This is a genomic window from Kineosporia sp. A_224, assembly GCF_002198655.1.
In the GTDB taxonomy this organism is placed as follows: Bacteria; Actinomycetota; Actinomycetes; order Actinomycetales; family Kineosporiaceae; genus R-H-3.
Genome location: NZ_MWLN01000206.1, coordinates 1 through 56,118 on the forward strand (window position 1 = coordinate 1; position 56,118 = coordinate 56,118).

The following is a 56,118-nucleotide window of genomic DNA, read 5'->3' on the forward strand; positions in this document are numbered from 1 at the left end:
CCGCGGCCACAGTCCCGGAGCGGCCCGACGCGACGGACCCGGTCGCCGTCGCGGACCTGCTGCGCCGCAGCGGCATCGACGTCGTCGCCGCCGCCGTGTGCACGACCGCCGACGAGGCCGCCGACGCCGCCACGACGGCCGGTCGTTTCCCGGTCGTGGTCAAGGTCGCCCGCTCCGCGCACCGCAGCGACACCGGCGGCGTCCGGCTCGGCCTCGCCGACGCCGCGGCCGTCCGGGCCGCGGCCGCCGACCTGCTCGCCGGCACGGACGCCGTCCTCGTGAGCCCCCAGCTGACCGGGGTCGAGGTCGCCGTCGGCGCGCTGCGCGACCCCTCGTTCGGCCCCGTCGTCATGGTCGGCCTGGGCGGGATCTGGGTCGAGGTGCTCGACGACGTGGCCTTCGCCCTCGCGCCGCTCTCGCACGCGCAGGCCCGCGACCTGCTCCTCGGCCTGCGTGGCGCGGCGCTGCTCACCGGCGGCCGCGGGACGGCGGCGGTCGACCTCGACGCCTTGGCAGCCGTGGTCGTGCGGGCCGGGGACCTCCTGGCCACCCGTCCGGGCGTCGCCGGGCTCGACCTCAACCCGGTGCTCGCGTCACCGACAGGGGCGGTCGCCGTCGACTGGAAGATCACGGTCTGAGCACGTCGTCCCGATCGCGCCTCGGCTCCCCAGGACCAGGCTGACCCGGATGTTCGTCCTGTGGGGCCGACGCTCCCCCCGGCACCCGCACGTACTCTCACGGACACGTCCCGCCACCGGCGCCGCGGACGCCCGCCGAGCCTCTCGGCGTGCCGCGGCGCAGCGGGACGGGGTTCCGGGCCGCCGACGTCGGCGCCCGTCACGAGGACGACGACGCGGGAGGCCGGCACGTGGACGTTGCAGAGGTCGTGGCCAGGGCGAGAGCGGCCCAGGCGGCCGTGGAGAACTGGGACGCGGACAAGGTCGAGGAGCTCACCACCGCCGTGGCCTACGCCGTGGCCCGCAAGGACCGCTCCGAGGAGCTCGCCCGGCTGGCGGTCGACGAGGCCGGCTTCGGCAACTACGCCGACAAGGTGACGAAGATCCAGCGACGCGTGCTGGGCGTCCTGTCCGACCTGCGGGCCACGAAGACCGTCGGCATCGTCGAGGAGGACCCCGCGCGGGGCCTGGTGAAGATCGCCAAACCCGTCGGGGTCGTCGCCGGGCTCGTCCCGACGACCGGCCCGGACGCCACGCCGCCGGTCAAGGCGCTGTGCGCCCTCGCCGGCCGGAACGCGATCGTCTTCGCGGCCCACCCGCGGAGCAAGCGGACCACCGACGCCGTCGTCGGTTACATGCGGGAGGCCTGCGAGCAGGTCGGCGCCCCCGCCGACCTCGTCCAGGTGCTCCCGGAGGCGAAGATCGCCCACACCCAGGAGCTCATGAAGGCCGCGGACCTCATCGTCGCGACCGGCGGCGCCGGCATGGTCAAGGCCGCCTACTCCTCGGGCACCCCGGCCTTCGGGGTCGGCGTCGGCAACGCCGTCCACGTCGTCGACGAGACCGCGGACGTCGCGGACGCCGCGACCGCGATCGCCGTCGCCAAGACCTTCGACTACGCCACGAGCTGCCTCGCGGACAACTCGGTCGTCGCCCACGACGACGTCTACGACGACCTCCTCGAGCGGCTCCAGGGCCTGGGCGGGTACGTCTGCACCCCCGAGGAGAAGGCCCGCCTGCAGGCCGTCATGTGGCCGGACGGCGGGGAGATCCCGAGCCCGACGGTCATCGCCAAGTCGGCGGGCGTCATCGCCGGGCTGGCCGGTGTCGAGGTCCCCGAGACCACGTCGTTCCTCGTCGTCCTCGAGGACGGCGTCGGGCACGACCACCCGTTCAGCGGCGAGAAGCTCTCCGTCGTCCTGGCGCTGTACCGCTACTCCGGCGGCATCGAGAACGCCGTCGCCCAGGTCAACGCGATCACCGGGTACCAGGGGCTGGGCCACACCTGCGGGATCCACACCGCGGACGACGCCCACGTCGACGCGCTCGCGTTCGGGACCAAGACCGCCCGGGTGCTCGTCAACCAGAACCTCAACGAGGGCGCCGGCAGCCCGCGCAACGGCCTGCCCTTCACGCTCAGCCTGTCCTGCGGGACGTGGGGCGGCACGATCACCACCGAGAACGTCAACGCCCGGCACTTCGTCAACCTGACGTGGGTGTCCAGGGTGATCGCGCCCAAGACCGTGGACGCCGAGTCCCTGTTCGCGCGACACTTCGAACGGTATGGACGATGACCGCGGGGGCCCGTCGATGACGACGACCCCGATCACGATGGGTCGGCCGGGCATGGCGATGGCGCCGGGCGACCACATCTGCGCGTTCTACCGCGGCCCGGCGCAGCGCGACGAGGTGCTCCTGCCGTACCTGCGCGAGGGGATCCTCGCCGGCGACAAGGTCATCTGCGTCATGGACGACCCGGACGTCGAGCAGGTCACCAAGCCGCTCTCGCTCGAGGCGGACGTCGAGGCGTCGCTGAGCTCGGGCCAGCTCGACCTGCTCACCTCGGACGCCGCGTACATCCCGGACGGCACGTTCTGCCTGGACCGGATGCTCGACTTCTGGGAGGCCGGCGTCGGCAGCGCCGTCCGCCGGTCCGGGTACACCTTCGTCCGGGCCGTCGGCGAGATGACCTGGGCGCTGCGCGACCTGCCCGGCGTCGAGGACCTCGTGCGCTACGAGGCGCGGCTCAACCGGTTCCTCCCGAGGTACCCGCAGGTGATCCTCTGCCTGTACGACCTCGAGCGGTTCACCGACGGCCAGGTCCTCATGGAGCTGCTCCGGACGCACCCGAAGGTGCTCATGTCCGGGCAGCTCCTGGAGAACCCCTGGTACGTCGAGCCCGAAGAGTTCGCGGTCGCATGAGCGCCCCCGAGCTGGAGATCCCCCACCAGCTCGGCCGGGGGCTGCTCTCGACGATGCGCAGCCTGCTCGTCCTCGGTCAGCTCATGACCGAGAGCACCGGGGAGCGGCAGATCCTCGACCTCGCGATGACCGCCGTCCCCTCGCTCGCCCGGTGCCGGGTCGTCGGCATCGAGCAGGCGGGCGGGGCGACCCGGTCGACCGCGACCGTCGGGCTCGGCCGGCAGCTCACGCAGATCGGCGCCATGGGCGGCGCCGTGACCCTCCAGGACGTCACGTGGGCCTGGGCGTACCCGCTCGGCAGCCCGTTGCGGGACTACGGCTTCCTCGTGGTGGCGGCGGACGCCGAGCCGAACTCGGAGGAGCAGTTCCTGCTGCGGGCGCTGGCCCAGCAGACCGGGTCGGCGCTCGCCAACCGTCAGCTGCACGCCCAGGAGCTCGCGACCGCGGACGAGCTCGCCCTCGTCAACGAGCGGCTGCGCGGCACGGTCGAGGCCCTGCAGCGCAGCATGGAGATCCACGCCCGGCTCACGTCCGTCGCCGTCTCGGACGAGGGCCGGGACGGCATCGCGCGCGCGGTTCACGAGCTGACCGGGCTGCCGGTCGCCATCGAGGACCGGTACGGCAACCTGCGCGCCTGGGCCGGGCCGAACCGGCCGGACCCCTACCCCAAGGACCCGGCGCCGCGCCGGGAGGCCCTGCTGCGCCGGGCGCAGGCCGCGGGGCGCCCGATCCGCGAGGGCGGCACGCTCGTGGCGCTCGCCCACCCGCAGGGCGACGTTCTCGGCGTGATCTGCCTCGTCGACCCGGGCGGCACCGCGGGCGAGCACGAGGTCATGGCGCTCGAGCACGGCGCGACGATCCTCGCGATGGAGCTGGCCCGGGTGCGAAGCCTCGCCGAGAGCGAGCTGCGGATCCGGCGCGACCTCGTCGACGAGCTGCTCACCGGCACGGACGAGGAGAGCGCGCTGGCGCGGGCGACCGCGCTCGGGTACGACCTGCAGCGCCCGCACCGGGTCGTCGTCGTCGAGGGCCACGGCCGTTCCAAGGACAACGACGCGCTCTTCCAGGCCGTCCGGCACGCCGCCCGCGAGGAACCCGCCGGCACCCTGCTCGTCGCGCGCGGCGCCCAGGTCATCCTGCTCGCGGACCACGAGGCGGACTGGGAGAGCCTGCGGCAGAGCGTCATCCGTGACCTCGGCGGGGGGACCGCCCGGATCACCGTCGGCGAGCAGTGCTCGGCCGTCGACGACTTCCCGCGCTCGTACCGGCAGGCCCGGCTGGCGATGCACCTGCTCCAGACCGCCGAGTGGGACGACCGCGCCGTCCGCTTCGACGACCTCGGCGTCTACCGCCTGCTCATCGGCAACGACAGCCTCGACGAGGTCGAGCGGTTCGTCGAGCGCTGGATCGGGCCGCTGCTCGCGTACGACACCCAGCGCAGCGCCGACCTCGTCCGCACGCTGACGCACTACCTCGACCGCGGCGGCAACTACGAGGCCACGGCGGCCGCGCTCATCGTGCACCGGAACACGCTGAAGTACCGGCTCCAGCGGATCCGGCAGATCACCGGGCACGACCTGTCCGACCCCGAGACGTGCTTCAACCTCCAGCTCGCGACCCGGGCCTGGCAGACCCTCACCGCCCTGCGGACCACGCCCTGCCCGCCGGGCGGCTGACCCGCCCGGGGGTCAGCCCGCTCCCCCGCCCCCGGCGAGCAGGTCGTCGCTGTCGGCGAGGAACTCGTCCGGCCGCAGGTAGTACGGGTTGTCGACGACCATCGCGCCGATCATCGCCCTGGGGTGCGTCTTGAGCACGTCCATGACGAGCCGGCCGTCGCACCGCGTCAGGTCGTAGAGGCACACGTTGACCTGCGGGACGTTGCCCATGACGCGGTTGAGCGCCGACTCGTAGAGCGCGATCTTCTCCACGCCGGGCCTGTCGCGGTGCGCCCAGCTCATGTCGCCGATGTTCCGGACCACGCCGGACCCGGCCGACCCGGCCTTCGACTCCCAGAACCTCAGCATCTCCTCGGGGAGGAAGCCGCCGCGGGCGAAGTAGGTCTCGTCCGAGCCGAGCACCTCGAGGCGACCCTCGTCGAGGTGCCGGTCGACGTCCACGTGCACCGAGAGCAGGTCGAGGACGGCGGCCGGCGGCGTGCTGTCGACGACGCACGTGCAGCGCGAACCGGCGACCAGCCCGGCCGCGAGGAACGGCACGAGCAGCAGGTCGCGCTCGGCCGGGCTCCGGTAGAAGGCGCACACGTGGTCGCCGGCGTCGAGCTGGCTCCCGATGACGTCGTCCGGGAACGGTCCGGGCATCCCGTCAGAGCTCGGCGCGGACCCGTGCCACGGCCTCGCCGAGGTTGCGCAGCTTCGCGTAGGCCGTCGTCCGGCTGAAGTACCCCAGCCCGCAGTCGGGCGCCACGAGGAAGCGCTCCGGCGGCACGATCTCCAGCCGGCGGCGGATCCGGTCGGCGATGACGTCGACGCTGTCGACCATGTAGTTCTTGGCGTCGACGACGCCCAGGCCGAGCACCTTGTCCTTCGGGAAGTCCTTGTAGGGGTCGAGGTCGCCGAACTCCGCGCTCGTCGACTCCAGGTGGATGACGTCCACCGGGGAGGCCTCGAAGAGCGGGATCATCTCGCGGGTCTTGGCCTCGAAGACGTCGCGCTGGCCGTCGACGCTGCCGTAGCAGATGTGCCAGAACTTCATCATCGTGATGCCCTCGAACATGATCTGCTGGCACTCGATCTGCCACATGTCCTGGGTGTAGGGCGCGAGGACGTCGATGAGCTGGACGCCTTCGCAGCCCATGGCCTGCAGGTGCCGCAGCTCGGCGTTCATCGCCCGGGCGAGGTCCTTGGCGAAGGCCACGCCGTCGCCGTAGTGCTGGTCGTCGCAGATGATGCTCTGCTGCGCGGGGCCGAGGAAGGCGACCTTGAACGGCTTGTCCGTGGCGCCCTTCATCGCGTTGACGACGGGCTCGAAGATCGAGCGCTTCCACTCGACCGGGCCGACGACCTGGGCCTTGTAGAAGGGCGCGTACTTCGCGCCGTCCCCGGGCGGGCCGTACGGCGCGAAGCCGCCGAGGTTCTCGGGGATGAAGTGGAAGATCGGTTCGAGCTGGAAGCCGGGGGCCTCCCACTCGTAGTACTGGGCGCCGTCGCAGAGCACGTCGAGGCCGGCGAGCTCCTGCTCGCGGGCGCAGATCCTGCTCGCGTCCTCGTAGGCGACGCGGAGGTTGTGGCTGCGGTAGACGGGCTCGGCGAGGCTGCCGAGCACCCGGCCCTGGAGCCAGTGCGGCCGCGGGAAGGCTGACACCGCCGAGGTGGGGAGGAGGACCTCCTGGCCGCGAATCTGCATGGCGCACAGCTCCTTCGCTGGTCCATCGGCGGCCGGCCGTCCCGGCCGCTCGGGACGCTGCCGGGGCGCGTCCGTGGTGGCGACAAGGTACGCAGCGGATGTGATCTGCGATTCGTCCTGTTGGGCCGAATCTGTGCCGGTCCGCTGTCCCGGTCGGCCTGTCCGCCGGGACGAAGGCCGGTGCGGCGTCCTGACCGGCCAGGACGAACCGGTGGCGTGTACCGTGCCGCGCACCGCGCTGCGTGCGCGACGGCGAAGGGACCGGGACATGGCGACCGTGCGTGCGTCGACGCTGCTGGAACCGGGGCGGATCGAGGTCCGGGACTACCCGGTGCCGACGGACCTCGAACCGGGCGCCGTCCTCCTGCGGATGGTCGCGTCGGGCATCTGCGGCACGGACAAGCACACCTACCGCGGCGAGACCGTGCAGTACGCCGGGACGCCGATGGAGCGCACCACGCCGTTCCCGATCATCCAGGGCCACGAGAACCTCGGCATCGTCGAGGCCGTCGGCCCGGGCGGCGCACGGGCCCACGACGGCAGCGCCGTCGAGGTGGGCGACCGGGTCGTGCCGGCGCCGAACCGGGCCTGCGGGACGTGCCGGAACTGCCGGCGGGCGTCGGCGTACGTCCTGTGCCGCAACCTGGAGAACTACGGCAACTCGCTCACGTGCTCGCAGGCGCCGCACCTGTTCGGCGGCTGGGCCGAGCTGCTCTACCTGCGGCCCGGGACGGCGGTCTTCAAGGTGCCCGCGGAGCTGCCGTCCGAGGTCGCCGTCCTCACCGAGATCTTCGCCGTGACGCACTCGCTCGAACGGGTCGCGGCCGGACGCCGCCCCGGCGGCTTCCGGCCCGGGGACACGGTCGCCGTCGTCGGGGTCGGGTCGCTCGGGATGTCCCACCTCGTCAAGGCGGCGCTCATGGGCGCGGGGCAGGTCGTCGCGGTCGACAGGTCACCGCTGCGGCTGGCCCTCGCGCGCCGGCTCGTCGGGGCCGCGACGGTGCTCGTCGGCGCCGACGTGGAGGGCGCCGACCCGGCGGTGCGGGCCGAGGTGCTCGACCTCACCGACGGCGAGGGCGCCGACGTCGTCGTCGACGCGACCGGGTTCCGCGGCTCGTTCGAGCTGTCGGCGACGCTCGTCCGGGACGCCGGCACGATCCTCGAGGTCGGCGCGTTCGTCGACATGGGTCCGGAGGCGTTCAACCCCGCGGTCGTCTGCGGCCGGAGCCTGACCGTGATGGGCGTCGGTGGCGAGGACCTGCAGGCGTACGCCGGGACGCTGGCCCTGCTGGCCCGGCACCGCACCGCGATCCCGTTCCAGGACATGGTGTCCCACGTCTTCCGGGTGGACGACGCGGCGCTGGCGATGGAGACGTCGCTCGACCCGATGACCGCCACGAAGGTCCTCGTCTCGCAGATGCTCCCGGTCCGGACAGGGGCGGCGGCCCCGGCGGGCCCGGTCGGCTGACCGTCACACGTGGACGACGGCCGCGGCCGAGGACGGGTCGTCGGGCAGCGCGAGGACGACGTACCCGGTCGTCGCGAGGGTCAGCCCGCGGACCCGGTCGGCGTCCTGCGGCCGGACGACGCGCGGCAGCAGCCGGCGCAGGACGCCGCCGTGGGACACGGCGAGGACGACCTCCGGCCACGGTCGGCCGCGCACCTCGGTGAACCAGCCGGTGAGGCGCTCCTCGATCTCCGCGAGACTCTCGCCGCCGCCGGTCCGCGCCGTCCACTCGCCGGCGTCCCAGGCCGCCTCGGTGCGTTCGTACGCGGCCCAGTGGGCGGCGTCCGTCGTGCCCTCGAAGGTGCCGACGTCGTACTCGCGCAACGCCTCCGCGACCTCGAGCGGCACGTCGAGCGTGTGCGCGACGACCCGGGCGGTCTGCCGGGCGCGCAGCAACGGGCTCGTGACGACGAGGCCGATGCCCTGGCCCGCGAGGGCGCGGGCGAGCGCGTCCGCCTGGTCGTGCCCGCTCGCCGTGAGCGGCGGGCCGAGCGCGCGGTTGGCGAACCGGTGCTCGACGTTCGCGACGCTCTCGCCGTGCCGGGCGAGGACGATCCGGCGGACCACGACTGCCTCAGCCGGTCGCGGGCGCGGGTGTCGCGGCCGGGGTGCGCCGGGCGGCGAGGCAGGCGGCGGCCGCGACGAGGCACAGCACCCCCGCCGTCCACCAGGCGGTCGAGTACGAGCCGGTGACCTCGCGGACGGCCCCGGCGAACTGGGCGGCCACGGCGGCCCCGACCATGTGGCTCGCGAACACCCAGCCGAAGACGACACCGGAGCGTTCCAGCCCGAAGGCCTCGCGGCACAGGGCCACCGTCGGCGGCACGGTCGCGATCCAGTCGAGGCCGTAGAACACGACGAAGAACAGCAGCGGGGGCGCGACGGCAGGGCCGAGCACGGCGGGCACGGCGAGCAGGGCGAGCCCGCGCAGGCCGTAGTACGCCAGGAGCAGGTACCGCGGGTCGACCCGGTCGCTGAGCCAGCCCGACGCGACGGTGCCGACGAGGTCGAACCCGCCGACGAGGGCGAGCAGGCCGGCGGCGGTCGTCGCCGGCATCCCGTGGTCGTGCGCGGCCGCGACGAAGTGGGTGCCGACGAGGCCGTTCGTCGACCAGCCGCAGACGAAGAAGGTGCCGGCGAGCACCCAGAACTCACGGACCCGGGCGGCCTGCGCGAGGTTCTGCAGCGCCGTCCGGACGGCACCTGCGGTCGACGCCGCCGGGCGGGAGATCCGCGGGTCGTCAGGGCCGTCGGCACCGAGCGGCAGCAGCCCGACGTCGGCGGGGCGGTCACGGACGACGAGGAGCACGAACGGCACCAGGAGGAGCGCGAGGACGGCGACGACGAGGCTCGCCGACCGCCAGCCCTGCGCGGTCGTCAGCCGGGCGATCGTCGGCAGGAACACGAGCTGGCCGGTCGCCGACCCGGCGGCGAAGATCCCCGTGACGAGGCCGCGGTTCCGGACGAACCAGCGGTTCGCGACGATCGGCCCGACGACGGAGGCGAGCGAGCCGGTCGCCCCGCCGACGACGAGCCCCCAGAGGACGACGAGGTGCCACGGCCGGGTCATGACGAGGGTGAGGGACGTGCCGGCGGCGATCGCGAGCAGCGCGGCGACGGCGACCCGGCGGAGGCCGAAGCGTTCCATGAAGGCCGCGGCGAACGGCGCGACCAGCCCGAACACCGCGAGGTTCAGCGCCACCGCACCGGACGTCAGCGCGCGGGACCAGCCGAAGGTCGCCTCGATGGGCTCGATGAGGACACCGGTCGAGGACCGGAACGCCGCGGCCGCCACGAGGACGCCGAAGGTCACCCCGGCGACGAGCCAGGCGCGGTGCAGGCCGGTGTCCGGGAGCGCGTCGAGGGCGTCGGTGCGGTCGTCCGTACCGGGGCCGCTGTCGGCGACGCGCTCGTGCAACGGCCCTCCAGGCTCGACGTGCCCCGATCCTCGCACGCCCGCGCCGGCGGTCAGTCCCTGCGCAGGTCGCGGCGGGTGAACAGGACGACCCCGGCCGCGCACAGCGCCAGCCCCAGGGCGACCGTTGCGGTGACGGTCGCCGGGTCGGCGGCCTCCCCGGGGACGAGCGCCATCCAGTGGAACAGCGAGAGCGTCCCGACCTGCTCGAGCGCACCGCTGAGCGGGGCCAGGAGGTCGGCGAAGACCGACCAGACGACGACCGCGTAGACCGTGGCGCCGGCGGCCCGGGGCGCCAGGGACAGCACGAGCGACCCGACGCCGAGCGCGACGAGGGCGGTCGGGACGACGTTGAGCCCGGCCCCGAGCATGAGGGCCAGGTCGAGCCGCAGCCCTTGCACGGCGGCCCCGGCCCAGACGCCGGCCCCGCCGAGGACCGCCGCGGCGAGCACCGCGGCCATCGTGACGAGGATCCGGCCCGCGAGCCAGGTGCGGCGGTCGACGGGTGCCGCGACGAGGTGGACGAGCCGCCCGGAGGTCTCCTCGTCGACCGCGGACGACGTCTGGCTCGCCGGGAGCAGCGCGACGACGGTGCCGAGCAGGAGGAAGGCGATCCCGAGGAACTCCTCGAGGAAGCTGCCCTCGAGGCCGTACCGGCGCAGCATGTCGAGCATCGAGTCCGGCACGTCCTGGGTGGTGATGACGGCGAACGACCCCATGAGCAGCCCGGTCAGCAGGGCGCCGACGACCCACGCGACGAGCGTCGGCAGCTCGAGGCGCAGCGACAGGCCGAAGGCGGTGCGCAGGCCGAACGGCCGCACCGCGGCCGTGTCCCGGCTCGCGAGCAGCCCGTCCCCGACGTCCCTGCGGCCGGCCAGGGTGACGGCCGTGGCCGCCAGCGCACCGGCGACCAGCAGCGCGAGGACGAGCGGCCGCGCGTCCCGGTGCGTGTACGGGTGCACGAGCTCGGCCCAGCCGAAGGGCGTGAGCCAGCCGAGCCAGGCGGTGCGGTCGCCGGCGTCGCCCGCCATCCGGAGCACGAAGGCCGCGCCGACGACCGCGAGGCCGAGGCCGGTCGCCGTCCGCCGGGTCCGGGCCAGCTGCGACGTCACCGCACCGACGGCGGCGAAGACCGCGGGGACCGCGGCCAGCGTCAGCCCGTAGAGCAGGGTGCTGCCGGCCGGCATCCCGAGGGCGGGGTCCCGGGCCGTGAGCAGCGACAGCCCGGTGCCCAGCAGCAGGACGACGAGCAGGCCGGCGGCCAGCCCGCCGAGCGCGGCCGCCGTCCCGCGCCCGGGCCGGGTGGCTCCGGCGAGCTGCAGCTGCCACCGGCCCGCGTCCTCCTCCCCGCGCAGCACCCGGGTGCCCGCGAGGACCGCCCACACCGCGCCGACGGTCGTGAGGAAGGCGAAGTTCTTGTAGACGGTGTAGCCGCCGATCGTCGCGATCTCGCCGATCGGCCCGAGCAGGATCCGCAGCCCCGCGTCGCTCCCGACGAGGTCGGCGGCCTGCTGCCGCAGGGCCGCGGTCGGGTAGGTCTTCGAGTAGGCGGTGGCGGTGGCGTAGACGGACAGCCCCGTCGTGAGCCCGACGAGGAGCGCCCCGACGCGGACCTGGCGGAAAGCCCGCCGGGCGATGGCGCGCTCCGCGCCGCCCCGCGTCCGGCGGACCGGACCCTCCGTCGCGGGCCGCAGCGCCTCGGCGGTGCTCACGGCGCGACCACCGGCGTCGCGCCGGCCTCCCCGTACCGGGAGAGGAAGAGCTCCTCGAGCGACGGCTCGGTCGTCGTCATCCGTTCCACGACCGAACCGGCGAGCGCGGTGAGCAGCGGCTGCACGGAGCCGGCGACGTCGCACTCGACGACCTGGCCGTCGACCCGCAGCGCCCGGACGCCGTCGACGCCGGACAGGTCCGGCACCGGCCCGGCGAGGACGACCCGCACCCGCAGTGCGCTGTACCGGCGGAGCACCTCGAGGGTACCGCACTCGACGAGCCGGCCGGCCCGCAGCATCGCGACGCGGTCGCAGACCGCCTCGACCTCGGCGAGGATGTGGGAGGAGAGGAAGACCGTCTGGCCGCGGTCGCGGGCCTCGTGCACGCAGGCCCGGAACACCTGCTCCATCAACGGGTCCAGCCCGGTCGTCGGCTCGTCGAGCAGGAGGACGTCGGCCCGGCTCGAGAACGCCGCGACGAGCGGGATCTTCTGCTTGTTGCCGTGGCTCAGCGCCCGGACCTTCTTGTCCGGCACCAGCTCGAACCGGTCGAGCAGCTCGGCGCGGTAGGCCTCGTCGACGCTGCCGTGGACCGACGCGAGCAGCCGCAGCGTCTCGGCCCCGGTGAGACCGGGCCACAGGTCCGCGACGCTCGGCACGTAGGCGAGCCTGCGGTGCAGCCGCGGGGCGTCGTCCCAGACGTCCATCCCGAGGATCGTCGCGTGCCCGCCGGTGGCCCGTGCGAGGCCGAGCAGCAGGGCGATCGTCGTCGACTTGCCGGCGCCGTTCGGGCCGAGGAAGCCGAAGACCTCACCCTGCTCGACCTCGAGGTCGAGCGCGTCGAGCGCGAGCGTCGAGCCGTACCGCTTCGTGAGCGCCTCGGTCCTGATCGCGACTGCCACGGCGAGACCTCCTCACAGCGGGAACCCGCCCGGGGCCAACCCTAGACCTGCGTGCGGAACGGGGCACGGACCGCGACGACGAGCAGGTCCGGTGACGCGACCCCCTGGTGCGGCAGTGCGACGACGTCGCCCGGTCCGGCCTCCGGCGAGACGCCTTCGTCCCCGGCGACCGGTCGCAGGCCGCCGCGCAGGACGACCGCCCAGCCGTCGCCGGGCAGGGTGCCGGTGACCTCGACGCGGTGCTCCAGGTCGCCGCGGCGGGTCATGACGTTGACGACGACGCAGGGGCCCGCTGCGAGGACGCACCGGGTGGGGACGTCCCCGGGGAAGGAGTGCGCCGTCCCGGGGTCGCGGTAGACCAGCGGCGCGCGGCCCTCGACCTCGAGGGTGAAGCCGCCGCCCTCGAGGAGCACGCACGTGCGGTCGGTGCCGGGGAAGTCGGAGAAGGCGGCGTCCCGGTCGAGCCAGGCGAGGCCGACGAACCAGCCGTCGCCCTCGGCGATGTCGGCCTTGCGGCCGAGGCCGTTCTTCCACGGCGTGACGGCGAGGTCGGCCCGACGGACGACGGTCACGGTGCCTCCTCGCCGGACCAGCCGCTCCACCGCTCCACCCGGACGAGCACCACCTCGCCGGTGGGCCGGACGGCCCGGTACTGCGGGTACGTCGCGGCCAGCGCGTCGAGCGCGGCCCCGCGGGGGCCGTCGTCGTCCGGGCCGAGGACCTCGGCGCGGCCGTCGGCGCGGGCCCACCACAGCCGGGTCCAGTCCGCCTCGTAGTGCTCGGCGAGGACGGCGACCCGCGGGTCGGCCTCGACGAGCCGCAGCCGGCGCAGCCGGGCGCCGGACTTCGGCTTGTGGTCCACGGCGAAGGCGAGGCACGCCGTCCCGCCGACGTCGAGCGCGGCGACGGTGACCGGGACGACGAGCGGCGGCCCGGCGGCGTCGTTCACCGCGAGGACGGCGTGGTCGGCCGTGGTGAGGAGGCGCCGGGCATCGGCGTCGGACAGGCGCACGGCCGCATTCTTGCGTGCCGTCAGGGCTGCGCGTCGAGCGGGAACCTCTCGCTGAAGAACGGATGCCACGCCGTGAACGCCGGACCGGTCGTGGCGTCCGGGTACGAGTACCGCTGGAAGCCGACGAGCACCCGGTCCCCGGCCCCCTCGGCGATGACGATGGCCGTGCCCGGCACCGGCTCGTCGAGCAGGACGACGTAGGCCGTGAGGGCGCCCGGCTCGGTGAGGACCTCCTCGACCCGGCCGCGTTCGACGGGAACGGCCGGGTCCGCCCCGTCGCCCCCCGTGGCGAACGGGTCCCCCGCGCGCAGTGCGGGGTCGATGCCGGTGACCCGGCAGAGCTCCTGCCACGCGGGGTCGTGCGGGCCCGGGGCCCAGCCGTTCAGAGCCACGGGCTGCGCCGTCCGGTCGGGGAAGTGCGTCCGGTGCGCGCGCAGGTTCGCGAGGAACACCCGCCAGCCCAGGGTCATCGCGTCGAAGTCGGCGTCCCAGTCCTCCCCCGGCCCGAACCCGCTGTTGACGAGTCGGACGACGCACGTGCCGCCGTCCCGGGCCTCGACGGTCCACTCGTAGGCGAGCGCGCGGTCGCCGTGGCTCGTGAGCTCGATCCGGCGCGGCGGCTCGAAGGCCGTGACCGTCGCGGTGTCGGTGCCGAAGTCGCCGAAGTCCATCGTGACGGCGCCGCCGACGCGCTCCTCGAGCGCGTGCGGGACGAACCACGACCCGATCCCCGGACCGGTCGAGATCGCCGCCCAGACCTCCTCGACGGTGCCGGGCACGTCGACGGACAGGTCGATGACGCGCCCTTCACGGGTCTGCTCCTCGGTCATTGCGGTGCCTCCTCGGCAGGTGGTGGAAGGGGTGCCGGGTCGGCCGGGCCGCCCGGGCGCGGGTGGCTGACCGCGACGAGTCGGTACCAGCGGCCGCCCGGCGCGCCCTCCGCGTGGTAGCGGGCGGTGAGGTCACGCACGCACGCCGCGAGGTCGTTCGCGAACGCGGCACGGTCGGCCGCGGAGGCGAACCGGATCTCGGTCTCGACGGTCAGCGTCGGCAGCCGTCGGCCGGCCCGCTCGGCCCCGCGCAGCAGCTGCCCGACCTCGCGCACGGCCCGGGCCGCGACCGCGACGAGATAGCCGGCCGAGAGCCGGTCGCCGATCCGGGCCGGGTCGGCGCCGGCCTCGCCGAGCGCCGCCGTCGAGACGACGTACGCCTTCGCCGAGGCCGCGAGGACCCGCTCGGTGAGGCCGCCGTGCCGGCGGGTGCCGACCTCGACGACGAGCCCCTTGTCCTCCAGTGCGCGCAGGTGGTGCCCGACGCGCTGCCGGGGCAGCCCGAGCCGGGCCGCGACCTGCGCCGCCGAGCCCGGCTCGTGCGCGAGAGCGGCGAGCAGCCGGGCCCGGGTCGGCTCCAGGGCGGCCGCGGCGACGTCGGGGGCGTCGAGGACGGCGATGTCGGGCACGGGCCCAGCCTCTCCTTTGACAGGAATCACTGTCAAGGGCTTCCGGGGACCCGGCGGCAGGCGGCAGGAGCGGTGACGACGAGGGCTGCCTAGGGTGCAGCCATGACGCAGACACCAGGCCCGACCACGACCGGCGCACCGACCGTCGCCCTCCTCGGCACCGGGACCATGGGCGCGGGCATGGCGGCCAACATCGCGGCAGCCGGTCTGGGGCTGCGGGTGTGGAACCGCGACCGGGCGAAGGCGGAGCCGCTCGCCGCGGCCGGCGCGCACGCCGCCGGCTCTCCTGCCGAGGCGGTCCGGGACGTGGACGTCGTCGTGACGATGCTCTGGGACGCCGGCAGCGTCGTCGAGGTGATGACCGCCGCCGGGCCGGGGCTGCGCCCGGGCACGGTCTGGCTGCAGACGAGCACCGTCGGGGTCGACGGTGCCGAGCGCCTCGCCGGCCTCGCGGCGGACCTCGGTCTCACGTACGTCGACGCCCCGGTCCTCGGGACGAAGAAGCCCGCCGAGGACGGCACCCTCGTCGTCCTCGCCTCGGGACCGGAGCCGGTGCGCGCCACGGTGGCGCCCGTGCTCGACGCGATCGGCAGCCGGACCCTCTGGGTCGGCGAGGCGGGTGCCGGGTCACGGCTCAAGCTCGTCGCGAACGCCTGGGTCGTCACGGTCGTCGAGGGGATCGCCGAGTGCCTCACCCTCGCCGACGGCCTTGGCCTCGACCCGGCGCTGTTCCTCGAGGCCGTCCGCGGCGGCGCGATGGACGCGCCGTACGTCGGCCTCAAGGGCCGCGCGATGCTCGCGGGCGACTTCACGCCGTCCTTCAGCCTCGCGGGCGCCGCGAAGGACGCCGGGTACGTCGTCGACGCGGCCCGTTCGGCCGGCATCGACCTCGGTGTGCTGGCCGTCGTCCGCGAGCACCTCGACCGCGCCGTCGCGGCGGGCCACGGCGACCTCGACCTCGGGGCGACCTACCTGGCGCACCAGGGCGGCGGGGCGTGACGTGAGCCGGCGCGGCGGCCTCGACGACGACCTCAGGGACGGCTACCTGCGGCGGCTCGGGCTCGACGCCGAACCACCGTCCGTCGACGCGCTGCACCGGCTGCACCGGCGCCACGTCGAACGGGTCCCGTACGAGACGCTGTGGATCCAGGCCGGTCTGGGCTGGGACGTCGACGCGGGTGCCGCCGCCCGACGCATCGTCCACGCGGGGCGCGGCGGCTACTGCTACCACCTCAACGGCGCCCTCGCCGAGCTGCTGACGACCCTCGGCTACCGGGTGACGCGGCACGTCGGCGGCGTCCACGAGCCGGCCGGCCCGAACCCGGACGCGTTCCACAACCACCTCGTGCTCACGGTGGCCGGGCTGCCGTCGGCGGAGAACCCGGACGGCGTCTGGTACCTCGACACCGGGCTGGGCGACGCCCTCCACACGCCGCTGCCGCTCCTGACCGGATTCTGGCGGCAGGGCCCGTACGGCCTCGAGCTGTCCCGGCCGGCGGACGGCGTCGGTGACCGGCGGCTGACCGTCGAGGGCTCGGCGGTGTCGCGGATGAGCTGGTTCGACGCGCCGGCCCGTCAGGAGGACTTCGCGGCACGGCACGCCTGGCTCGCGACGTCCCCGGACTCGGGGTTCGTCCGCGTCGGCACCGCGCAGCGACGGGACGCGGCCGGCGCGGACGTGATGCGCGGGGTCGTCCTCGGCCGGGTCGGCGGCGACCCTGCCTGCCGGCCGGTCGAGCTCGCCCGGCGGCCGCAGTGGTTCGAGGCGCTCGCCGACGTGTTCGGCCTGCACTTCCAGGGCGTGCCGGGCGAGGCGCTCGACCGGTTGTGGGAACGGACGATCGAGGGGCACCGGGCCTGGGACGCCGCCGGGCGGCCGTGACGACGCCGGTCGCCGTCCGGCTCAGGCCGGCGGCGCCTCGCCCGGCCGGCCCGCGGGCGCCGGGCCCTCGCCGAACTTCGTGCGCAGGAACTCGCCCTGCAGGTGCAGCTGCGTCTCGAGGTGATGCCGGCCCGGCCGGGCCCGGGCCTGGTCGAGGGCGCGGTCGATCGCCGCGAGCTGGTCGGCGACCTCGACCGCGGCGGGCCGGCCGCGGACGACAGCACGGGGGTCCTCGAGCGCGAGGAACGGCTCGAGGGTGTCGGGGAGGTAGCGGGTCACGGTCGCCTCGACGAGGAACGCGACGTCGGTGTCGAGGTCGTCGCGCAGCAGCCGCACGAGCAGGTCGTCGAGGTGCCCGTCGATCGACCGGAGCAGGGCGGCCCCGCGCGCGTCGAGGCGGCGCGCGGCCGCCGCCCGTCGGAGCAGGTCGGCGCGGGCGCGGTCCAGCTGCGGGACGGTGACGCCGCCGGCCGCGGGCACGTGGGTGTCCGCCGCGGCGAGCGCGTTCGCGAGCTCGGAGACCCGCTCCCGCCGCCGGCGCCGGGAGCGGGTCTCCGAGCTCGCNGGTCGCGCCGGCGGCCCCGGCGGCGCCCGCGGCGAGGGCGCCCTCGACGGCGACGGTGCCGGCACCGCCGACGAGCAGGCCGGCCCACGCCGTCGCCGCGGCGCCGGAGAGCACAGCGGCGTCACGTCCGCGCTCCGCGAGGGAGCGGCGCCGTCCGCGGCGGGCCACCGCGGTCGCCGCGGGTCCGGGCAGTGCGTCGAACGCCTCGACGTAGGCGTCGAGGCGCAGGGTCAGCGCCGTCGCCTGCACCGGCGGCAGCCGGGAGACGATCCGGCCGAGGTCGTCCCGGGTGCGGGCCAGGTCGCGGGCGATCCTGCGCTGCTCGGCGCGGGGCACCCGCCCGGTCGCGGCCATCGCGGCGATCCGGTCCCGGATCGTGTCGAGCCGGCCGTGCGCCGCCTGGGCGGCACCGCCCGGGTCGACCCACTGCAGCGGCGCCGCGACGACCCGGTACGCGTGGTCGGTCAGCCAGGGGGCCCGGTCGGCGACGAGGTCGAAGGCCCCGCCGACGACGCGGCGGCGCATCCTGCCGCGCCGTCGCCCCATGCCGTCCACCTCCGTGCCGCCCGCCGTCCGGCGGTCGTCCCCCGCCCCCCGCAGGGACGCTCCCCCGGGTCAACGCGTTCCGCGCCTGAAGTGTGCCCGCCCGGGGCGGGCCGCGACGGTTCAGCCGTCGCGGCCCCAGAGCACCGGCGCGAGCCGGCCGCAGGTGTCCTCGACGGCCTGCGCGGCGTCGAGGCAGACGTCCTCGCGGTACTTCGACCCGACGAGCTGGACGCCCGAGGGCAGGCCCCGGTCGTCGAGCCCCGTCGGGGCGAGCGCGGCCGGCAGCCCGAGCAGGTTGACCGCGATGCTCGGCGCGAGGCTGTGCCAGACCCGGCGGACGTCCTCGGGCGAGCGGACGTCCTCGCCGACCTCGAGGACGCCGCCGAGCAGCTGCGGGACGACGAGCACCGGGTGCTCCTCGAGGAAGAGCGACCACTCCCGGACGAGCGTCGTGCGGGCCGCGAGGTCGTCGACGTGCTCGCCGGGGGTCTCGTACGGCGCAGCCATCCCCCGCAGGTCGGCCCAGTAGGCGCGCATCTGCGCGCTGCCGAGCCGGTCGAGGACGGGCGTCAGCTGGTGGTCGAGGTCGTTCATGAGCAGGCGGACGGCGAGCCGTGCCGTCCGGGCCATCCCCGGGGACGAGGTCTCGTCGACCTCGACGACCTCGTACCCGGCGACGACGAGCGCCGAGACGGCGCGGTCGAGGGACGCGAGGACGTCGGGCGCGGTCTCCACCTCGCCGTCCACGTGCCGCAGGACGGCGGCCCGGCGCGGGACCGCGGGACCCTCCAGCGGTGCCGGCACCCACCACGGGTCCCGGACGTCGCGCCGGGCCATGACCGACAGCCCCAGCCGGACGTCGTCCACGGACCGGGCGAGGACGCCCTGCACCGACATGAGCGCGGCCACGGTCGAGCGCTCGACGGCGGCCGACGTGAGGTACGCCGGGACCCGGCCCTGCGAGGGCTTGATGCCCGGGACGCCGCAGTGCAGCGCGGGGATCCGCACCGAGCCGCCGATGTCGTTGCCGTGGGCCAGGGCGCCGAACCCGAGGACGGCGCTCACGCCGGCACCGCCGGACGAGCCGCCGCAGGAGTACGCGGCGTCCCACGGGTTGAGCGTGAGGCCGTAGAGCGGGTTGTCCGTCGTCGGCCGCATCGACACCTCGGGGGTGTTCGTGCGGCCGACGAGCACGGCTCCGGCGCCGAGCCAGTTCCGGGTCACCGGGGAGTCCCCGGGCGCGACGAGGCCCGCCAGGCCCGGCAGCCCGTTCGGCGTCCGCTGCCCCGCGACGTCGATGTTGTCCTTGATGGTCACCGGGACGCCGTGGAGCGGGCCGGGCGCAGCGCCGCGGGCGAACGCCTCGTCGAGGGCCCGCGCCGCCTCGACGCCCTGCTCGCCGAGGTCGAGCGTCACGGCGTTCACCGCGGGGTTCGCGGCCGCGACCCGGTCGGCGACGGCGCGCGCGACCTCCTCGCAGCTCACGTCACCGGACGTCGTCGCGGCGACGACCTCCCGGGCCGACCACTGCCACAGCGGGGTCTCGTTCGTCGTCACCGGCGCAGTGTAGGTCGGCCCGGTGACGACGGGTGGTCGTCCTCGGTGCTGCGTCCTGGATGCGCTACCGCGCCCCGGACCGCCCGACGCCCCAGCGAAGCACCCGGGTCGCCGCGTCGTCGAGGTCGAGCAGGAGCCGCTCGCCGCCCGCCGCTGCGGGCCGCCGCGCGGCGACCTGCTGCCACTCCACCGACCGGTCGCTCGCGACGCACACGTACCCGACGGGGCTCTCCCGCTCGCCGACCGCGTTGACCGACAGCGAGACCGGCCGACGCCGGCCGTCCTTGGTGACGAAGTCCCAGTCCTGCCGGTTCGGCAGGCCCCAGCGGGCCAGCTCGAGGAGCGGGTCGACCCCGTCCGGGACGCCCAGCTCCGCACAGACCTCCGCGAGGTCGACCGGGTCCGACAGGCGCGTCGACGGCCGCCCGACGAGCTCCTCGGCGCGGTAGCCGAGGAGCTTCTCGGCGGCCCGGTTGACCTTGGTGATGCGGCCCTGCGGGTCGGTGAGGACGACGACCCGGTCGGTGACCGCCTTGAGGACGGCGTGCACGGTGTCGCGGGCCTCGCGGGCCTCGAGGTCCAGCCGCAGGCACAGGTCGTCGACGTCGTGCTGGCTGCGCAGGTCGCGCAGGGTCACGGCGACGACGAAGCCGCCGTCCGGCGTCGAGAACGGCGTCGACCAGACGGCGACGGGCAGCTCGGCCCCGCCGACGGTGCGGGCCAGGAGCTCCAGGCTCTCCCCCGCCGGGTCGACGGCGACGCCGTGCCCGACCCGGCGCCGGACCTCGACGAGCGCGGCGGGCAGGTCCGGCACGAGCTCGGCGGCCGCGGTGCCGACGAGGACCTCGCGCGGTGCGCCGAGGAGGACCGTCGCCGCGGAGTTCGCGAACATCGTCACACCGTCCGCGTCGACACCGAGGACGGCGTCGGGGGCGGCGTCGAGTACGGCCAGGGCCGAGCGCCAGATGGCTGCGTCACCGCTGCGCCGACGGTCCCACCAGCGGCGGGGACGACGGTCCTGCGGGGCAGGCTCCGGGGCGGGGTCCTCGAGGGTGCGCGGCGCGGGCACCGTGTCACGGCGCGCTCCGGGCACGACGAGCGGCCGGGCCGGTGAGGCCACCCTCGGGGTGGCTCCCACCGGAACGCCGGCAGCCGTCGGGACGACGTGTGGCTGCATTCGCGACCTCCCCGCTCGCGCGCCGGTGATCCGGCAGGGACATTACCCCATGTGGTCACGCGATTACAGAGGGATAATTACAGACCGGTAGTCCGGCTGCGGGGCGAACCGGAGAAGTCGTGACCGAGGTGACCCAGCGGCATGACGTCCGGGCCCGTACGGACCCTCAGCCGGCCGGTCGCGCGGCCAGTCCGGTGCAGTCGCGGGCGGCGTCCCAGGCCTGGCGCATCCGCTTCGACGCCGCTGCGTCCGGCACCCGGGGGATGCCGTCCGCGCTGACGAGCATCGGCGTCCAGCGCGCGGAGACGACCCGCCGCCCCTCGACACCGAGCGTGAGGACGCCCGTCGTCGCGTCCGCGACCGAGTTGCGCCGCCACCAGACGAAGTTGCCCAGGCCGTAGGAGACGTAGGTGTCGCCGAGCCAGCCGGCCCCCTGGAGCCGGTGCGCGTGCGCGCCGACGACGACGTCCGCCCCGGCGTCGGCCAGCGCCCGCGCCGTCCGCTTCTGCAGGGCGTTCGGGCAGGTCGTGTAGTCGGTGCCCCAGTGCAGGTACACGACGACGACGTCGGCCTTCTTCCGGGCGGCCCGGACGGCGGCCGCGAGCCGGGCGGGGTCGGAGGCCGCGGCGACGCCGGGCCGGCCGGGGCGGGCCGGCCAGGTGGCGAGCGTCCAGTCCGGGACCTGGGTCGCGCCGAGCACGGCGACCTTCGCGCCGTCCACGTCGAGGATCGCCGGCGCGTAGGCGTCGGCGGCGTCCTTGCCGAGCCCCACCGCGGGGATCGGGGCCTTCGCGCGGGCGGCGAGGGTGTCGCGCAGGCCGACCTCGCCGTAGTCGACGGCGTGGTTGTTCGCGAGGGTCACGACGTCCACCCCGGCGGCGGCGAGCGCGGCGAAGGCCGTCGCCGGCGCCCGGAAGTGGAACTTCTTGGGCATCTCCTGGCCACGGGTCGTGATCGCGGTCTCGAGGTTGACCATCGCCAGGTCCGCCGTCGACAGGTACGGCTGCAGCTCCGCGAGCCCGGTCTGCGGGTCGTCGAGCACGTCGGCCACCTGGTTGGCGAAGTGGACGTCGCCCGCGAACGCCAACGTCGTCCTGCGCGGGCCCGCCGGCGTGGCTGACGGGGTCGGCTCCGGGGTCGGCGCGGTCGTCGGCCCTGAAGCGGTGTCGTCCGCCGCGGCGGTTCCTGCGGAGGTCGCCGGGGCCGCCGTCCCGGCGTCCGGGCCGCCGCCGGGGAGGCCGCAGCCCCCGAGCACGACGGCGAGGAGGACGGTGCAGGTCGCGAGGTGGAGGCGGGCTCGGCGCACGCGGCGGAGTCTAGAGGTGCCCGCGCGACCGGGACCTAAGTAATGTTCAACGCTCAACTACCAACGTAGGATGGGTCCATGACCGGGACCCGCTGGCTCAGCGCCGACGAGCAGCGCTCGTGGCGCGCCTACCTCGCCGCCACGAAGCTCCTCGCCGCCCAGCTCGAGCGCGAGCTCCAGCGGTCCAAGGGCTTCAGCCATGCGTACTACGACATCCTCGTCCGGCTGTCCGAGGCCCCCGACCGGCGGCTGCGGATGAGCGACCTCGCGGACGCCGCGGACTCCTCGCGCAGCCGGCTGTCGCACGCGGTGAGCCGGCTCGAGGAGCTCGGCTGGGTCGTCCGGGAGACGTGCGCGAGCGACCGCCGCGGCGCCTACGCCAACCTCACCGACGCCGGGTTCGCCGCGCTCGTCGACGCCGCGCCCTCGCACGTGGAGTCGGTGCGGACGCACCTGTTCGACCCGCTGACCCCCGAGGACGCCCGGCGGCTCGGCGAGATCTGCGAGAAGGTCGTGGTGGCGCTGCGGGAGCACTGCCCCGCCGAGCAGCCCGACGGCGCGCAGCCGGACGGCGCCCGGCCCGGCGGGACGGAGCCGGTCCCGGCCGGTTCGGCCGCCTGAGCCGCGACGCGCGGGCCCAGATCCGCCGTCCGCGGGGCTCGCTGCACGAGACTGTCGCGGGTGGACCTGCCCGCCGTGCCGACGCCGCCCGACCGGGCGTCCGCCGGTTCCGGCGTCGCCGTCCTGCTCCGCCGGGCGGAGCCGCTGCGCACGGTCTACCAGCCGATCGTCGACCTGCGCTCCGGCGAGGTGGCGGGGTACGAGGCCCTGACCCGGGTCGTCGAGTGGCCGGCCCGCTCCCCGGAGCCGTGGTTCGCGGCCGCCGACCGCGAAGGGCTCGGCGCCGCCCTCGAGGCGGCGGCCCTCGCCTCGGCGCTGCGCGCGCGGCCGCTGCTCGACCCGCGGCAGTTCCTCGCCGTGAACGTCACGGCGTCCGCGCTGCTGCACCGCGACGTCACGTCGGCCCTCCTCGGTGAGGGGGACCTCTCCGGCGTCGTCGTCGCGGTGAGCGAGGCCGAGGCCGCGGACGCCCCCCAGCTCGCGGCGGTGCTCGCCGGGCTGCGCGAGCACGGCCTCCTCGTCGCCGTCCGCGTCGTCGACGGCGGTCGGGCCGAGCTGCGCCGGCTCGCGGACCTGCGCCCGGACCTCGTCGAGCTCGGCAGCGACCTCGTGCACGGCGTCGCCGGGGACCAGATCGCGGCCCGCGTCGTCCGGCTCGTGCTCGCCGTCGCGGCCGACCTCGGGGCCGACGTCCTCGCGGCCGGGGTGGAGGCGCTCGTGGACGCCCGCTGGCTCCAGGCCGCCGGGGTCGCCCTCGGTGAGGGGTGGCTCTTCGGCCGGGCCCGCGCCGGGCTGCTCCAGCCCTCCCCCGAGGTCGTCGCCTGGCTGCGCTCCCCCGACGCCGCCGGCTGAGATCGTCCGCGAGGTGCTGCGGCACGGGACCTTCGCCCCGTGATCGCCGTCACCCGCCTGCCTACCGTGAAGCGATGAGGTGTAGGCGGTGGTTCTCGTGACCGCAGCAGCAGAGAGCCGGCTGGGCGTCCCCGAGGGGGACCCGGCCGGTCCCGTTCTGCCCCAGGAGGAGCTCCTCGTGGCGGCCGAGGCGGCCCGATGGGCCCCCTCGATCCACAACTCCCAGCCGTGGCTGCTGCGCCGGCTGCGCGACGGGCTCGGCATCGTCGAGGACACCGCGCGGGCCGTCCCGGTCATCGACCCGCACGGCCGGGACCGGATCATCTCCTGCGGGACGGCGGTGCTCAACGCGGCTGTCGCGCTGCGCGGCCTCGGGTACACCGTCGACACCGCGACCCTGCCCGACCCGGCAGAGCCGGCCCTCGTCGCGACCGTGCGCGTCACGGCCCGGGTGCCGGCCTCCGCGGCCGACACCGACCTCGCCCGGATGGTGCCGCTGCGGCACACCCACCGCCGTGTCTACCGCTCGCACGCCGTGGCCGAGGAGGACCTGCTCGACCTGCGCCAGGCCGTCGCGGTCGAGGGCGCCCGGCTGAGCGTCGCGGACGCCGCCGCCCGCCGCCGGCTCGCGCACCTGCTGCGCCGCGCCGTCCGGGCCCAGGCCGCCGACCCCGAGCTCCGCAGCGAGGTCGAGCGCTGGGTCCGGCGCGGCGGCAGCAACGCCGGCGAGGTCGTCGACGGCATCCCGAGCAGCGCGCTCGGCACGTCGCCGTTCCCCGTCGACTCGCTCGTGCACGGCGGGCACCGCGGCGCCCCGGAGGCCGGCGAGGTCGAGGAGGAGCTGGCCCGCAGCACCGTCCTGGTCATCTCGACCCGCGGCGACACCCGGCACGACTGGGTCGTCGCCGGCCTCGCCCTCGAGCGGCTGCTCCTCGTCGCGACGGCCAAGGGGCTCGTGGCGACGTTCGCCGAGCAGGCGCTCCAGGACACCTCGCTGCGGCCCGAGGTGGCCGACGTCCTCGGGATCTGGGGGCTGCCGCAGGTGCTCCTGCGGGTCGGCCGCCCGCTCGTCGACGCCCCGCTCACCCCGCGCCGTCCGCTCGCGGAGCTGTTCGAGGTCTGACCCGCGTGCGTCCTCTGGTGTCGTCAGTACCCCGAAACTCGGGCTTGGAGTGCTGATGCCACCAGAGGACGAGGGACCGCGGTGGCGTTTGGCATGCTGACGCCGTGACTCTTGCGACCGTCGGCAGCCTCGACACCGTCCCTGCCCTGAGCCGGCCCGACCTCCTCGGCGCCCCCGTCGCAGCGTTCCTCGGGGACTGGCCGGACGCGCCGGCCGTCGGCGTCGCGCCGATCGACCCGGCGTTCTCCGACACGTCCGTCTTCACGCAGACGTACGGCGTGCTGCCGGAGGTCTCGGGCAACTGCGTCGTCATCTCGGGCAAGCGCGAGGGCCAGGAGCGGGTCGCGGCCTGCGTCGTCCTCGCGACGACCCGGGCCGACGTCAACGGCACCGTGAAGCGGCTCCTCGACGTCCGCAAGTGCTCGTTCATGGGGATGGACGACGCGGTCGCCCGGACCGGTATGGAGTACGGCGGCATCACCCCGGTCGGGCTGCCGGAGGGCTGGCGGGTGCTCGTCGACGCCCGCGTCGCGCAGGTCGCCGCCCTCGTCGTCGGCAGCGGCGTGCGCGGCAGCAAGCTCGTCCTGCCGGGCGCGGTGCTCGCCGCGATGCCCGGCGTCGAGGTCGTCGAAGGCCTGGCGAACCCGGTGCCCCAGGAGTAGCGCCCCCGAGCAGCCCGGTCAGTCCCGGACCCGCACCGCCCACAGCGCGACGGCGGCCGCGGCCGCGACGTTGAGGGAGTCCACTCCCCCGGCCATCGGGATCCGGACGGCGAGGTCGGCAGCCTCGACGGCGCCCGCCGAGAGGCCGTCCCCCTCGGTGCCGAGCACGAGCGCCAGCCGCTGCGGCGGGTCGGCCTCGAGGGCGTCGAGGCCGACGGCGTCGTCGGTGAGCGCCAGCGCCGCGACGGTGAAGCCTGCGGCGCGGACGGCGTCGAGGCCGCCCGGCCACGGCGCGATCCGGGTCCACGGCACCTGGAAGACCGTGCCCATCGAGACGCGCACCGAGCGCCGGTACAGCGGGTCGGCGCACCGCGGGCTCACGAGGACGGCGTCCGCGCCGATCCCGGCGGCCGAGCGGAAGATCGCGCCGACGTTCGTGTGGTCGACGACGTCCTCGAGGACGACGACGCGCCGCGCCCCGGCGAGCAGGTCCGCGACCGCCGGCAGGGCGGGCCGTGCCATCGAGGCGATGACCCCGCGGTGCACGTTGAACCCGGTGATCGCCTGGAGCGTCGGCTCGGTGCCCACGAGGATCTCGCCGCCGCGCGCGTGCACGTCCCGGACGAGGTCGGCCATCGGCCCCACCCAGCGGTCGGAGAGCAGCAGCGCCCGGGGGCGGTGGCCCGCGTCGAGCGCCCGCCGTACGACCTTCTCGCTCTCGGCCATGTAGAGGCCGAGCCCCGGCTCCGACCGCGACCGCAGCGCGACGTCGGTGAGCCCGACGAAGTCCGTGACCCGCGGGTCGTCGACGGTCTCGACGCGCGCGGTGAGGTGCTCGACCGCGGCGGCCGCCGCCGCCCGCTCCGCCACGAGCGCGGCCTCCTGCTCGGCCCTGCTCACGACGAGAGCAGCCGCACGATGGCGACGACCCCGACGACGACGATGACGGCGCGCAGCGCCTGCGGGGGCAACCGGCGCCCAACCTTGGCCCCGAGCAGCCCGCCCGCGACCGACCCGGCGGCCACGAGACCGACGACGGGCCAGTCCGCGGCGCCCGGCCGGACGACGAGGAAGGTCACGGCGGCGACGAGGTTGACGACGAACGACAGCAGGTTCTTGAGCGCGTTGACCCGCTGGAGGGACTCGGGCAGAAGGGATCCGAGCATCCCGACGAGGAGCACCCCTTGCGCGGCACCGAAGTACCCGCCGTAGACGCCGGCCGCGAGCGTGCCGGCCCCCGCCGCGGCGCCGGGGCCGGTGTGCACCGTGCCCGCCGCCTCCCGGCGGGCCGCCGTCCACGCCGAGATCCGCGGCTGGAGGACGACGAGCACGAGCGCGACGACGATGAGCACCGGGACGACCGCCTCGAACGCCGACGCCGGCAGCCGCAGCAGCAGCACCGCGCCGAGCACGGAGCCGAGGAACGACAGCGGGGCCAGCCGGACGACGTTGCGCCGCTGCCCCTCGAGCTCGCGGCGGTAGCCCCACGCCGCGGTCGCGCTGCCGAAGACGAGGCCGATGTTGTTCGAGACGTTCGCGGTGACCGGCGGGTACCCGAGCGCGAGCAGCGTCGGGAACGTGATGAGGGTGCCCGAGCCGACGACGGCGTTGATCGTCCCGGCCCCGACACCCGCGAGCAGGACGGCGAGCGCCTCGGGCCAGGTCACGGCTGCGAGGCTATCCGGCGTCCGGGCGGGGCGGCGCAGGGTCCCCCCGACGGCCGGTCAAGCCGCGCGGCCGGGCTGTCGATGGTCCCGACGTGGGCGGGCGGACGACGGGGCGACGGGGCCGGGGCGCGACCCTGCGGGCCCGCGTGCTCATGGCCCTCGTCGTGGTGCTGCTCGCGGTCCCCGGCGGGGCGGCCCCGGCGGCCGCGCGGGTGCGGGCCGCGACCGGCGCGTCCGACGAGGCACCTGCCGCCGCGAAGGTCGAGCGGCTCGACGCGAAGGCGCGCGCCGCCCGGGCCCGTGCGGAGGCCGCGGCCCGCCAGGTCGACACGCTGACGGCGCGCTACGAGGAGCGCTCGCGCGCGGCGGCCGACGCCGCGGACCGGCTCGCCGCCGCGTTCACGGTCTCGGCCGGGGTGGACCGGGTCCGGGACGCCGACGCCGTGCACCTGCGCAGCACCCAGGTGGCGCACGCGGCCCGGATCCGCGCGCTGTACACCGACGGCGGTGCGGCGCTGGCGGTGACGGTCCTCGGTGCCCCCGACCTCGACGAGGCGATGTGGCGGCTCTCGACGCTCGACCGGATCGAGGGCGACCTCGCCCGGCGGTCGGCCCTGGACCTGTCGACCGCCGGCGCCCGGGCCGCCCGCTCGGCCGCAGCCGCCCGGGTCGCGGCCGAGGCCGACGACCGGCTCGCGGTCGCGCTCCGCGCGGTGCAGGACGACGCCTCGGCCGCCGAGGAGGCGCTCGGGCGCGCCCGGACGGCGCTGGACCGGCTCGACGCCGAGGCGCGCGGAGCGGAGGCGGCGAAGGCGGCCGCGGCCCGGCTTGCCGCCGCGCAGGAGGCCGCGCGGCTGCGCCGGCTCGCGGCGTCCGGCGCCACCGGCGCCCTCGGCATCCCGCTGGAGTTCGAGCGGCTGTACCGGGCGGCGGCGCCGTCCTGCCCGGGGGTGGACTGGACGCTGCTCGCCGCCGTCGGGCAGGTCGAGAGCGGCCACGGCCGCAACAACGGCCCGTCGTCGGCGGGCGCGATCGGCCCGATGCAGTTCATGCCGGCGACGTTCGCGTCGTACGCCGTCGACGGCGACCACGACGGGGACGTCGACGCGTGGGACCCGGCGGACGCGGTCTGGACGGCGGCCCGCTACCTGTGCGCGAGCGGCGCCGAGGGCGGCTCCGACGACGGGGTCCGGGACGCGCTCTTCGCGTACAACCACGCGCAGTGGTACGTCGACCTGGTCCTGGGAGCACGTCAGGCGATCGCGGACAGGGCGTCCGCGACCGCCTGACGGGTGTCGCTGCCGGGCTCAGCCGGCGGGCGGGCTCAGCCGGCCGGCGGTGCCGTGGGCGGCTCCTGGCCGGTGACCCGGGCCGCGCCCTCGGCGTCGGCCGACGCGGCGTCCGCCTCGGCGCGGGCCTGGCGCAGCGCCTCCTCGGGCTCCTGCAGCGTGGTGTGCGCGAGGTCGGCGGCCAGGCCGCTGCCGGACGGCTCCCCCGGCACCCAGGTGCCGGTGCCGTCGGTCGAGCCGCCGAGCGCGCTGCCGATGCCGCGCAGTGCCTGGGTCAGCTCGGTCGGGATGATCCAGAGCTTGTTCGACGGGCTGTTCGCCACCTGCGGCAGCATCTGCAGGTACTGGTAGGCGAGCAGCTTGGAGTCCGGGTTGCCGCGGTGGATCGCGTCGAAGACCTGCTGGATCGCGCGCGCCTCACCCTGGGCCTTGAGGATGGCAGCTTGGGCCTGGCCCTCGGCCCGCAGGATCGAGGACTGCTTGTCGCCCTCGGCCGTGAGGATCTGGGACTGCTTGACGCCCTCGGCGTTGAGGATCGCCGCACGGCGGTCCCGCTCGGCGCGCATCTGCTTCTCCATCGAGTCCTGCACGCTCGCCGGCGGGTCGATGGCCTTGAGCTCGACCCGGTTGACGCGGATCCCCCAGCGGCCGGTCGCCTCGTCGAGGACGCCGCGGAGCTGGCCGTTGATCTGGTCGCGGCTCGTCAGGGTCTGCTCGAGGTCGAGCGAGCCGATGACGTTGCGCAGCGTCGTGACGGTGAGCTGCTCGATGCCCTGGATGTAGTTGGCGATCTCGTAGACGGCGGACTTCGGGTCCGTCGGCTGGAAATAGATGACGGTGTCGATGCTCACGACGAGGTTGTCGCTCGTGATGACCGGCTGCGGCGGGAAGGAGACGACCTGCTCGCGCAGGTCGACGATGGCACGGGGCCGCTCGACGAACGGGATGAGGAAGCGCAGCCCGGCGTCGAGGGTCCGGTTGTACTTGCCGAAGCGCTCGACGATCACCGCGGTGGCCTGCGGCACGATCCGGACGGCCCGCGCCACCGTCGTGACGACGAGGAGCGCGAGGACGAGGAGGACGAAGTAGAGGACTGCCTGGGACGCCTGCATCAAGGGCTCCAACTCATGGGGACGTAGTCCGCCGATCAGGTGACTCATCGTAACGGCAACCCGTTCGGCGCTACGCCGAGTGGTGCGTCATCCGTGACAGTGAGTCCTGGGTCGCCCGTACCGACGTGCGGGACGCACCCGCCGTTCCGTGGCCGGGGGGCCTTCGCAGCGTGAGTCGAAGGAGCACTTCATGGGGTCGCAGCGGGTCGTCCGTGGTCTGGCCGTCGTCACGTCCGCCGTCCTCGCCGTCCTCGGTGCCGGGCTCGCCACCGGGCCGGGTGCGTCCGCGGCGGTCACCGGGGACCAGACGCTCAGCGGCGTCGCGGCCGCGCAGCACCAGACGAACAACGAGGTGCACGCCCTCGTCACCGGCGGCGGCGTCCTCTACGCCGGCGGCACGTTCACCGCCGTCCGGGCCCCGCGGGCGACGACCTCGACCCCGCGCACCTACCTCGCCGCCTTCTCCGCCGCGACCGGCGTCGTCACGTCGTTCCGTGTGACGCTCAACGGCCAGGTCCGCGCCCTCGCCCTCTCGGCCGACAACGCGACCCTCTACATCGGCGGCGACTTCACGACCGTCAACGGCGTCTCCCGGCCGCGGCTCGCCGCGGTCGCGACGTCGAACGGTGCGCTGCGCACCGGGTTCAACGCCGCGCCGAACGCGCGGGTCACCACGCTGCTGCGCACCGGGACGACGCTCTACGCCGGCGGCGACTTCACGACGGTCGGCGGCCGCGCCAAGGCCCGCCTCGCCGCACTGAACGCCACCACCGGTGCGGTCCTCACCGGCTTCACCGCCGACCTCGACGCCCGGCCGAACGTCCTCGCCGTCGACACGTCGCTGCGGCGCCTGCTCGTCGGCGGCACCTTCACGACGGTCAACGCCCTGCCGAACCCGGCGATCGCCTCGGTCGACACGACGACGGGCACGCCGCAGCCGTGGGCCGCCCAGTCCGTCGGGGCGTGCGTCTACTCGGTGCGCGGGATCGCGGTCGACGAGGCCGCCGACACCGCGTACGTCACCTCGCTCGCCGACGCCCCCGGCTGCTTCGAGGGGGTCTACCGGGCGAACATCGCCGACGGGTCCGTCGTCTGGCAGGACGAGTGCGCGGGCGCCGGGCAGTCCGTCGTCCTGCTCAAGGGCCAGGTCTACTTCGCGAGCCACACCCACGACTGCGGGCGGATGGTCGGCGGCTTCGTCGGCCCGCGGTTCCGCGACGACTTCGTCTGGTACCGGCTCAACGCGATCGACCCGGCGACGGGCGAGTTCGGGCACTGGCAGCCGAACACGAACGCGGCCGGCACGACCGTCGTCGGGCCGCAGGTCATGACCACCGACGGGACCCGGCTGTTCGTCGGCGGCGACTTCACGACGGTCAACGGCTCGGCGCAGCAGGGCCTGACCCGGTTCGTGCCCAAGAGCACCGACGCGGCGCCGGCCACGCCGCCGGCCCCCGTCGCGCACTCCACCGGCGCCGGCCGGGTCGTCGTCACGGTCCCGGGCACCTGGGACCGGGACACCGGCGTCATCGGCTACGAGGTGCGCCGCGAGGACGGCACCCTCGTCGGGACGGCGTCCGTCGAGTCGTGGGCCTTCACGATCCCGCAGCTGCGCTTCACCGACGCCACGGCGACGCCGGGGGCGAGCGTCCGGTACCGGGTGCGCGCGACCGGCGGGACGGCGTCCGGGTGGTCGGCGTGGTCGGCCGCCGTGGCGGTCCGCACGGACGCCCCGGCGCCGTTGGCCACGGCGGCCCTGACGACGACGCCGGACGTCTGGTGGCGCCTCGGTGACACCACGGACGGGGCCGCGGCCGGCACCCAGTCCGACGCGAGCGGCAACGGCCGGACGGCGACCCTCACCGGGGCGACGACCGCGCCGGACGGCGTGACGACCGGGGACGCGGCCGTCACCCTCGCCGGCAGCGGCGGGGCGGTCGCGGACGCCCCCCAGACCCTCGGGACGGCCTGGACGACCTCCCTGTGGTTCCGGACGACGTCGCGCCGCGGCGGCGCGCTGGCCGGCTGGAGCGCGGCCGCCGACGGCACGGGCACGACGGACCGGGTGCTCTGGCTCGACAACGACGGCAAGGTCGTGACCGCCGTCCGCTCCGAGCTCGCGAACGGCCAGGTGCCCCGCCCGGGCCGCCCGGTGTTCACCCTCGTCCGTTCGACGCGGACCGTCGCCGACGGGCTCTGGCACCAGGCCACGGCCACGTTCGACGGCACGACGCTGACGCTCTACGTCGACGGGACCGCCGTCGGGACGGCGGCCGCGACGAGCACCGGGCTGCTCACCGACGCGTACCTGCGCGCCGGCCAGGTCGACCTCGGCTACTTCTACTCGGTGTTCGGGGCGAACTTCACGCACACCCCGGCGCCGGGTGACCCGGCGGTCGCGGGCGGGCTCGACGAGGTCGGGTCGTGGTCGCGTGCGCTGGCCGCCGACGAGGTCGCGGCGCTCTACGTCGCGGGTGCGTCCGGCTCCTGAGCCGCCGGCTCGTCGAGCAGGTCAGCGCCAGGTCAGGTTCATGTACACGCCGCAGAACAGGGCCCCCTCGCGGCTGCTCCCGGCGACCGGGTGCCAGCCCCGGGCGGAGAGGCGGCCGCCGGGCACGCCGACCTGGGCGTTGAGCTCGGAGAAGACGCCGCCCGACACCTTGGCGTCCGTCGTCATCGTCGAGAACGTGCCGTTCAGCCAGGCGAGACCGGTGCGTGGCGTGGGAGTGGCGAGGTAGTCGAAGCGCGTGCAGCCGAGGCGGACCTTGTGGTCCTCCGCCTCCCACGCCCAGGCCCGGGACCTGCCCGCCCAGAGCGTCGGGAGCGCACCGGCGTCACGCACGCCCAGCCGCACGGCGGCGCCGTCCGGCAGCACGCTGTCGGGCGCCCATCCCAGAAGTGCCTGCACCGACGGCTGCTTGTTGACGACGTAGGAGGCGGCCTCCGCCGCGGCGCAGGCCGCCGCGATCTTCCCCAGAGAACGGGACAGCCACGGGACGCGGGCGGTGGCCACGCTCCCCGCTCCGGCGCCTGCGACGCACGCCAGCGGCCCCACGGTGGCCCCGGCGTAGCTGCCGACGGCCCCGGTCTCGGGGGTGGTGAGGTGGCCGCGCTCCGCCCACACCTTGACGAGCGAGTCGATCGCCGCGGCGCTGCCGAGGTCGGCCGTCGGGATACGCCCGTCCCGGTAGACGGGGAGGTTCACCAGCTCGTCGAGGCGCTCCGGCACGTCGTAGTGGACGAAGTCGCCGACCCGCCGGGCCGCCTGCCCGACCCACGACGGTTCGGTGGACTCCAGGGCCGCGACGACCTCGGCCATCCGGGCACGGAATGCTTCGACCACGTTCCGGGCCAGGTCGGCGTGGTCGGCGAAGATCCGCACCAGCTCGGTACGCCAGGCCACGAGCGGTCCCCCCGCCGTCATCGGGACGGCGAGGGCGCGCAGCCTCGCAGCCTCCGCGGAGCCGAGGAACGCGGCGGTGACGCCGATCGCGGCGGCCCGGGCCTCGCCTTCCGCCGCAGCGGCCGAGCGCAGCGCCCCGGCGGTCGCCCGGGCGCGCGGGGCCTCGTCGGCGAATCGGCGGCGCGTGACGGCCCGGGCGTGCTCGTAGGCGGTCCGGGCGGCCCCCCGCCAGGTGGGGATGTCCTGCTCGGTCGCGTCCAGACGCCGGACGAGGTCGTCCAGCGTGCTCGCGGCCTGCTCCCACGTCGCCGCGGCCGCCTGGAGCCGGTCGGGGTCGCCGGTGACGGAGACGATCGCGGTCCCGAAGCCTCGGAGGTAGCCGACGAGCGCAGGGTGGTAGCCCGACGCCCAGGGACCGATGTCCTCGGCGGCGACCGGCCAGCCCCCCGCGACACGGGCGGTGGGGGCAGTGGCGGCGGTCGCGGGCAGCGTCGGGGCAGGCGATGTGGTCGCCAACGCCGTTCACCTCCGTCGGTCCGCCTCTGGCGCCGGCGGGTCGGGCCGGCGTCCTGCTGGATCGACGCTAGGTGCGGGCCAGGCTCGGCGGTACGGCGGATCTGACGGGCGTGACATGCCCGAATTGCCGTCAGGACCGCAGGTGGAGGCCCTGGTCTACGTCGCGGGGGCGTCCGGCTCCTGAGCCGCCGTCCCGAGCTGCGGCGGCTCGGCGGCGACGACCGCGGTCGCACCGTCGATCCGCAGCACGGTGACCCGGGTCCCGAGCGGCAGCACGCTGCCGGGGCCCTCGGCCCGGGCGGACCAGACCTCCCCGGCGAGCTTGACCTGGCCGCCGCGGGGGTCCACCTCCGCGAGGACCTCCGCGGTCTGCCCGACGAGGGCCGCCACCCCCGTCGGGTGGTGCGCGGTGCGGTCGCTCCAGGCGACGAGCGGCGGCCGGCCGACGAAGAGCAGGCCCACCGAGACGACGGCGAAGACGACCACCTCGACGGGCAGCGGGGCGCCGAGCGCGTCCGCGAAGGCTGCCGCCAGGGCGCCCCCGGCGAACATCAGGAGCACGAAGTTGAGGGACGCGACCTCAGCGAGGGCCGCGAGCAGCGCGATGGCCAGCCAGACCAGCCACATGTCGTCCACCCCGATCCTGCGGCCGCCGGGAGGCGACCGTCACCCGTCCAGACGAAGGCGCGCGGCGTACCGGTTCCCGACCCGCTCCACATCGAGCGGGATGTCGAACGTCGCCGTCAGCGTATCCGCCGTGATGGTCTCCTCGACCGGACCTGCGGCCACCACCCGGGCCTGGCGCAGGAGCAGCGCGTGGGTGAAGCCCGGCGGGATCTCCTCGACGTGGTGCGTCACGAGCACGAGCACGGGCGAGCGCTTGTCGCCGGCGAGCTCGGAGAGGTCGCGGACCAGGGTCTCCCGGCCGCCGAGGTCGAGCCCGGCGGCCGGCTCGTCGAGCAGGACGATCTCCGGGTCGGTCATGAGCGAGCGGGCGAGCTGGACGCGCTTTCGCTCGCCCTCGCTCAGGGTGCCGAAGGTCCGCTCGGCGAGGTGGGCGACGCCGAACGCGGCGAGCAGGTCCTCGGACCGGCGGTGGTCCTGGGTGTCGTACTGCTCGCGCCAGCGGCCCGCGATCGCGTACGCCGCGGTGAGGACGACGTCCCCGACCTTCTCGTTCGCGGGCAGGCTCTCGGCGAACGCGGCGCTCGACAGCCCGATCCGGGGCCGCAGCTCGAAGACGTCGACCTTGCCGAGCTGCTCGCCGAGGATCGACGCCGAGCCCTTCGTCGGGTGCATCCGCGCACCGGCGATCTGCATGAGCGTCGTCTTGCCCGCCCCGTTGGGGCCGAGCACCACCCACCGCTCGCCCTCGCGCACCGTCCACGTGACGTCGTCGAGAAGGGTCGCGCCGTCGCGCACCACGCTGACGCCGATCAGGTCCAGGACCTCCCGCATGGGGCGAAACCCTAGGGCACGCGGCGCGGGCGCCCGGCACCTACCCTGGCTCTCGTGCTCGACGTCCCCCGTTCCGCCCGGCTCGCCGCCTGGGGCAGCGCCGTGCTCGCAGGCCTGACGGACCGCGACCGGGCGGTCCGCGCGGTCGTCCGCAGTGACGAACCGCACGCTGTCGAGGACCCGGACGCGCACGCCGTACCGCCGGCCGCGGCGTTCGCCGGCGCGCCGCTGCGGCTGGCCGACCTGCTCGACGGGCTGCAGGCGCACGGCGTCGCCGGGCTGCGCGCGGTGCTGCCGGCACCGGGTGACGTCCTCGGCCTGCCGGGCCCGCCGCCGCTCAACACGCTGGCCCTCGACGCCGGGGAGGCGGTCCTCACGGCGGCCCCCGACCCGGGGCCGGGGGCGGTGCCGCCGAGCCTCGCGCTGCTGCCCGTCGTCGAGGAGTTCGGCTCGGCCTGGGAGCCCGGGGCGCTCGTCACGTGGCGGGTGCTGACGGCCGGTCCCCGCCGGGTCGACGCCACGGGCAGCCTCGGCGAGGCCGAGCGGGCGCTCAAGGAGGCGCTCCGGGAGGCGACCGAGGAGCTCGCCCGGCTCGACGTCGCCCGCTGGCGGGACGACGCGGCCGAGGCGATCGCGGCCGTCCGGGACGGTGTGCTCGTCCACGACGCGCTGCCGCCGTCCGCGCCCGCGCGCTCGGTGCGGGTGCTCGGGACCGCGGCGCGCCTGCGCGCGATCGTCGAGCTCGCCGTCGCCGACGACGGGGCGGCGGTCACGGGCTACGAGGCGACCCGGCGGGCGCAGGCGCTGCGGGGGCTGGACGGCGTCGCGCGGCACGCGATCGTCGCCGCCGTCAACGCAGTCCTCGAGCCCCGCACCTGACCGGCCGCCTGACCGTCGCACAGGCCGCCGGGGCGCCGCTCAGCGGTCGAGGACCGCCCAGACGAGCTTGCCCTCGGGGTGCCGGGGCAGGACGCCCCAGCGGCTGCACAGGGCATCCACGAGGACGAGCCCGTGCCCGCGCTCGTCGCCCTCGGCGGGCGTCCGGCGCACGAGCGGGTCGCGGCTGCGGTCCCCGACGGTGACCTCGAGCCGGTCCGGCCGCCGGGTCACCCCGATGTCGACCTCGGTCCCGGCGTGCACGACGGCGTTCGTCACGAGCTCGTCGAGGACGAGCGCGGCGACGGCGACCTCGTCGAGCCGGCCCCAGCCCTGCAGGACCGCCGTGAGCCAGCGGCGCGCGACCCCGGGGGCGTGCAGGGTGGGCTGCAGCCGGATCGAGGACCGGTCGGTGGCCGGCAGCCGCCGCGGCGCGGGCGCCTGCGCGAGATCGGTCACGACGGTGAGCCCGGACCCGCCGTCCGCCTGGATCCGCGCCCGGACCGGGTCGTCGACGAGCACCACGAAGGGGCAGTCGGGCCAGCGTCGCAGGGTCTGCGCGATCTCGGGGAGCACGGCGAGGGCGGCGGCGTCCCGGACCCCGCCGCGCAGGTCGCAGACGACCATGGGCGGCTCGTCCGCCGCGGCCCGGAGCAGCTCCAGCCGGAGCCTGGGCACCATGTCGTCGCGCAGCTCCTCGTGCGGACGCACGACGACGACGCCGCCCCGTTCTGCCATCGCCTGTCGGACCTCCCGCCGTACCGAGCAGCCTCAACCCTGCGGCAGGGCGCCCGGCCTGTCCAGCGCAGGTGCGGGCCGCCTGCCTCCCCCGTCCGGATGATTCCGCATGATCGATGCATGACTGCACGCGATACGGGGAACCCTTGCAGTGTGCCGACGATCGACGACGATGCGCGAGGCGTGCTCGACCGGCTGCTCCTGCTGGCCCTCGAGGACGCCGCGGACCGGACGTACCGGCTGCATGCCGGTGCCCCGGCGCCGTTCGTCAGCGAGGTGCTCTGCGCGGAGCTGGAGGTCGACGGCTTCCTCGACCGCGGCGGGAGCCCCCGGCTGTCCGAGGGGCTGCGGGCCGCCGTGGCCCGAGCGGCCGCCGAGATCTCGGCGGGGCGGCGTCCGGGCGGCGTGCTGCCGCAGGGCCGGGACGCCGCCGACGCCGAACCTCAGCGCAGCACCGAGCGGTAGACCTCCACGGTCCGGTCGGCGATGGCGTCCCAGGAGAAGTGCTGCTCGGCGCGCAGCCGGCCGGCCCGGCCCATCTCCCGCGCCCGGGCCGGGTCGCCCGTCACCTCGGTGAGCGTGGCGGCCAGGTCGGCGACGAACTTCTCCGGGTCGGTCGGGGTGCCCGTGCCGTCCTGCACCTGCTCGATCGGCACCAGCCGGCCGGTGACCCCGTCCTCGACGACCTCCGGGATGCCGCCGGTCGCCGTCCCGACGACCGCGGCCTCGCAGGCCATCGCCTCGAGGTTGACGATGCCCAGCGGCTCGTACACCGACGGGCAGACGAACGTCGTCGCCGCGGAGAGCACCTGGCAGAGCTCGGCCCGGGGCAGCATCCGCTCGATCCAGACGACGCCGGTGCGCTCCTTCGACAGCTCGGCGACCAGCCCGCTGACCTCGGCCATGATCTCCGGGGTGTCCGGGGCCCCGGCGCACAGCACGAGCTGCACCTCCGGCGGCAGCAGCCGGGCGGCGCGCAGCAGGTAGGGCAGCCCCTTCTGCCGGGTGATCCGGCCGACGAAGACGATGCTCGGCCGGTCCGGGTCGATGCCGAGCGCGCGGACGGCGTCCGGGTTCTCGTCCCGCACCCAGCCGTCGAGCTCGATGCCGTTGTGGACGACGACGACCTTGTCCGGGTCGACCTCCGGGTAGCTGCGCAGGATGTCCTCGCGCATGCCGGCGCTCACGGCGATGACCGCCGCGGCGCCCAGGTACGCCGTCCGCTCGGCCCAGGACGACAGCGCGTAGCCGCCGCCGAGTTGCTCGGCCTTCCAGGGCCGCAGCGGCTCGAGGCTGTGCGCGGAGAGCACGTGCGGGACGCCGTGGAGCAGGCCCGCGAGGTGCCCGGCGAGGTTGGCGTACCAGGTGTGGGAGTGGACGACGTCCGCCCCGCCGCAGTCGGCGGCGATGGTGAGGTCGACCCCGAAGGTCCGCAGCGCCGGGTTGGCGCCGGCCAGGTCGGGCAGGTCCGGGTACCCCGTGACACCCTCCTCGACGACCGTCTCGCCGAAGGCCCGGACCCGGACGTCGACGCGGCCCCTGAGCACGGCGGCGAGGTTCTCCACGTGGACGCCGGCGCCGCCGTAGACGTTCGGCGGGTACTCACGGGTCAGCAGGTCGATGCGCACGCATGTCACCGTAGTGCGACACCCCACGGACGCCATAGGGTCAGCGACATGGCGACTGGGAGTCGGGGTACCAAGAAGGCGGTCAGGGTCCTGGCGATCGTCCTCGCCGGCGGCGAGGGCAAGCGGCTCATGCCGCTCACGGCGGACCGGGCCAAACCCGCCGTGCCCTTCGGCGGGGTCTACCGGCTGGTCGACTTCGCCCTGAGCAACCTGGTCAACGCGCGGTACCTGCGCATCGTCGTCCTCACGCAGTACAAGTCGCACAGCCTGGACCGGCACATCTCCCAGGGCTGGCGGATGTCGACGCTCATGGGCAACTACATCGCCCCGGTCCCGGCCCAGCAGCGGGTGGGCAAGCGCTGGTACCTCGGCAGCGCCGACGCGATCTACCAGAGCCTCAACCTGCTGCGGGACGAGAAGCCGGACATCGTCGTCGTCGTCGGTGCCGACCACGTGTACCGGATGGACTTCGGGCAGATGGTCCAGGCCCACATCGAGAGCGGCGCGCCCTGCACCGTCGCGGCGATCCGGCAGCCGATCAGCCTCGCCGACCAGTTCGGCGTCATCAAGTCCCACCCGGAGAACCCGCGGATGATCGAGGCGTTCCTCGAGAAGCCGAAGAACCCCGAGGGCCTCGCGGACGCGCCCGACCAGGTGCTCGCCTCGATGGGCAACTACGTCTTCGACGCGGACGCCCTCGTCGAGGCCGTGACCCGGGACGCCGACCTGGAGACGTCCAAGCACGACATGGGCGGCGACATCGTCCCCGACTTCGTGTCGCGCGGCGAGGCCGCGGTCTACGACTTCATCGAGAACGACGTCCCGGGCTCCGACGAGCGCGACCGCGACTACTGGCGCGACGTCGGGACGCTCGACGCCTACTTCGAGGCCCAGATGGACCTCATCTCGGTGCACCCGGTCTTCAACCTCTACAACTACGAGTGGCCGATCTACACCCACCTCGGGGCCTGGCCGCCGGCGAAGTTCGTCCACGGCTGGCACGGCCGGATCGGGCACGCGGTCAACTCGATCGTCTCCCCCGGCTGCGTCGTCTCCGGCGCCCTCGTGGAGAACTCGGTGCTCTCGCCGAACGTCGGGGTGCACTCGTGGGCGACGGTGAGCGACAGCGTCCTCATGGACGACGTGGAGATCGGCCGGCACGCGGTCGTCCGGCGGGCGATCCTCGACAAGGGCGTCGTCGTCCCCGAGGGTGCCCGGATCGGGATGGACCCCGACGAGGACCTCGAGCGCGGCTTCACCGTCACCGAGTCCGGGATCACCGTCGTCGGCAAGGGTCAGAAGGTCCCCGTCTGATGGCACGTCCGGTCCGGGTCGGCGTGCAGCTGCAGCCGCAGCACGCCGACTACGCCGAGATCCGCCGCGCCGTCGCCGAGGCCGAGGAGGCCGGGGTCGACGTCGTCTTCAACTGGGACCACTTCTTCCCGCTGTACGGCGAGGCGGACGGCAAGCACTTCGAGTGCTGGACGATGCTCGGCGCGTGGGCGGAGGCGACGTCCCGGGTCGAGATCGGTGCGCTCGTCACCTCGGTCGGGTACCGCAACCCCGAGCTGCTCGCCGACATGGCCCGGACCGTCGACCACATCAGCGACGGCCGGCTGCTCCTCGGCATCGGGGCCGGCTGGTTCGAGCGTGACTACGCCGAGTACGGGTACCCGTTCGGCACCCCGGGCTCACGGCTGGGCGACCTCGAGGAGGCGCTGCCCCGGATCGAGCGCCGGTGGGAAGCCCTCAACCCGGCCCCGACCCGGAAGATCCCGGTGCTCGTCGGCGGCGGCGGCGAGAAGAAGACGCTGCGCTACACCGCCCGCCACGCCGACATCTGGCACGGCTTCGGCGACCCGGACACGCTCGCCCGCAAGCACACCGTCCTCGACGAGTGGTGCGTCACCGAGGGCCGTGACCCCGACGAGATCGAGCGCTCGGCGTCCGCGGCGGACAAGGGCCCCGACGAGATCGGCGAGGCGCTCCTGCGCGTCGGCACACGGCTGGTCACCCTCGGCCTCACCGGGCCGAGGTACGACCTCGGGCTGACCCGGGACTGGGTCGCGTGGCGCGACGACGTGAACCGGCAGCAGGCCGCGGCCGGGGTCTGACCGACCGTCCGGCACACCGCCGATAGCCTTCCGGGGTGACCGCCGCACCGACCGACCTGCCCGTCCCCGCGCTCCCGGCGCAGCCCGCGCACGACGCCCGCACCGTCCTCGTGACGGTCACCGGGCCCGACCGGCCCGGTGTGACGTGGGAGGTCTTCGAGGCCGTCGCGGTGCCCGGGATCGAGGTGCTGGACGTCGAGCAGGTCGTCGTCCGGGGCAACCTCACCCTCGCGGTGCTGCTCACCGCCGGTCCGGACGAGGGCGCCGTGATGGCCGCGGTGCACGCCGCGGGCGCGCGGCTCGGGATGACCGTCTCGTGCGTCGCCGGCAGCGGCGACAACGCGCCCCGCAAGGCCGGACGGCTGCACGTGACCGTCCTCGGGGCCCCGCTGCTGCCGAGCGCGGTCGCCTCCATCGCGGGCCGGCTCGCCGGGCGCGGCGCGAACATCGACCGGATCCGGCGTCTGTCCCGCTGGCCGGTGACGACCCTCGAGTTCGACGTCTCGGGCGACGACGTCCTCGTGCTGCGCCGCGAGCTCGCCGCGGAGGCGGTCTCGCACCGGGTCGACATCGCCGTCTCCCCCGCGGGCCTGGCCCGCCGCGGGCGCCGCCTCGTCGTCATGGACGTCGACTCGACGCTCATCCAGGACGAGGTCATCGAGCTGCTCGCCGAGCACGCCGGCCGCGGGGCCGAGGTCGCGGCCGTCACCGAGCGGGCCATGCGCGGCGAGCTGGACTTCGCGGCGAGCCTGCACGAGCGGGTCGCCTGCCTCGCCGGGCTCCCGGAGTCCGTGCTCGCCGAGGTGCGGGCCGCCGTCCGGCTCACGCCCGGCGCCCGGACGCTGTGCCGGACGTTGCGCCGCCTCGGCTTCACCCTCGCCGTGGTGTCCGGCGGCTTCATCGAGGTCGTCGGCCCGCTCGCCGAGGAGCTCGGCATCCAGCACGCCCGCGCGAACCGCCTCGAGGTCGTCGACGGGGTCCTCACCGGCCGCGTCGTCGGCGAGGTCGTCGACCGGGCCGGCAAGGCCGCGGCGCTGCGTGCGTTCGCCGAGGCAGAGGGCCTGCCGCTCGAGCGGACCGTCGCGATCGGGGACGGCGCCAACGACCTCGACATGCTCGCCGCCGCCGGCCTCGGCGTCGCCTTCAACGCCAAGCCCGTCGTGCGCGCCCAGGCCGACACCGCAGTCAACGTCCCGTACCTTGACGCCGTGCTCTACCTGCTCGGGATCCCGCGGGCGGACGTCGAGGACGCGGACGACGCCGACGGGACGACGGCCGGCGACCCCGGTGGTGCGTGAGCCGGTCACCGACGCGGTCTGGGCCGCGCGGCTGCCGGACGTCTTCGCACCGCGTGACGTCGGGTACGCGGCGGCCCGGGTCGTGGCGACCACCTCGCAGGTCCGCGAGAGTCTCGTCTCGCGGCTGCACCTCGTGGCGGTGACCGCCGCGGGCGGGGTGCTCGTCTGCCGCACCGACGAGGGCGGGATGTTCCTCCCCGGCGGCACGAAAGAACCGGGCGAGACGCTCGACGCCCTCGCCCACCGGGAGCTCGCCGAGGAGGCCGGGGCACAGCTGCGGTCCCCGCTGCGTCGCTTCGCCGGGTACGAGGCGACGAGCAGCCTCCCGCAGCCGTACCGGCCGCACCAGCCGCACCCGGTCGCCCACTGGGTCTACGCCGTGGCGAAGGCGCGGGTCGTCGGCCCGCCGACCTGCCCGCCGGACGCCGAGCAGGTGGTGGAGGTCCTCGCCCTCGACCCGGCCGAGGCCGTCAGCCGGCTCGCGGGCCCGGACCCGCTGCACGCGGGCATGCTGCGGCTCGCGCTGGCGATGGGGCTGGTCGGCTGACGGCGCCCGCGCCGGCAGGGCTGCCGGCGACCGGCGACCGGCGACTGGCGACAACCTCTGGCGGGGTACGCACTGCACCGGGGGTGCGTCCTCTGGTGTCGAACGCACGTCACGCCGTCCTGTGGCGGGTTCTCCACGCCAAAACGTGATCTTGCGGTGCTCTTCGCACCAGAGGACGGGCCCCCTCGCGGCCAGGGGCGCACCTGTCGGAGGTCACGCCTACGCTTGCCGGACATGACGGACATCACACCTGCTCCGAGCAGCGACCGGCCCGTGTTCCCGGAGGGCTACGGCATCCCGGACACGACCGACGGGCTGCTCCCCTGGTCGGACGTCGAGGCGCGGCTCGTCGCCGCGACGGCCTACTGGCTGGCCACGACCCGGCCCGACGGCCGCCCGCACGTCGTCCCCCGCTGGGGCGTCTGGCTCGACGGGCGGTTCTGGTACGACGGCGCACCGACGACCCGGCACGCGGTGAACCTCACGACGAACCCGGCCTGCGCGCTGCACCTCGAGAGCGGCACGGAGACGGTCATCGTCGAGGGTGAGTCGCAGCCCGCCCGGGCCGCCGCGGACGGTCTCGGCGCACGGCTGTCCGCGGCGTTCGTGAAGTACAAGGACCAGGGCTACTCCCCGGGGCCGGACTCCTGGGCCGGCGAGGACGGCGGCGGCCTGCGGGTGCTCACACCGCACCGTGCCCTCGCGTGGTTCAGCTTCCCCGGCGACGCGACGCGCTTCCGGTTCCGCTGACCGGCGAACGGGACCTCCGGCCCGGGCGACCGCTCCCGAGGGCGCCGGGACCGCTGCGGCCCGGTGAATTTCTCGTCGAGGCCCGCCCCGGCGACGACGCCTGCGTGATGGACTGAAGGGCACGGGCGGGGGCGCGGAAGGGCGGTCCGGTGAACGCTGGCGACGCAGTGGGACGACGGATCTTCAGCGAGTCGGTGCGGCTCGGCAAGCAGCTCGACGAGCTGGTGCCGGGCGGCGCGCACACGTACGCCAAGGGGGCGGACCAGTACCCGCAGGGCATGGCCCCGGTCGTCGACCACGGGCTCGGCGCCCACGTCTGGGACGTGGACGGCAACCGGTACGTGGAGTACGGCAGCGGTCTGCGGTCGGTGGCGCTCGGCCACGCCCACCCGCGGGTCGTCGGGGCGGCCGCCGCGGCGATGGCCCGCGGCACGAACTTCTGCCGCCCGAGCGCGCTCGAGGCGCAGGCGGCCGAGACGCTGCTGTCCCTGGTGCCGGGCGCCGACATGGTCAAGTTCGCGAAGAACGGCTCGGACGCGACGACGGGCGCGCTGCGCCTCGCGCGCGCCGCAACGGGCCGGGACCTCGTGGCGGTCTGCCGCGACCACCCGTTCTTCTCCGTCGACGATTGGTTCATCGGGACGACACCGATGCACGCGGGGATCCCGGAGTCCGTCCGGGCGCAGACCCTGATGTTCCGCTACGGCGACCTCGACGACGTCCGTCGCCTCCTCGAGGCGCACCGCGGGCAGGTCGCCGCGCTGTTCCTCGAAGGGGTCACGCAGACCGAGCCGCCGGCCGGCTGGGCGCAGGGGCTGCGGTCGCTGTGCGACGAGCACGGCACGCTTCTCGTCGTCGACGAGATGATCAACGGCTTCCGGCTGGCGCTCGGCGGCGCCCAGGAGCTCTACCCCTACCAGCCGGACCTCTCGGCGTTCGGCAAGGCGATGGGCAACGGCTTCGCGGTGTCGGCCCTCGCCGGCCGGCGCGAGCACATGCGGCTCGGGGGCGCGGTGGACGACGCCGACCGGGTGTTCCTGCTCTCCACCACCCACGGCGCCGAGACCCACGGGCTCGCCGCGTTCCTCGCGGTCGTCGACGTGTACCGCGAGGAGGACGTCGTCCGCCGGCTGCACGCCACGGGTGAGCTCCTGCGGTCCCGCGTCACCGACGCGCTCCGGGCGGCCGGTGTCGCCGAGCACGTGCGCCTGCTCGGCCTGCCCCCGAACCTCGTGCACGCCACGCTCGACGCCGACGGCGAACGGTCCCAGGCCTTCCGGACGCTGTTCCTCCAGGAGCTCCTCGACCGCGGCGTCGTCGCGCCCTCGTTCGTCGTGAGCGCCGCGCTCACCGAGGACGACGTCGCCGCGACCGCGGACGCCGTCCACGAGGCCGGGCTGGTGTACCGCCGGGCGCTCGACGAGGGCGTGGCCCGTCACCTGCGCGGCCGGCCGGTCCGGCCGGCGATCCGCGCGCGGGGCTGATCGGCGCCCGGCCGGCGTGTCAGCCGGCCGGTGCGGCGTCCGCGACCCCGTAGACCGACACGTGCGACGTGCTCGCGGCGTCGAACGGCCGGCCCGCCCAGTCGGCCGTGCGCGCGACCTTCCGCAGGCCCGCAGCGATCGCGAGGGCGTCGAGCTCCGACGGCCAGACGTAGCGCAACCGGTTGGGCCGCAACGAGACGCCGCTCGCGTCGAGGACGACGTCCTGGGTGCGGATCACCTGGGCCACCGGGTCGTGGGTGCCCAGCTTGAGCACCGCCGAGGTGTCGTCGAGCGCACCGACGGACACGTGGCGGCCGCCCGACCAGCGGGTGGGGTCGGGCACGAAGGCCTCGACGACGAGCAGACCGTCGTCGGTGAGGTGCCGCCGGGCGCCGCGCAGGCACGCGAGCTGGGCGGCCTGGTCCGGGAGCAGGAACAGGGTGCTGAAGGCGACGAGGACGACGTCGAAGCGCCGGCCCAGCGCGAGGTCGGTGAAGTCGGCGAGCACGACCTCGACCGCGTCGGCGCCGGGACGCCCGCGCAGCCGGTCGACCATCTCCGGCGACGCGTCGACACCCGTGACCGTGAAGCCCGCCGCGGCGAGCGGCACGGCGAGACGACCGGTGCCCACCCCGAGCTCGAGGAGCCGCCGGCCCGGGAGCAGCCCGGACAGCATCGCGACCACGGCCGAGACGTCCTCGCGGTTCTCGAAGAGCCGGTCGTAGTCGTGCGCCCAGAGCCGGCCGTACTCGCCCGCGTCGTTCGGCGCCGTCATGTCGTCCTCCCGCCGGGCACGTCCGCACCCGTCGGTCACGACGCTAGCGCGGGCCCGCCCGGCGCCGGCGACGGTTAGCCTGGAGCGTGACCCCCGACCCGTCGCCGCGCCGTCCCGGCGTGCTGGTGGCCGCGCTGTCGTGGGCCGGGTACGCCGCGCTGGCGGTGCTCGCGACGGTGGCCCCCCGCAACGGGTTCGACGTCGCCGTCCGGGACCTCGCCCGGCCCGGGGACGACTGGGGTCCGGTGCAGCAGCGCTGGGACGTGCTGCAGAACGCCCTCCAGCCGGTCGTCGTGCTGGCCGTCCTCGTCGTCGCGACGCTCTGGGCCGTCGTCCGCCGGCGCAGCCTGCGGCCGGCGCTCACGACGGCGACGGCCGCGGTGGCCGGGGTCGCGGTCGTCAGCGTCTCCAAGGTGCTCGTGGCCCGTCCGGACGCCTTCTCCTCCCCCGGCGTGCAGAGCAGCAGCTTCCCGTCCGGCCACACCTTCACGGCGGTGGCGTTCCTCGGCCTCGCCCTCCTCGCGGTCCGGCCGCGGCCGCCGGCGTGGGCCTGGGGGGTCGTCCTGGTGCTGGGGGCGGGGATGGGCATCTCGCTGCTGGTGCAGGGGGTGCACTGGGCGACGGACGTGCTGGCCTCGATCGTGCTCGGTGTGGCGTGCCTGGCCACCGTCGTCGCGACCGGGGCGGCGGGCGGGGACGCCGCGGCTCAGCCGAAGGTGCTCCCGGCGTCCTGGCGGTAGGGCGCCGCACGCCACTGGTCCGCCGTCAGGTCGCGGGACGCGTCGAACGCCGTGAAGTGCCAGGGACCGGTGTAGCGATTGCCGCGCCAGACGTTGTGCTGCTCGAACGTCACGGCCGACTGCACGACGTCCCCCTTGTAGGGCGAGTTCTCCGGCCAGGTCCCGAAGTTCGAGAAGACGGCGTTGCGCCCGCACAGGGAGGTGGTGCAGCCGACCGCCTCCCGGGAGAAGACGAAGTCGTTGTCGCGGACGTCGACGTTCTGCGTCTTGATGCGTTCCCCGAACACGCGCCGGAACCACGGGCAGGTCGCGGTGACGTCGCCGTCCTCGTCCGCGGGGCGGCAGAACCGGTCGGCGTTCTCCCAGAGGACGACGCCGTCCCAGTTGTCGCGCAGGTAGTTCCCGACGATCTCCGAGCGGGCGAACCGGTCGCCGGCGCGGGCGTCGCCGCCGCCCTCGGACACGTAGACCGCGCCCACCGGGAACGAGTCCCCGGCCTTCTGGAACTGCCGCCCCTTGACGATCGCGTTGCGCAGCATGACGTTGTCGGCGACCCGGAAGTTGAAGCTCACCTCGTAGAAGACAGCCTCGTTGTCGTTGCCCTCGATCCAGTTGCCCTCGATCCGCACGTCCCTGTTGTTCGTGTCGGCCCACAGCCCGGCACCGCGGTTGTCGTGGACGTAGTTCGCGGTGATCACCGCGTTCTCGGTGGCCCAGAGCTTGCCGCCGCCGGTGCAGCCGCAGCCGTCGCGCAGGCGCTCCCAGTCGTCGGTGTTGTTGCCGGAGATCTCGTTGTGGTCCAGGACGACGTCGCGGACGGCCGTGTCCCCCTGCGCCGCGAAGGCGCTGAACCCGTACTGGCCGTTCTCCGACAGGCAGTTCCACGACGTCCGGCTGCCGCTGCCGAGCATGAGGGCGGCGCCGTCGTTGTCGGTGAGCGTGGAGTTCCGGACGGTCCAGCCCGCCCCGCGGTCGTGGTTGACGACGCCCTCGTCGTTGTTCGACCGGCCGGTCCCGAAGCCCCGGATCGTCAGGTGCTCGACCGTGACGTCGCGCGCCGTCTGCGTGAACGCGTAGAGGTTCTTCCGCTGCCCGTCGAGCACGGCACCGGGGGCGCCGACGAACGTGGCGCCGTTCCCGGGGATGATCTGTGCGAAGGCGTCGCCGCCGAGGGTGTGGACGCCGGGCGCGAACCAGAACGTCACGCCCGGGCGGGAGAACGTGCCGTCGGCGACGAGCGCGCCGTTGTCCCCTGCCGGGACGGCCGTCGCGCCGGCCGGGGCCGTCGCCGGACCGTCGAGCACACCGGCGTTCCCGCAGACCCGGGCCGGGGGCTCCGTCGGGCGTGCGCTCCCCGGTCGCGCGGGCACCCCGGGACCGGTCGTGCTTGCGGCACCGGGCCGCGTGGTGGTGACACTCCCCCGGGAGGTCGTCGACGGCGCCGCGGCCGCTGCCGGGGAGGACGCATCGTCACGGACCGCTGAGCGCCAGGCGACGACGCCCCCTGCGAGGACCACCACGAGGGCCGCGACGAGCAACGCACCGGACCGGCCGGACAGGCGTCGACGTGGCGCACTCGTCACTGAAATCCCCCGCGTTCCGAAGCGGATCCAGGGGATCCACTGGGAGAATTCACTATATGTCCGGGCCTGTGGCACCGACGCCGGGACGAACCTCCCTCGCGGGGCTCGTCGCGACGGTGCGCGGCAGCGTCGGCCGGCTCGGGTGGGGGCTCGCGGACCAGGCCGTCTCGAGCCTGACGAACTTCGCGGTGACGCTGGCCGTCGCGCGCACCCTGACCCCGGTCGAGTTCGGTGCCTTCAGCCTCGCCTACGTCACGTACGCCTTCGCCCTCAACGCCTCCCGCGGGCTGGCCACCGACCCGCTCATGGTCCGCTTCAACCACGCGGACGGCGACGCCCGCCGGGCGGCGGTCGCCGGCAGCACCGCGACCGCCCTGACGGTCGGTCTCGTCCTCGCCGTCGTCCTGGGCGTCGTCGGGGTGCTGCTCCCGGGGCCGGCCGGCCGGTCGTTCCTCGCGCTGGCCGTCGTGCTGCCCGGCCTGCTGCTCCAGGACAGCTGGCGCTACGTCTTCTTCTCCGGGTCGACCGGCGGCCGGGCGCTCGTCAACGACCTCGTGTGGGCCGCGGCGCTCGTCCCGGGCGTCGCCGTGCTGCTCGCCACCGGGGCCCGGAGCGCCTCCTGGTTCGTCCTGGCGTGGGGCGCGGCGGCCGCCCTCGCCGCGGTGGTGGGCGTGCTCCAGGCCGGTGTGCTGCCGGCCCCGCGGGCCGTCGGGGGGTGGCTGCGGACGCAGCGCGACCTGGGGCTGCGCTACCTGGCGGAGGGGACGGCGTCCGCGGGCGCCACCCAGCTGCGCAGCTCGGCGGTCGGCGTCGTCCTCGGGCTCTCGGCGGTCGGCTACGTCCAGGCGGCCGCCACCCTGATGGGCCCGGTCACGCTCGTCATGGTGGGTCTCAACCTCGTGGTGGTCCCCGAGATCGCCCGCGTGATCCGCCGGGCGCCGCGCCGGGTGCCGCTGGCCTGCCTGCTGTTCGGCCTGCTCCTGGCCGCGGCGACACTGGCCTGGGGCGCCGTCCTGCTGCTCGTGCTCCCGCACGGGCCCGGCGAGGCGGTGCTCGGCGACATCTGGGCCGGCACGTCGCCCGTGCTGCCGCTCGCCGTGCTGGCCTCGGTCGGCGGCAGCCTGCAGTCCGGGGCCGGCGCGGGCCTGCGCGCGCTCGGCGCGGCCCGGCGGAGCCTGCGCGCGATGCTCGTCGGCATGAGCGCCTACGTCGCCCTCACCGTGGGCGGTGCCGTGGCGTTCGGGCTCACCGGCACGATGGCGGGCGCCGCCACGGCCGCGTGGATCGGCGCGGCGCTGTGGTGGCGTGAGCTTCGCGCCGCGGCGCGGGAGCACGCCCTCGACGAGACGGCTGCCGGGGCGCCCGCCCCGGCAGCACCCTGAACGGTCGCGTCCGCGGCGCGGACGCAGTGAGGACGGTGGTCGACGTGGACCTCACCGGGACGTCGCCGGCCGACGAGCGGGGTCGGTACCGCCCCGCAGAGCGTGCGGACGGCGCGGACGCCGTCCTGCCGCGGGTGCCGCTCGTGGTCGCCACGACCCTGCGCCCTGAGGGGATCACCGGCGTCCACACCCACTTCACCCAGCTCCTCGCGCACCTCGCGGGGACGTCGCCCGGGGCGACGCTGCTCACGCCGTTCTCCTGGGGCGGGCCGCTGCGGGTGCCGGTCTTCGGCCTGCGGTTCGCCGTCGACCGGGTCTCCCCCGCCGCGGGGGTCGCCTGGTACCGGGCCGGCCACGAGGCGTTCCTGCGCCGGGCGCTGCGCCGCTTCCTGCGCTCCCACGGCGACTGCGTCGTGTACGCGCAGTGCCCGCTGTCGGCCCGCGCGGCCCTGCGCGAGCGGCTCGGCCCGCACCAGCGCGTCGTCCTCGCCGTCCACTTCCGCGTCTCGCAGGCCGACGAGTGGGCCGACAAGGGCCTCGTCCCGCGCGACGGGCGGGTCTTCCGCGGCATCCGCGACCTCGAGCGGGCCGTGCTGCCCCGGGTCGACGGGCTCGTCTACGTCTCGCGCTGGGCCCGGGAGGCGGTCCTCGACTGGCTGCCCGAGGCCGCCGCGGTGCCGTCGGCCGTCGTGGACAACTTCGTCACCCCGCACGAGCCGGCGACCCCGCCGGGCCCGCTCGGCGACCTCGTGACCGTGGGCAACCTCGAGACCGTGAAGAACCACCGCTACCTGCTCGAGGTGCTCGCGGCGGCGGGCGCCCGCGGCCGGCGGGTCACGCTCGACGTCTACGGCGAGGGCCCCGAACGGGCGGACCTCGAGCGCCGGGCGCGGCAGCTCGGTGTGGCGGACCTGGTGCGCTGGAACGGGTTCCGGCGCGACGTGCGGGACAGGCTGCCGGGGTACCGGCTGTACGTCCACGCCTCGTACTCCGAGTCGTCGTCCCTGGCGATCATGGAGGCGATGGCGGCGGGGCTGCCCGTGGTGGCCGGCGACACGGGTCCGCTGACGGAGCTCTTCGACGACGGCGTCGAGGGCCGCCTCTGGCCGCTCGACGACGCCGCGGCCGCGGCCGACGTCCTGCTCGGCCTCCTCGACGACGGGCCCGCCCGGGAGCGTGCGGCACAGGCCGCGCGGGACCGGTTCGCCCGCGACTTCACGGCCGCGGCGGTGGCACCGCGACTGCTCGACTTCGTCCTCGGGGTGCCGGCGCGCGGCCGCTGACCGGCCGCCCCCCGGGCGGCCCGCCGCCCGGCGGGGCGACGAGGGCCGACAGCTCCTCGAGCTGGTCGGCGACACCTCGGGCCGCGACGGCCCGGCGCGTCCGCAGGGCCGCGACGACGGCCTCGCGCTCGGCCTGCAGCCGGTCGAACTGCTCGACGAGCAGGTCGACGTCGAACGTCGCGACCGGCTGGTCGAACCCCGGGCGCATGAGGTCGGTCATGAGGTCGGCGCTCTTGCGGGCGTACCAGACCGCGATCGTCGGCCGGCCCAGCGCGAGCCCGCAGACGACGTTGTGGAAGCGCGTCGCGACGACCGTGCCGGCCGCGGCGACGACGGCCGTCAGCGCGTCGTAGTCCGCGACCGCCACCGCGCGGACCCGGTCCGCGGGGAGGCCGGGCCGTGCTTCGTGGACCGACTCGGCGACCCGCTCGGCGACCGGGACGTCGCAGGCGTCGCCCACGACGAGCCGGACGTCGTACCCGTGGTCGACGAGGTGGAGCACGAACCGGACCACCTTCGCGGCGTACGCGTCGAGCACCCGGTCGGCCGTCGCCCGGTCGTCGTCGTTGCCGCCGCGGTACTCCATGACCCCCACGCACACCAGCCGCGGGTCACCGGCACCGACGTCGCCGACCGGCCGGCCGAGGACGAGGTCCGGGTGGACCACGTCGTGCGACACATCGATCCCGCGACGCCGCATGGCCTCCCGCGATCCCTCGTCACGGTAGGAGCGGTAGGTCGCCCGGCGGGCGAGGACGTCGAGGAGCCTGCGGGTGAGCGGCCGGGCCACGTCGTCGGCGCCGACCCCGACGAGCGCGAGCGGGGTGCGCAGCAGCCCGCAGCAGACCCCGAGCAGGGCGAACGCGTACGGCGCCTCCCAGGCGCGCATCGGCAGGCTCGCCTCGAGCACGCCCATGCCGGGCACGAGGACGACGTCGTGGCGGCGCACCCAGCGCCCGGTCCGCCAGGCGTCGGCGACCTTCCCCGGGCCGAGCGCGAGCAGCCGGAGCGGCCTCGGCAGCCGCCGGGACGGCACCCACGACGACACCGTCGCCTCCAGGCCGTAGCGGGCGCGGACCCGTTCCGGCGCAGGGGTCATGACGTCGACGACGGCCCCGGGGTGCCGGGCGCGCAGGTGCGCGAGGACGACGTCGAAGGAGGCGTCGTTCCCCAGGTTGCCGGTCCCGAGCAGACCGTAGACGCCGACCCGGACCGCGGCCCCCGGTCCGCCGGCCGTCACGGTGCGGCCGGCCCGCGGCCGGCGACGAGCGCGTCGACCGGGATCCGCGGCAGGTCCTGCTGCGACGGCCCGGGCCGGGCCGCCGCCCGGCGCCGGGTCCCGTCCACGGCCCGGGTCGCGCGGCTCGCGAGCCAGCCGGCGAGGACGGCCCGGCAGCGGCGGCGGTCCCGGACCGACAGCGGGGCGCGGCCGATGGCCCGGACGTACCCGAGGACGTACTCGCCGTAGAGCCGGGCCACCGGGTGCCGGAGCGGGTCCGCGCGGCGCGGGTCGAGGTTCGCGCAGCGCGACCGGACGGTCGGGTTCGCGTGCTCGGCGCGCTCCGGGTGGTCCCGGCGGAAGTACAGCCAGTCCGGGTGCTGGTGGAACGGCCCCTGCAGCGCGAGGTCCACCGACCACACCTTGTCCGCGTAGTAGTAGCTGTCGTGCGGGGCCACCCGGCGCATGACGGCGGTCCGGACGACGCCGTAGCAGTCGTCGGCGCGGATCACACCGTGGTCCGCGACCGGGTCACCGTCGTCCCCCGCGTTGCCGTAGAGCATGCTGCGCAGCCGGACGGCCGGGTCCGGCGAGTCGGTCCGCAGCGGGTAGTCGAGGGCCTGGGTGACCCGGCCGTTGCCGTCGACCGCCGCGGTCCAGGAGTGGGCCATGACGACCTCGGGGTGCGCGTCGAGGGCGTCGACGCACACGCGCAGGAGGTCGCGGGCGTAGAGGTCGTCGCCGGACGCCCACTTGAAGAGGTCGCCGCGGGCCAGCCCGACGACGTGGTTGTGGTTCGGGGCCGCGCCGATGTTCTGCGGCTGGCGCACGTAGCGGACCCGGCGGTCCTGGTCGGCGAAGTCGTGGCAGATCCCGGCGGTGCCGTCGGTGGAGGCGTTGTCGGACACGACGAGCTCGAAGTCGCCGAAGGTCTGGCCCAGCAACGCCTCCAGCGACTGGGCGAGGTAGTGCTCGCCGTTGTAGACGGGCAGCCCGACGGTGAGCCGGGGGGCGGGAGCGGTCATGGTCAGTCCTTCGCGCCGGGGTGGGGGAACCAGTCGCCGAGACGGCTCTCGACGTCCCGGAAGGCGGGCGCCGCGCGGTCGCGCGGCGAGAGGTCGGTGACGGGCAGCGGCCAGACGACGCCGAGGTCCGGGTCGTCGTAGCGGATCGCCGTCTCGCAGCCCGGCGCGTGGACCCGGTCGATCCGGTAGCAGACGTCGGCCACGTCGCTGAGGACCTGGAAGCCGTGCGCCAGCCCGGGGGGCAGCCAGACCGAGCGGTGGTCGGCGTCGTCCAGCCGCAGGCTCATCCAGCGCCGGTAGGTGGGCGACCACGGCCGCAGGTCTACGGCGACGTCGAGCACCGCTCCGGACGCGCAGCGGACGAGCTTGCCCTCGCCGCCGTCGGTCCGCACGTGCAGCCCGCGCAGGACCCCGTGCCGCGACCGGCTCTGGCTGTCCTGCACGAGGCTCGCCGGGTCGACGCCGTGCTCCGCCGCGACGGCGGCGTCGAACGTCCGGGTGAAGAAGCCACGCTCGTCGTGGACGGGGGCCGGCTCGAAGACGACGCTGCCGGCGAGCGGGCCCGGGGCGGCCTTCATCGCGCCACCTCCGGGGTCCGCTCGTGGACCGACGGGATCGGCAGCACGTACCGGGCCCCCCAGCCGCCGTCGGCCTCCAGGGCGCCGACGACCTCGTCGGCGATGTCCCACGTGAGCACGAGGACGACGTCCGGTCGCGCCGCGACGAGGTCGGCGACCGGCCGGACCGGGACCCGGACCCCGGCGATGCTCCGCCCGTGCTTGAGCGGCGAGGCGTCCACCGTGAACCCGAGCAGGTCCGGCCCGACGCCGGCGAGCCCGAGGAGCACCGCCGCCTTGGACGGCGCCCCGTAGCCGAGCACCCGGCGCCCCGCGGCGCGCTCGGCGACGAGCAGGTCGTGCAGGGCGGCCGCCGAAGCCCTGGCCCGCTGCCCCAGCCGCTCGAGGCCGGAACCGTCGTGCAGGCCGGCGGCGCGCTCGCGTCCGAGCACCTCCTCGACCGTACCGTCGGGCCGGTGCGCGGCCCCCTCGCGGGCGAGGACGACCCGCAGGCTGCCGCCGAAGACGGGCTCGGTGACGGCCCGCACGACCCGCAGGCCGTGCCGCCCGGCGAGCCGGTCGAGGGCGGTGAGCGAGAGGTACGACCAGTGCCCGTGCCGGACGGTGTCGAACTGGGACTGCTCGACGAGCGGCAGCAGGTGGTGGTGCTCGACGACGAGCAGCCCCTCCGGGGCGAGGGCCGCCGCGAGCCGTGCCAGCGCCCCGGCGACGTCCTGCTCGTGGGCGAGCGCGTGGACGTCGACGACGAGCTCCGCGGGTCGGCCTGCCGGCGCCGGGAGGCAGCCGTGGCCGGCGAGCGCGCCGAGCCAGGAGCCGCCGTGGTGGCTGCAGAACTCGCGGACGGTGCCGCCGGCGAGACCGGGGTGGTCGGCGAGGACGTCGGCGACCACCCGGCGGGCGTGCTCGCGGCTCGTCGAGGACTCCACGGCCCGGACCGCCTCCTCCGGCGGCGGGTCCACCGGCCCGAGCTGGACGAGCGCGCAGTCCGGGCAGGCCCACAGCTCGAGCGGCGTCCTGGCGTCCGGCCCGGGGGCGTCCGGCAGCGGGAACGCGTCGCTCGCGGGCTGCGGCCCGAGGTCGGCGACCCGCCGGGGCCGGGCGCCGCCGCATCCGCGGCAGCGCGGGGCGTCGGCCCCGACGGGTCTGATCGTGGTCACCACGACAGCACCGCCTTGGAGAGGTGGAACGCCTCGGCGTACCGCGCCCGGCACTCCATCCCGCGGATCCTGGCCAGGCCGAGGAACATCTCCTCGTCCCACCAGTCGCGCCCGGACTGGGAGGGGTAGGCCTTGTCCAGCAGGCGCACCTTCTCGTGGGCGGTGTCCTCGTCGAGCGGCACGTAGACGTTGGGGCGCCCCAGGTCGCCGTCCCACTTGGGGATCTCGTACGACAGCAGGAGGTGGTCCCGCCAGAGCGTCGGGGCGATCTCGGCGACGGTCCGGTGGTCCTGGTGGGCGTCGTCCGGACGCGGCGCGAGCACGACGTCGACGTCGACGTCGACGTCCGCGGCCACGGCCACGAGGAGGTCCTTCACCGCGTCCCAGGCCGCGGGCAGCCGCCCGTCGGGCAGGTCGGACGTGCGCACGTCGACCCGGCAGCCGGCGAGGAACAGCCCGGCCGCCGTCCGGGCCTCGGCCTGCCGCTGCGCCGTCCCGGTGAGGACGACGACGGTGACCGGCAGCCCGGGGAAGCGCCGGGCCAGCCGCAGGAGGGTCCCGCCGCACCCGATCTCGACGTCGTCCGGGTGCGCCCCGAGCGCGAGGACGCCGCGCGGCCGGTCCGTCGTCAGCGGCCACATCAGCGGGTCACCGTGAGCATCTCGCCGTGCATGGTCTCCAGCGGCAGCGCGACCGCCGTCCGGTCGGGGACGGGAGAACCGTTGTCGCACCACAGCTTCCACGGAGCGTGGCCGCTGCGGTCGAGGTCCTCGAGGAGGCTGCGCTCCTTGAGGGTGTCCATCGGCGCCCAGAAGCCGGTGTACCGGACGGCGGAGAGCCGGCGGCGTTCGGCGAGCCGGACGAAGGCGTCCCCGACGAGGTCCTCGCCCTCCCCCAGGACGTCGAAGACGCCCTGCCGCAGCACGAAGTAGCCGCCGTTGAGCCACAGGGGCAGGTCGGCGGCCGAGCTGATCCGGTCGACCCGGCCGTCGTCCCCCACCCCGACGGTGTGGAACGACGCCTGCGGCGGGACGGCGAGCAGGCTCGCCGTCGCGTCGGAGTCGAGGAAGTCGTCGACGATGCGGTCCATCGGCGCGTCGGTGAGGACGTCGCCGTAGTTCGCGAGGAAGACCTCGTCGCCGTCGAGCAGGTGCCGCACGCGCCGCAGCCGCTCGCCGATGCTCGTGTCGATCCCGGTCTCGATGAACGAGATCCGCCACTCGGAGATGTCCGAGCGCAGCAGCTCGATCTCGCGGCCGCCGCGGGCGAGCACGAAGTCGTTCGAGTGCGTCTCGTCGTAGTTCATGAAGTACTGCTTGACGGACGCGCCGCCGTAGCCGAGGCACAGGATGAACTCGGTGTGCCCGAAGTGGGCGTAGTACCGCATGATGTGCCACAGCACGGGACGGTCACCGATCGCCATCATCGGTTTGGGGGCGCTGTCGATCGACGAGCGCATCCGCAGGCCCAGGCCTCCGCAGAACAGCACGACCTTCATGGCGTTCCTCCTCAGAAGATCTCGGCCGCAGGGATCGGGACGACCAGCCGGCCGCCCCACTCGCGCACGTACTCCAGCTGCGGTGCGATCTCCTGCCGCAGGTTCCACGGCAGCACGAGGACCAGGTCCGGCCTCGTCTCGCGCAGGCGTTCCGGGGCGTGCACGGGGATGTGCGTCCCCGGCAGGAACAGCCCCTGCTTGTACGGGCTCCGGTCGACGGTGTAGGTCAGCAGGTCGCTGCGGATGCCGCAGTGGTTGAGCAGGGTGTTGCCCTTGCCCGGAGCGCCGTAGCCGGCGACCGTGAGCCCCTGCCGGGACGCGTCGACGAGCAGCGTCAGCAGCTCGCGCTTGACGTCGAGCACCGCCGCCGCGAACCCTTCGTGGCCCTCGACGGTGTGCAGCCCGGCGGCCTCCTCGTCGGCCAGCACCTTCCGGACGGCGGCCGAGGGCTCCGGTGCGGCGGCGGACGGGCGCGCCATGACGCGCAGCGAGCCGCCGTGCGTCGTGAGCTCCTCGACGTCCACGACGACCAGGTCCGCCGTCGCGAGGGCGGCGGCCGCCGTCCGCAGGGTGAAGTACGAGTAGTGCTCGTGGTAGATCGTGTCGTACTGCCGGCCCTCGATGAGCCGCAGCAGGTGCGGGAACTCCAGCGACACCAGGCCGGTGTCCGCGACGATGGCCCGCAGGCCGCGCGCGAAGTCGAGCAGCTCCGGGGTGTGGGCGAAGACGTTGTTGCCGACGACGAGGTCCGCGCGCCCGTGCTCCTGCGCGATCTTCGTCCCGGTGACCTCGCCGAGGAAGGTGACCTCGGTCGGGATGCCCCGCTCCCGGGCGACCTGAGCGATGTTCGCGGCCGGTTCGACGCCGAGCGCCGGGATGCCGCGCGCGACGACGTGCTGGAGCAGGTAGCCGTCGTTGCTCGCGACCTCGACGACGAGGCTGTCCGGTCCCAGGCCCA

General features: G+C 75.3%; 55 protein-coding genes (1 of these 55 only partly in view). 24 read left to right on the plus strand and 31 right to left on the minus strand.

The window, feature by feature from the left end:
• The 4 genes from EDJALFJO_RS25440 to EDJALFJO_RS25455 form a co-directional block, all read left to right on the plus strand.
• Window positions 1–638, plus strand: a 638-nt coding sequence (locus EDJALFJO_RS25440; protein WP_198950630.1) for an acetate--CoA ligase family protein, incomplete at its 5' end; no start/stop codon positions are given.
• A gap of 230 nt (window positions 639–868) precedes the next feature.
• Window positions 869–2,251 carry an aldehyde dehydrogenase family protein gene (locus EDJALFJO_RS25445; protein ID WP_088289192.1) on the plus strand — a complete coding sequence of 461 codons (1,383 nt, stop codon included), beginning with the start codon at window positions 869–871 and terminating at the stop codon, window positions 2,249–2,251.
• Entirely contained in the window at window positions 2,241–2,879 is a 639-nt protein-coding gene (locus EDJALFJO_RS25450) for an MEDS domain-containing protein (RefSeq protein ID WP_233150031.1), read from the plus strand. The genes EDJALFJO_RS25445 and EDJALFJO_RS25450 overlap by 11 nt, the downstream gene beginning before the upstream one ends.
• Window positions 2,876–4,555: a CdaR family transcriptional regulator gene (locus EDJALFJO_RS25455; protein ID WP_088289128.1), complete on the plus strand. Its 1,680-nt coding sequence runs from the start codon at window positions 2,876–2,878 to the stop codon at window positions 4,553–4,555. The genes EDJALFJO_RS25450 and EDJALFJO_RS25455 overlap by 4 nt, the downstream gene beginning before the upstream one ends.
• Window positions 4,556–4,567: 12 nt before the next feature.
• Here EDJALFJO_RS25455 and EDJALFJO_RS25460 read toward each other — a convergent pair whose 3' ends face one another.
• Together EDJALFJO_RS25460 and EDJALFJO_RS25465 are read right to left on the minus strand one after the other, a co-directional pair.
• The gene (locus EDJALFJO_RS25460) at window positions 4,568–5,197 is read right to left on the minus strand and encodes an MEDS domain-containing protein (protein ID WP_088289129.1); all 630 of its coding nucleotides are present in this window, start codon (window positions 5,195–5,197) and stop codon (window positions 4,568–4,570) included.
• A gap of 4 nt (window positions 5,198–5,201) precedes the next feature.
• Window positions 5,202–6,242: a hypothetical protein gene (locus EDJALFJO_RS25465; protein WP_158220564.1), complete on the minus strand. Its 1,041-nt coding sequence runs from the start codon at window positions 6,240–6,242 to the stop codon at window positions 5,202–5,204.
• A 268-nt stretch (window positions 6,243–6,510) separates the two neighbouring features.
• Between EDJALFJO_RS25465 and EDJALFJO_RS33735 the strand changes: the two genes are divergently transcribed.
• The gene (locus EDJALFJO_RS33735) at window positions 6,511–7,710 is read left to right on the plus strand and encodes a zinc-binding dehydrogenase (RefSeq protein WP_158220565.1); all 1,200 of its coding nucleotides are present in this window, start codon (window positions 6,511–6,513) and stop codon (window positions 7,708–7,710) included.
• Window positions 7,711–7,713: 3 nt separating this feature from the next.
• On the opposite strand, the gene EDJALFJO_RS25480 is transcribed toward EDJALFJO_RS33735, so the two are convergent.
• The 8 genes from EDJALFJO_RS25480 to EDJALFJO_RS25515 are packed head-to-tail and all read right to left on the minus strand — an operon-like array spanning window position 7,714 to window position 14,749.
• A complete protein-coding gene (locus tag EDJALFJO_RS25480; protein WP_088289131.1) occupies window positions 7,714–8,316 on the minus strand; it encodes a histidine phosphatase family protein in 603 nt (200 codons plus the stop codon).
• A gap of 7 nt (window positions 8,317–8,323) precedes the next feature.
• Window positions 8,324–9,667: an MFS transporter gene (locus tag EDJALFJO_RS25485; protein ID WP_198950632.1), complete on the minus strand. Its 1,344-nt coding sequence runs from the start codon at window positions 9,665–9,667 to the stop codon at window positions 8,324–8,326.
• A gap of 50 nt (window positions 9,668–9,717) precedes the next feature.
• Window positions 9,718–11,376: a hypothetical protein gene (locus EDJALFJO_RS25490; protein ID WP_088289132.1), complete on the minus strand. Its 1,659-nt coding sequence runs from the start codon at window positions 11,374–11,376 to the stop codon at window positions 9,718–9,720.
• Window positions 11,373–12,278, minus strand: a complete 906-nt coding sequence (locus EDJALFJO_RS25495) for an ABC transporter ATP-binding protein (protein WP_088289133.1) — start codon at window positions 12,276–12,278, stop codon at window positions 11,373–11,375. Before EDJALFJO_RS25495 ends, EDJALFJO_RS25490 begins: the two co-directional genes overlap by 4 nt.
• Before the next feature lie 41 nt (window positions 12,279–12,319).
• Window positions 12,320–12,850, minus strand: a complete 531-nt coding sequence (locus tag EDJALFJO_RS25500; RefSeq protein WP_158220566.1) for a HutD family protein — start codon at window positions 12,848–12,850, stop codon at window positions 12,320–12,322.
• Window positions 12,847–13,290, minus strand: coding sequence for a TIGR03668 family PPOX class F420-dependent oxidoreductase (locus tag EDJALFJO_RS25505; RefSeq protein ID WP_088289135.1), 444 nt, complete (start codon window positions 13,288–13,290; stop codon window positions 12,847–12,849). Before EDJALFJO_RS25505 ends, EDJALFJO_RS25500 begins: the two co-directional genes overlap by 4 nt.
• 20 nt (window positions 13,291–13,310) lie before the next feature.
• Window positions 13,311–14,120 carry an SRPBCC domain-containing protein gene (locus tag EDJALFJO_RS25510; RefSeq protein WP_088289136.1) on the minus strand — a complete coding sequence of 270 codons (810 nt, stop codon included), beginning with the start codon at window positions 14,118–14,120 and terminating at the stop codon, window positions 13,311–13,313.
• Window positions 14,117–14,749 carry a winged helix-turn-helix domain-containing protein gene (locus EDJALFJO_RS25515; protein ID WP_088289137.1) on the minus strand — a complete coding sequence of 211 codons (633 nt, stop codon included), beginning with the start codon at window positions 14,747–14,749 and terminating at the stop codon, window positions 14,117–14,119. Before EDJALFJO_RS25515 ends, EDJALFJO_RS25510 begins: the two co-directional genes overlap by 4 nt.
• Window positions 14,750–14,851: 102 nt before the next feature.
• Between EDJALFJO_RS25515 and EDJALFJO_RS25520 the strand changes: the two genes are divergently transcribed.
• Complete coding sequence (locus EDJALFJO_RS25520; RefSeq protein ID WP_088289138.1) at window positions 14,852–15,748, plus strand: NAD(P)-dependent oxidoreductase; 897 nt, start codon at window positions 14,852–14,854, stop codon at window positions 15,746–15,748.
• Between the two features lies 1 nt (window position 15,749).
• Entirely contained in the window at window positions 15,750–16,631 is an 882-nt protein-coding gene (locus EDJALFJO_RS25525; protein WP_158220567.1) for an arylamine N-acetyltransferase, read from the plus strand.
• A gap of 21 nt (window positions 16,632–16,652) precedes the next feature.
• On the opposite strand, the gene EDJALFJO_RS25530 is transcribed toward EDJALFJO_RS25525, so the two are convergent.
• The 4 genes from EDJALFJO_RS25530 to EDJALFJO_RS25545 all read right to left on the minus strand — a co-directional run.
• The coding region (locus EDJALFJO_RS25530) for a hypothetical protein (RefSeq protein WP_233150032.1) at window positions 16,653–17,195 on the minus strand (543 nt) is incomplete at its 5' end.
• Window positions 17,196–17,862: 667 nt separating this feature from the next.
• Window positions 17,863–19,299, minus strand: coding sequence for an amidase (locus tag EDJALFJO_RS25535; protein ID WP_088289141.1), 1,437 nt, complete (start codon window positions 19,297–19,299; stop codon window positions 17,863–17,865).
• A gap of 64 nt (window positions 19,300–19,363) precedes the next feature.
• A complete protein-coding gene (locus EDJALFJO_RS25540) occupies window positions 19,364–20,368 on the minus strand; it encodes a PAS domain-containing protein (RefSeq protein WP_158220568.1) in 1,005 nt (334 codons plus the stop codon).
• A gap of 274 nt (window positions 20,369–20,642) precedes the next feature.
• Complete coding sequence (locus tag EDJALFJO_RS25545) at window positions 20,643–21,782, minus strand: CapA family protein (RefSeq protein WP_158220569.1); 1,140 nt, start codon at window positions 21,780–21,782, stop codon at window positions 20,643–20,645.
• A gap of 78 nt (window positions 21,783–21,860) precedes the next feature.
• Here EDJALFJO_RS25545 and EDJALFJO_RS25550 point away from each other — a divergent pair, with 78 nt between their 5' ends.
• The 4 genes from EDJALFJO_RS25550 (at window position 21,861) to EDJALFJO_RS25565 (ending at window position 25,040) form a co-directional block, all read left to right on the plus strand.
• Window positions 21,861–22,403 carry a MarR family winged helix-turn-helix transcriptional regulator gene (locus EDJALFJO_RS25550; RefSeq protein WP_088289144.1) on the plus strand — a complete coding sequence of 181 codons (543 nt, stop codon included), beginning with the start codon at window positions 21,861–21,863 and terminating at the stop codon, window positions 22,401–22,403.
• Window positions 22,404–22,463: 60 nt separating this feature from the next.
• Complete coding sequence (locus EDJALFJO_RS25555; protein WP_158220570.1) at window positions 22,464–23,255, plus strand: EAL domain-containing protein; 792 nt, start codon at window positions 22,464–22,466, stop codon at window positions 23,253–23,255.
• 97 nt (window positions 23,256–23,352) lie between these two features.
• Complete coding sequence (locus EDJALFJO_RS25560) at window positions 23,353–24,378, plus strand: hypothetical protein (RefSeq protein WP_143448785.1); 1,026 nt, start codon at window positions 23,353–23,355, stop codon at window positions 24,376–24,378.
• Window positions 24,379–24,482: 104 nt separating this feature from the next.
• On the plus strand, window positions 24,483–25,040 hold the full coding sequence (locus EDJALFJO_RS25565) for a YbaK/EbsC family protein (protein ID WP_088289147.1): 558 nt from the start codon (window positions 24,483–24,485) through the stop codon (window positions 25,038–25,040).
• Window positions 25,041–25,058: 18 nt separating this feature from the next.
• Here the strand turns inward: EDJALFJO_RS25565 and EDJALFJO_RS25570 are convergent, their stop codons facing one another.
• Both EDJALFJO_RS25570 and EDJALFJO_RS25575 read right to left on the minus strand, forming a co-directional pair.
• A complete protein-coding gene (locus EDJALFJO_RS25570) occupies window positions 25,059–25,940 on the minus strand; it encodes an RNA methyltransferase (protein ID WP_233150033.1) in 882 nt (293 codons plus the stop codon).
• Window positions 25,937–26,707, minus strand: coding sequence for a sulfite exporter TauE/SafE family protein (locus EDJALFJO_RS25575; RefSeq protein WP_088289148.1), 771 nt, complete (start codon window positions 26,705–26,707; stop codon window positions 25,937–25,939). The genes EDJALFJO_RS25570 and EDJALFJO_RS25575 overlap by 4 nt, the downstream gene beginning before the upstream one ends.
• A gap of 92 nt (window positions 26,708–26,799) precedes the next feature.
• Between EDJALFJO_RS25575 and EDJALFJO_RS33740 the strand changes: the two genes are divergently transcribed.
• Window positions 26,800–27,996: a lytic transglycosylase domain-containing protein gene (locus tag EDJALFJO_RS33740; protein WP_198950633.1), complete on the plus strand. Its 1,197-nt coding sequence runs from the start codon at window positions 26,800–26,802 to the stop codon at window positions 27,994–27,996.
• Between the two features lie 35 nt (window positions 27,997–28,031).
• Here EDJALFJO_RS33740 and EDJALFJO_RS25585 read toward each other — a convergent pair whose 3' ends face one another.
• Entirely contained in the window at window positions 28,032–29,108 is a 1,077-nt protein-coding gene (locus EDJALFJO_RS25585) for an SPFH domain-containing protein (RefSeq protein WP_088289149.1), read from the minus strand.
• A 190-nt stretch (window positions 29,109–29,298) separates the two neighbouring features.
• On the opposite strand from EDJALFJO_RS25585, the gene EDJALFJO_RS25590 reads away from it, so the two are divergent.
• Window positions 29,299–31,599, plus strand: a complete 2,301-nt coding sequence (locus EDJALFJO_RS25590; protein ID WP_088289150.1) for a LamG domain-containing protein — start codon at window positions 29,299–29,301, stop codon at window positions 31,597–31,599.
• Window positions 31,600–31,620: 21 nt separating this feature from the next.
• On the opposite strand, the gene EDJALFJO_RS25595 is transcribed toward EDJALFJO_RS25590, so the two are convergent.
• From EDJALFJO_RS25595 to EDJALFJO_RS25605, 3 genes are all read right to left on the minus strand, one after another.
• On the minus strand, window positions 31,621–33,027 hold the full coding sequence (locus EDJALFJO_RS25595) for a hypothetical protein (protein ID WP_088289151.1): 1,407 nt from the start codon (window positions 33,025–33,027) through the stop codon (window positions 31,621–31,623).
• A 156-nt stretch (window positions 33,028–33,183) separates the two neighbouring features.
• Window positions 33,184–33,654, minus strand: coding sequence for an NfeD family protein (locus EDJALFJO_RS25600; protein ID WP_088289198.1), 471 nt, complete (start codon window positions 33,652–33,654; stop codon window positions 33,184–33,186).
• A gap of 39 nt (window positions 33,655–33,693) precedes the next feature.
• Window positions 33,694–34,485, minus strand: a complete 792-nt coding sequence (locus tag EDJALFJO_RS25605) for an ABC transporter ATP-binding protein (protein ID WP_088289152.1) — start codon at window positions 34,483–34,485, stop codon at window positions 33,694–33,696.
• A gap of 54 nt (window positions 34,486–34,539) precedes the next feature.
• Between EDJALFJO_RS25605 and EDJALFJO_RS34540 the strand changes: the two genes are divergently transcribed.
• Complete coding sequence (locus EDJALFJO_RS34540; protein ID WP_088289153.1) at window positions 34,540–35,364, plus strand: hypothetical protein; 825 nt, start codon at window positions 34,540–34,542, stop codon at window positions 35,362–35,364.
• Between the two features lie 39 nt (window positions 35,365–35,403).
• On the opposite strand, the gene EDJALFJO_RS25615 is transcribed toward EDJALFJO_RS34540, so the two are convergent.
• A complete protein-coding gene (locus EDJALFJO_RS25615; protein WP_088289154.1) occupies window positions 35,404–36,099 on the minus strand; it encodes an ATP-binding protein in 696 nt (231 codons plus the stop codon).
• A 153-nt stretch (window positions 36,100–36,252) separates the two neighbouring features.
• Between EDJALFJO_RS25615 and EDJALFJO_RS25620 the strand changes: the two genes are divergently transcribed.
• Window positions 36,253–36,564, plus strand: a complete 312-nt coding sequence (locus EDJALFJO_RS25620) for a hypothetical protein (protein ID WP_088289155.1) — start codon at window positions 36,253–36,255, stop codon at window positions 36,562–36,564.
• Here EDJALFJO_RS25620 and glgA read toward each other — a convergent pair.
• Window positions 36,543–37,727 (minus strand): glycogen synthase, encoded by a 1,185-nt coding sequence (glgA, locus tag EDJALFJO_RS25625; protein WP_088289156.1) that lies wholly within the window; start codon window positions 37,725–37,727, stop codon window positions 36,543–36,545. The two genes, EDJALFJO_RS25620 and glgA, sit on opposite strands and share 22 nt — an antisense overlap.
• Window positions 37,728–37,775: 48 nt before the next feature.
• On the opposite strand from glgA, the gene glgC reads away from it, so the two are divergent.
• From glgC to EDJALFJO_RS25655, 6 genes are all read left to right on the plus strand, one after another.
• A complete protein-coding gene (glgC, locus tag EDJALFJO_RS25630) occupies window positions 37,776–39,041 on the plus strand; it encodes a glucose-1-phosphate adenylyltransferase (RefSeq protein WP_088289157.1) in 1,266 nt (421 codons plus the stop codon).
• Window positions 39,041–39,841: an LLM class F420-dependent oxidoreductase gene (locus EDJALFJO_RS25635; RefSeq protein ID WP_088289158.1), complete on the plus strand. Its 801-nt coding sequence runs from the start codon at window positions 39,041–39,043 to the stop codon at window positions 39,839–39,841. The genes glgC and EDJALFJO_RS25635 overlap by 1 nt, the downstream gene beginning before the upstream one ends.
• A 56-nt stretch (window positions 39,842–39,897) precedes the next feature.
• Window positions 39,898–41,139 (plus strand): phosphoserine phosphatase SerB, encoded by a 1,242-nt coding sequence (serB, locus tag EDJALFJO_RS25640; RefSeq protein ID WP_088289199.1) that lies wholly within the window; start codon window positions 39,898–39,900, stop codon window positions 41,137–41,139.
• Window positions 41,132–41,686: an NUDIX domain-containing protein gene (locus EDJALFJO_RS25645; RefSeq protein WP_233150035.1), complete on the plus strand. Its 555-nt coding sequence runs from the start codon at window positions 41,132–41,134 to the stop codon at window positions 41,684–41,686. The genes serB and EDJALFJO_RS25645 overlap by 8 nt, the downstream gene beginning before the upstream one ends.
• A gap of 234 nt (window positions 41,687–41,920) precedes the next feature.
• A complete protein-coding gene (locus EDJALFJO_RS25650) occupies window positions 41,921–42,436 on the plus strand; it encodes a pyridoxamine 5'-phosphate oxidase family protein (RefSeq protein ID WP_088289160.1) in 516 nt (171 codons plus the stop codon).
• A 167-nt stretch (window positions 42,437–42,603) separates the two neighbouring features.
• On the plus strand, window positions 42,604–43,920 hold the full coding sequence (locus tag EDJALFJO_RS25655; RefSeq protein WP_088289161.1) for a glutamate-1-semialdehyde 2,1-aminomutase: 1,317 nt from the start codon (window positions 42,604–42,606) through the stop codon (window positions 43,918–43,920).
• Window positions 43,921–43,939: 19 nt separating this feature from the next.
• Here the strand turns inward: EDJALFJO_RS25655 and EDJALFJO_RS25660 are convergent, their stop codons facing one another.
• A complete protein-coding gene (locus tag EDJALFJO_RS25660) occupies window positions 43,940–44,695 on the minus strand; it encodes a bifunctional 2-polyprenyl-6-hydroxyphenol methylase/3-demethylubiquinol 3-O-methyltransferase UbiG (protein WP_088289162.1) in 756 nt (251 codons plus the stop codon).
• Between the two features lie 86 nt (window positions 44,696–44,781).
• Here EDJALFJO_RS25660 and EDJALFJO_RS25665 point away from each other — a divergent pair, with 86 nt between their 5' ends.
• Window positions 44,782–45,435 carry a phosphatase PAP2 family protein gene (locus EDJALFJO_RS25665; RefSeq protein ID WP_088289163.1) on the plus strand — a complete coding sequence of 218 codons (654 nt, stop codon included), beginning with the start codon at window positions 44,782–44,784 and terminating at the stop codon, window positions 45,433–45,435.
• Here the strand turns inward: EDJALFJO_RS25665 and EDJALFJO_RS25670 are convergent.
• Entirely contained in the window at window positions 45,402–46,739 is a 1,338-nt protein-coding gene (locus EDJALFJO_RS25670) for a right-handed parallel beta-helix repeat-containing protein (RefSeq protein ID WP_198950634.1), read from the minus strand. The two genes, EDJALFJO_RS25665 and EDJALFJO_RS25670, sit on opposite strands and share 34 nt — an antisense overlap.
• Window positions 46,740–47,074: 335 nt before the next feature.
• Here EDJALFJO_RS25670 and EDJALFJO_RS25675 point away from each other — a divergent pair, with 335 nt between their 5' ends.
• Entirely contained in the window at window positions 47,075–48,400 is a 1,326-nt protein-coding gene (locus EDJALFJO_RS25675) for a hypothetical protein (protein WP_198950635.1), read from the plus strand.
• A gap of 44 nt (window positions 48,401–48,444) precedes the next feature.
• Window positions 48,445–49,683 carry a glycosyltransferase gene (locus tag EDJALFJO_RS25680; RefSeq protein WP_143448786.1) on the plus strand — a complete coding sequence of 413 codons (1,239 nt, stop codon included), beginning with the start codon at window positions 48,445–48,447 and terminating at the stop codon, window positions 49,681–49,683.
• Here EDJALFJO_RS25680 and EDJALFJO_RS25685 read toward each other — a convergent pair.
• The 7 genes in view from EDJALFJO_RS25685 to EDJALFJO_RS25715 are tightly spaced (at most 11 nt apart) and all read right to left on the minus strand, a layout consistent with a single transcriptional unit that may run on beyond the window.
• A complete protein-coding gene (locus EDJALFJO_RS25685) occupies window positions 49,616–50,923 on the minus strand; it encodes a polysaccharide pyruvyl transferase family protein (RefSeq protein WP_088289165.1) in 1,308 nt (435 codons plus the stop codon). The genes EDJALFJO_RS25680 and EDJALFJO_RS25685 overlap by 68 nt on opposite strands.
• Window positions 50,920–51,927 (minus strand): glycosyltransferase family 2 protein, encoded by a 1,008-nt coding sequence (locus tag EDJALFJO_RS36150; RefSeq protein ID WP_088289166.1) that lies wholly within the window; start codon window positions 51,925–51,927, stop codon window positions 50,920–50,922. Before EDJALFJO_RS36150 ends, EDJALFJO_RS25685 begins: the two co-directional genes overlap by 4 nt.
• Before the next feature lie 2 nt (window positions 51,928–51,929).
• The gene (gene rfbC, locus EDJALFJO_RS25695) at window positions 51,930–52,505 is read right to left on the minus strand and encodes a dTDP-4-dehydrorhamnose 3,5-epimerase (RefSeq protein ID WP_088289167.1); all 576 of its coding nucleotides are present in this window, start codon (window positions 52,503–52,505) and stop codon (window positions 51,930–51,932) included.
• Window positions 52,502–53,665: a methyltransferase C-terminal domain-containing protein gene (locus EDJALFJO_RS25700; protein ID WP_198950636.1), complete on the minus strand. Its 1,164-nt coding sequence runs from the start codon at window positions 53,663–53,665 to the stop codon at window positions 52,502–52,504. Before EDJALFJO_RS25700 ends, rfbC begins: the two co-directional genes overlap by 4 nt.
• Window positions 53,659–54,303, minus strand: a complete 645-nt coding sequence (locus EDJALFJO_RS25705) for a PIG-L deacetylase family protein (protein WP_088289168.1) — start codon at window positions 54,301–54,303, stop codon at window positions 53,659–53,661. Before EDJALFJO_RS25705 ends, EDJALFJO_RS25700 begins: the two co-directional genes overlap by 7 nt.
• On the minus strand, window positions 54,303–55,160 hold the full coding sequence (locus EDJALFJO_RS25710; protein ID WP_088289169.1) for a glucose-1-phosphate cytidylyltransferase: 858 nt from the start codon (window positions 55,158–55,160) through the stop codon (window positions 54,303–54,305). The genes EDJALFJO_RS25705 and EDJALFJO_RS25710 overlap by 1 nt, the downstream gene beginning before the upstream one ends.
• 11 nt (window positions 55,161–55,171) lie before the next feature.
• On the minus strand, window positions 55,172–56,118 hold the 3' portion of the coding sequence (locus tag EDJALFJO_RS25715) for a class I SAM-dependent methyltransferase (RefSeq protein ID WP_088289170.1). Its footprint extends 283 nt past the window's final position; 947 of the gene's 1,230 nt are visible here — the last part of the coding sequence; its start codon lies off the right edge, out of view — the gene reads right to left on this strand; it ends in the stop codon at window positions 55,172–55,174.

What these genes read in the sequence shown, in the direction of transcription:
- EDJALFJO_RS25450 (WP_233150031.1), top strand. Translation starts at nt 2,241, where the DNA reads ATGGACGATGACCGCGGGGGCCCGTCGATGACGACGACCCCGATCACG.
- EDJALFJO_RS25455 (WP_088289128.1), top strand. Translation starts at nt 2,876, where the DNA reads ATGAGCGCCCCCGAGCTGGAGATCCCCCACCAGCTCGGCCGGGGGCTG.
- EDJALFJO_RS25460 (WP_088289129.1), bottom strand. Translation starts at nt 5,197, where the DNA reads ATGCCCGGACCGTTCCCGGACGACGTCATCGGGAGCCAGCTCGACGCC.
- EDJALFJO_RS25465 (WP_158220564.1), bottom strand. Translation starts at nt 6,242, where the DNA reads ATGCAGATTCGCGGCCAGGAGGTCCTCCTCCCCACCTCGGCGGTGTCA.
- EDJALFJO_RS33735 (WP_158220565.1), top strand. Translation starts at nt 6,511, where the DNA reads ATGGCGACCGTGCGTGCGTCGACGCTGCTGGAACCGGGGCGGATCGAG.
- EDJALFJO_RS25510 (WP_088289136.1), bottom strand. Translation starts at nt 14,120, where the DNA reads ATGACCGAGGAGCAGACCCGTGAAGGGCGCGTCATCGACCTGTCCGTC.
- EDJALFJO_RS25520 (WP_088289138.1), top strand. Translation starts at nt 14,852, where the DNA reads ATGACGCAGACACCAGGCCCGACCACGACCGGCGCACCGACCGTCGCC.
- EDJALFJO_RS25550 (WP_088289144.1), top strand. Translation starts at nt 21,861, where the DNA reads ATGACCGGGACCCGCTGGCTCAGCGCCGACGAGCAGCGCTCGTGGCGC.
- EDJALFJO_RS25585 (WP_088289149.1), bottom strand. Translation starts at nt 29,108, where the DNA reads ATGCAGGCGTCCCAGGCAGTCCTCTACTTCGTCCTCCTCGTCCTCGCG.
- EDJALFJO_RS25590 (WP_088289150.1), top strand. Translation starts at nt 29,299, where the DNA reads ATGGGGTCGCAGCGGGTCGTCCGTGGTCTGGCCGTCGTCACGTCCGCC.
- EDJALFJO_RS25600 (WP_088289198.1), bottom strand. Translation starts at nt 33,654, where the DNA reads ATGTGGCTGGTCTGGCTGGCCATCGCGCTGCTCGCGGCCCTCGCTGAG.
- EDJALFJO_RS25605 (WP_088289152.1), bottom strand. Translation starts at nt 34,485, where the DNA reads ATGCGGGAGGTCCTGGACCTGATCGGCGTCAGCGTGGTGCGCGACGGC.
- EDJALFJO_RS25615 (WP_088289154.1), bottom strand. Translation starts at nt 36,099, where the DNA reads ATGGCAGAACGGGGCGGCGTCGTCGTCGTGCGTCCGCACGAGGAGCTG.
- glgC (WP_088289157.1), top strand. Translation starts at nt 37,776, where the DNA reads ATGGCGACTGGGAGTCGGGGTACCAAGAAGGCGGTCAGGGTCCTGGCG.
- EDJALFJO_RS25635 (WP_088289158.1), top strand. Translation starts at nt 39,041, where the DNA reads ATGGCACGTCCGGTCCGGGTCGGCGTGCAGCTGCAGCCGCAGCACGCC.
- EDJALFJO_RS25650 (WP_088289160.1), top strand. Translation starts at nt 41,921, where the DNA reads ATGACGGACATCACACCTGCTCCGAGCAGCGACCGGCCCGTGTTCCCG.
- EDJALFJO_RS25660 (WP_088289162.1), bottom strand. Translation starts at nt 44,695, where the DNA reads ATGACGGCGCCGAACGACGCGGGCGAGTACGGCCGGCTCTGGGCGCAC.
- EDJALFJO_RS25675 (WP_198950635.1), top strand. Translation starts at nt 47,075, where the DNA reads ATGTCCGGGCCTGTGGCACCGACGCCGGGACGAACCTCCCTCGCGGGG.
- EDJALFJO_RS36150 (WP_088289166.1), bottom strand. Translation starts at nt 51,927, where the DNA reads ATGACCGCTCCCGCCCCCCGGCTCACCGTCGGGCTGCCCGTCTACAAC.
- rfbC (WP_088289167.1), bottom strand. Translation starts at nt 52,505, where the DNA reads ATGAAGGCCGCCCCGGGCCCGCTCGCCGGCAGCGTCGTCTTCGAGCCG.
- EDJALFJO_RS25705 (WP_088289168.1), bottom strand. Translation starts at nt 54,303, where the DNA reads ATGTGGCCGCTGACGACGGACCGGCCGCGCGGCGTCCTCGCGCTCGGG.
- EDJALFJO_RS25710 (WP_088289169.1), bottom strand. Translation starts at nt 55,160, where the DNA reads ATGAAGGTCGTGCTGTTCTGCGGAGGCCTGGGCCTGCGGATGCGCTCG.